This window comes from Nostoc sp. (genome assembly GCF_036919595.1).
Lineage (GTDB): Bacteria > Cyanobacteriota > Cyanobacteriia > Cyanobacteriales > Nostocaceae > Nostoc.
Genome location: NZ_JBALCO010000049.1, coordinates 1 through 57,671, shown reverse-complemented (window position 1 = coordinate 57,671; position 57,671 = coordinate 1). Strand labels below are relative to the sequence as shown.

The following is a 57,671-nucleotide window of genomic DNA, read 5'->3' as shown; positions in this document are numbered from 1 at the left end:
AATATCTGCCTCTATTGCCTCAAAAATATGCAGATATGCCAAATTAAACTGGTTCAACGCTTGAGCCGCATAACCGAATGTCTCCAGGGGATTCGAGTCATGCATATCGTTATAAGCTCCACTGGGAGATAAACGGACTCCAACCCGGTTAGAATCCCACACACTAGTTACCGCCTCTGTCACCTCTAATAGGAATCGGGCGCGATTCTCAATGAAACCCCCATATTTATCTGTACGCTGATTGGTGCGATCGCGGAGAAATTGATCTATTAAATAACCATTAGCTGCGTGAATTTCCACGCCATCAAACCCAGCCGCTAAGGCATTTGCCGCTCCTTGACGGTACTGTTCTACTATCTGCGGTATTTCCGAAGTTTCTAAAGCACGGGGAGTAACAAAGGGTTTTGGGCCCTGATAAGTTGCGGCTTCACCTTTAGGAGCGATCGCAGAAGGTGCCACAGGTAAAGCTCCATTCGGTTGTAAGTCAGGATGGGAAATCCTGCCTACGTGCCATAGTTGTAGAAAAATTCTCCCTCCATGCTGATGCACAGCATCGGTTACTAACTTCCATCCCTCCACCTGTTCTGGTGAATAAATTCCTGGTGTAGCGGGATAGCCCTGTCCTTCAGGAGTTACCTGTGTTGCTTCAGCAATAATCAATCCGGCGGAAGCACGTTGGACGTAGTAGGTAGCATTCAGTTGGTGTGGTACGTTTCCCTCACCTGCCCTGTTTCGGGTTAAGGGAGCCATTACTATCCGGTTAGGTAGTTCCAGATTTCCTAATTGGTAAGGAGAGAATAAGTTGATATCAGTAGTCATTGGTTGTATCTCCAAATTAGTGAGGATTGGGCATTGGGCATTGGGCATTGGGGATGAGTCTTTAATACCCGTGAATGAGTCTTTGATACTCTCGGACGAGTCTTTAATACTCGTGAATGAGTCTTTGAACTCCGTTAATGAGTATTAAAGACTTGCTGACGAGTCTTTAAACTCCACTCCCCTAGTCCTCCCAGTCCCCAGCTTTATAACAAAGCGCATTAACTAAACAATCGACCGAATAACGCCACCATCTACCCGCAAAGCTGCACCATTAGTTGCTGAAGCTACAGGACTAGAAAGGTAAACTACGATCGCTGCTACTTCTTCATTACTTGCAAAGCGTTTGATTAGGGAAGTTGGGCGCACATTTTGGAAAAACTCAGCCTCAACTTCAGCTAGACTAATACCCCGTTCTTGCGCCAGCTTGGTGAGAAATTCCTCGACCCCTTCTGAGCGGGTTGGCCCTGGTAGGACAGAGTTTACCGTGACTCCAGTGCCGACAGTGATTTCTGCTAGACCTCTTGCAATGGCTAGCTGCGCTGTTTTAGTTGTACCGTAGTGAATCATTTCTACTGGAATCTGAATTGCAGATTCGCTAGAGATAAAAATTATCCGCCCCCAGTTTTGCTCTAGCTGCTTTTGCAGATATTGCCGACTCAAACGGACTCCACTGAGGACGTTAACTTCAAGTATCTTTAACCAGTCTTCATCAGTAATATTGAAGAACGTTTTTGGCTCATAAATACCTACATTGTTAATGAGGATATCAACGTGAGGAACTTTTTGAAAGAGTTGCTCTACCCCTGATGCAGTGCCTGCGTCAGCAACAACACCAGAAACTTTCGCATCAGGTGTACTTTGCTTAATCTTGTCGAGCGCCTGGGCTACTCGTTCTTCAGACCGACCGTTGACAATTACTGATGCACCCTCTTGAGCTAACCCAAGAGCGATCGCAAAACCAATACCTGCGGTTGAGCCACTCACCAGTGCGGATTTACCATGCAATTTCAAGTCCATTTCGCTCTTTCCCCATTAGTTGAAACACAATTCAGGAATTGAGAGTAGGGAGTGATTGCTGATTGGGCACAAGAAGCTTTGGGGGAGAGCTTAGTGCAACTTCCCCTCTATTCCCCCTACTCCCTACTACTCCCCTTAACTTAAATTAAAGATGCTGTGCTAAGGTCTTATTCAAGGTGGTTTTTGGAACTGCCCCTACCACAGTATCAACCTGCCGACCTCCTTTAAAAACCATCAGCGTCGGAATGCTGCGAATTCCATAGTGGCTGGCGACAGTAGGATTTTGATCTGTGTTCAGCTTCACAAATTTCACCTGTCCTTCATATTCAGCAGCAACTTGATCGACGACTGGACCCACCATCCGGCAAGGACCGCACCACGGTGCCCAAAAGTCCACTAAGACCGGAATTTCACTTTCCAAGACTTCTTGCTTGAATGTGGCTTCTGTGACATTGGTAATGGATGACATAAATTGCCTTCCTAATTAATTCTATAATTCGATAATATCGAATAATAAAAATATATGCCACCTGATGAGATAATGCAACTATGAGATTTCTTTATCATCCAGATAGAAAAAATATTTCCTTACCGGGAGTGCTGTATGCATTGGGCGATCCAGTGCGGCTAGAGATTGTGCGACTGCTGGCGACTGAGGGGGAGCAATGCTGTGCAAAGTTTGATTTTGCGATCGCTAAGTCTACTATGTCGAATCATTTTAAGATTTTGCGGGAGTCTGGGATAGTCTTTACACGTAAAGAAGGGACACATCACATTAACATTCTGCGGCGTGAAGATTTAGAGATGCTGTTTCCGGGGTTGCTAGATGCGGTGTTGAAAGCCGCTCAACCATTGCCTGTTGAACCCGCGAGTACTAAACAAACAGCCTCAAGGATTTAGGGGTATGGGCGATCGCTAGTTGTTTAAGAATCTTCTAGTTTTTTAATTTGTGTTTCTAAATCAGCAAAGATATCATGTTGTTCTCGAAAAGCCCTTGAAGTATAAGATAAACCTATATCTGTAGAGAGTAAATCAATACCGTCAATAATTTTGGGTATCTGGGTTTGATCAACTTGCAGACCAAGAAAGCATTTCTCCCTGTAATCCGGTCTTCTTTGAAAGCGTTCGACCGCTCTTTTTAAAGGGCGCATAACCTCATAGGCTTTTTCAGCTTTCTCAATTGATGCTTGAGGGATTGGAAATTGCAGCCTGAGAATTGCTAGATCAATTAAATCTCTTGCCTCAACGCTGTCATCTGCGTAACGATCAGAATTCGACAGCAACTTAGAGGTAAAACAGTCATTGAAGCTTAAGCAGGGAACGGGTGACCACTTTAGATATCTTGGTAGGTCTAGTTGAAAACGAGGTTCGGCAATAATTTCCGTTTTAATCGGCATATCATCCACAAAAACGATCATCCGAATTCCATATTGGTCAGTTGTGTTACGTCCAATTTTGATTTTACTTAAATCACTAAATAATGCTTCATGCCCACCATCAAATACCACTGTACGCAGGTATTTGTAGCCTTCCGTACCAATAGAAGCGATAAAATCTACGTCTTTACTCCAGCGATATTCATCAAACTCAAATGCAATAAGGGTTCCGCCACGTAAGTAAGCAGAACCCTTTCTAAGTATGTCAGAATTTAAGCATTCAAGAACTGTGAGAATTTAATTATGCTGTTCAAACCTGAAGGTCATAAAGAAACTTGCAACCAAGATTTATAGCGTCTGGCGAGTTGCTTAAGGAAATTAAGTTCTTCATTCTGAAGATTATTAAATAGGTTACGATATTGCCAACCACGCTCGTAGCGACTCAACATTTGTTCTGGAGTAAACCGATAGACATCGACTGTCTGCCAACAACTTGACTCCAAAAAAGGCAGCTTTTTGGGGACAATAACAGGATCAATTGTTGGTGCTTCGCCTCTCATAACTCTTTTTATCAACTACTTTCGGCTTACTTTAATTTTACAGGATAAACTCTTCCTTTCCAAGCACCGCCGCGCCCTTGCCAGTGACGAAGTGCTGAATCTAGAGTCATCAAGGTATAGAGAAAAGCGATCGCAGGTAAGCTCAATGCTAACCAGGGAGAACATTTATAAAAGCGGATTGTCGGGTAGTAAGCCAAGGTCATTAAAAACCATCCTAATAAACCTGTAAGTGCGATCGCCCAATTGCCCCAAACTGCACCCAGAATTATACACATAGGTGGAACTAGATAAATCAGAGGCATTCCTACTAAAGTTCCCAATAGTAGTAATGGAGAATAATTCAGTTGGGTATAGGCACTACGGGCAACCATATCCCAAATCGTCGCCAGCGAGTTATAAGGACGCACACTCTGAGTCAATGTACTCAATCCTAGCCAGATCCGACCGGGGGAGGCAGGGGAGAAAGAATTACTTTGTCTTCCAATCTGTTTAACGGCGTTAGCAAGGGCGCAATCGTCAATTAAAGCTTGGCGAATCACTTGAATACCACCGATTCGCTCTAAAGCTTCACGGGCGATCAGAATAGATCCCCCAGCAGCTGCGGCTGTGGGATTGTTTGGATTATTAACCCAGCGGAAGGGATAGAGTTTTTGGAAGAAAAAGACGAAAGCTGGAATCAAAAGTTTTTCCCAAAAGCTTTCACACCTGAGTCGCACCATTACTGAAACCAGGTCTAAATCATCTTGGACAGCTTTGGCAACCAGTCGGCGGAGATTACCAGGATCATGTTCGATATCTGCGTCCGTCAGCAAAAAATAGTCAGGTGCAAATAAACTCGCGCTTTTTATACCTTGCTCAACTGCCCAAAGTTTGCCTGACCAACCAGGAGGCAGTGATTCGCCAGAGATAATATGCAATTGCTCAGGTTTACCGAGAGTGTGTGCAACCCCTTCGGCAAAATTTGCTGTCCCATCTGTGCTGCGATCATCTACCAAAAACACCTTTAAAGAACCAGGATAATCTTGGAGTAGGAGCGATCGCAGTGTGGATGGTAGTAATTGGGCTTCGTTACGGGCTGGAACCACCGCACAAACCATAGGTAACGACTGTAGCTGAGTTTCTGTAACCTCTAATTGCTGGTCTGTCCGCCAAAATTGTCCCCAAAAACATAGTAATCCCAACCAAATTGTCAAGGATAACAGCATCAATCCTAATACAATTACACCCATAAGCTATTGCAAATTCTCAGTAACTCAGACAGAATACTATGTCTACTGAATAGAGGATAAAAATTTTTTCATCGTATTGCCGTGTTCATAACTAGTGTTGGGTGTTGAGGTTAAATAGTATTTGATGCGTACACAAGACAGGGTAAAAGTCAATCAAGTTGCAGAAGCGATCGCAGCCAGTCAACAATATTTGCTTTCGATTCAAAATCCGGCAGGTTATTGGTGGGCAGAGCTAGAATCTAATGTCACCATCACTGCTGAAGTCGTCCTCCTCCATAAAATTTGGGGAACAGACGAAGCAAGACCCTTACACAAAGTTGAAGCCTACTTACGTCAACAGCAAAGGCAGTATGGCGGCTGGGAACTTTACTACGGTGATGGCGGAGAACTTAGCACCTCGGTTGAAGCCTACATGGCATTAAGGCTGCTAGGTGTACCAGCAACCGATCCGGTGATGATTCGGGCGCAAGCCTTTATTCTCCAACGGGGTGGGATCAGCAAAACTCGGATTTTTACCAAGTTGCACCTAGCCTTGATTGGCTGTTACGACTGGCGCGGTATTCCCTCGTTACCAGCTTGGGTGATGCTGTTACCAAAGGCTTTCCCCGTCAATATCTATGAGATGTCTAGCTGGGCACGTTCCAGTACAGTACCATTACTGATTGTATGCGATCGCAAACCTGTTTTTCTCACCGACTCAGCTATTAACCTAGATCAGCTATACGCTGAAGGCGTTGATCAAGTCCGGTGGGAATTACCCCAGAGTGGCGATTGGACAGATTTATTCCTCACCCTTGATCATGGGTTCAAGTTGGCAGAACGCCTGAATTTAGTACCCTTGCGCCAAGAAGGCATCAAAGCTGCCGAAAAGTGGATTTTAGAGCGGCAAGAAGCTACAGGCGACTGGGGCGGCATTATTCCGGCGATGCTGAATTCAATGTTAGCTTTGCGGTGTCTGGATTATCACCCAAACGACCCGATTGTGGAACGAGGTTTGCAAGCAATTGATAACTTTGCGATTGAAACAAAGGATAGCTACCGGGTACAGCCCTGTATTTCACCCGTCTGGGATACCGCTTGGGCGATGCGTGCCTTAGTAGAATCTGGCTTTGCACCAGATCATCCGGCTGTGGTAAAGGCTGGAGAATGGTTATTGCAAAAACAAATTTTGGATTACGGAGATTGGGCTGTCAAAAATCGCCAGGGAAAACCAGGGGCTTGGGCTTTTGAGTTTGAGAATCGTTTTTATCCTGATGTAGACGACTCGGCTGTTGTGGTGATGGCACTACATATAGCGAAACTGCCTAATGAAGAAATCAAGCAGGCTGCGATCGCTCGTGCCCTAAATTGGATTGCATCTATGCAATGTAAACCAGGTGGGTGGGCTGCTTTTGATTTGGACAACGACCAAAATTGGCTCAATTCCATCCCCTATGGCGACTTGAAAGCGATGATTGATCCAAACACCGCAGATGTTACGGCTAGAGTCGTAGAAATGCTTGGTGCTTGTAACCTGTCAATTGATAGTTATAATTTAGAGCGATCGCTTAGTTATCTTCTGCGCGAACAAGAAACCGAAGGCTGTTGGTTTGGTCGTTGGGGTGTAAATTATATCTACGGTACCAGTGGCATTTTATCAGCCTTGGCCTTGATTGACCCTCAAAGGCATAAACTCAGTATAGAACGGGGAGCAGCTTGGTTAGTTGGATGTCAAAACCTAGATGGTGGTTGGGGTGAGACTTGCCGTAGCTATGATGATCCCAGTCTCAAAGGAAAAGGAAATAGTACTGCATCTCAAACTGCTTGGGCTTTAATTGGTCTCTTGGCAGCAGGTGAAGCAACTGGTAAATTAGCTCTTGAGGCCATTGAGCGAGGAATTGGCTACCTAATGGCAACTCAAAAGCCCGATGGTACTTGGTTTGAGGCGGACTTTACAGGTACTGGCTTCCCCTGCCATTTTTATCTCAAATATCATATGTATCAGCAATACTTTCCTTTGATAGCTCTGGGTCGTTATCAAACAGTGATTTACAATATAATTTAGAATTTAGGAGACACGGTTAGCGTCTGTATAGGATTCAGAAGTAAAATTTAGAAATTAAACATTTGTAGCAACTGGCGTTGCGTTACGCCAAAGGCTAACGCACGACTTCGGATTTTAAGTACAGTACTCTCGGCGATCACACAACGCCAGTCCGTTCAAGTGGGGAAACCCGCCCATACGGCTGGCTCCCCTACATATATTTAGATTTCACTACCACAACCGAATGAGCTTGGTATAACAGCCATCATCATCCGGGGACTAAAAAAGTAGCCTCAAGTAGCCAAAAAAGTTTCAAAGTTCTAAATTCCAGCCTTTGCTGCTTCGGCACCCATTGGCGAAACATAATCACGGAAAACAGTAATCTGTTGCTCAAACTCTAATCCTTGAATTTTGCCAAACAACGGTTTAGATTCTGGGGGAAGTTCATAATCAGAAGGTACGGGAATGATAGTACCATTATCCATACCTTGAGATAATCGATACCAAAACAGTAGCTTCGTGGTATCACCCAAAGAGCCATATTGACGAGAAATTTCGGTATCCACTTTATTAATCAAGTCACGCTGGACTTGTAATTGTTGTTCGTGAGATAACTCCTTAACTTGATTAAACAAACCTTCGGCAATTTCTGGGGAAGCAGTGCTGGCACCAGGTGCAGCTGGCGTAATTGAGCCACCCATTTCTTTGTAAACAAACCAAAACAAAGCCAGTTGTTGATCCACACCCAACTGTTGCCAAGCTTGAACATGCTCACGAATAGTTGGATCGCCTGTTTGGGTAGATGTCATTATTAACTCCAATTGTAATTCATCAGTGTTAATAACAAGGTTATCAAATGTACATCTGCACTTTTAACCTACTGAAGACAGATGTATTGGAATCATAAAGAATAGCAATTATAAAGAGAACATAAATCGGGCTGTAGTCCTGCATTAAAAGCATTGTAGTTAGATAAATACTCTAGAAAAGCCAAAATAATGCTTGTCTTAAGCAAGGTGAAGAGTTGACAATTGGAATGCTACAAAATTGAGAGATTTTCACCAGGTATGTCGGTAGATAGATGTTAGTTTTATTGTGACAGTGCTTATAAAAGCACTGTCCAATTCAGCGACATCCAATTTGTGAATATACAGTAGGAATACGGCTTCTACTTTTATAGAGCTTATTCTCGCCGATCTAGATAATCTTCAGAAGACTTTGGATCTAACTCCCAGCGATCGCCGTCGCGGTCTTCTAAAATATCGTTGGTATGCAGAAACTCAGAATCAGCCATTTCTAGCCCTACGGCTGCTGCTAGCTCCTCAGTTACATTTTTATCAGGCGTGGAAGTACTACCACCAACAGCTTCATCCCCAACTGCATCTGCATCTTGCCAATAAGCATCAACATCGCCACCAGTAAGTTCAGGACTAGTTTCTGTATACTCGCGCCTTTCGTCCTGTATGGAGCGCCCGCCAATATTGTATCCGGGCAAGTCTTTCACACCAGTGCCATAGGATTCGGTAATTTCCTGCGGCAAATCATTGGTTTTAATTTCGTCATTATGATTTTTTTCTGCCATGATGCTAGCCATTTTCTGCATTCTCACAATAACGCTTTCCTGTCAATAATTTGTATTACTAGAGATGTATAGCTTTAGAAATAAAATAATCTATCCCCTTGGAACGAAGCTAAACTAGCGATCGCACCATACGATTGGAAATATGAAATCATCGTTAAACAACTTGTAGTTGAACTTTTTAGTTATGAGTTAGGGGTTATCAAACCGAAATTATTCATGAGCCAACTTCTCACTCATAACTATTTTTTTATTATTTAGAGGGAAAATAAAATTCAAGTTGAGCCATTTTAATTTAGTCTTCATACTTTTAACTCCCTGAATGCTAAACGAGAAGACATTCAATAATTTTGATCAGCGGAGGTAGACAGTGAAATCCGACGAGTTGATTACAGATATATAAAGCCTTGCCCAATTGGATAATCGTGAAAAGGCAAAATCTGCTAATCGTGCCATACTATAAACCCTTAAAGAACAGATAGCAGGTGACGAAGCACAGTAATTAGCGGCAAATTTATTTCCGAGAAAAATATTGGATGTTTAATTGTCCTAATTGATGAACATTGTAGTTAGTTAAATACTAGAAATAAGCAAGGAACACCATCTATGACTGACCATAACAATTATTCCGCTAATAAAAAAGTTGCCATCCTCATTGAACAAGCAGTAGAGGATGCAGAATTTACAGTTCCTTATAATGGACTAAAACAAGCAGGAATGGAGGTAATAGTCCTCGGTTCCCGAATGAATGAAAAATATTTGGGTAAACAGGGCAAACTTAGCATCCAAGCTGATGGTACTACCACAGAAGCGATCGCAGCCGAATACGATGCAGTGGTGATTCCTGGTGGGATGGCTCCCGATAAAATGCGGCGCAACCCTAACACAGTCCGCTTTGTACAAGAAGCTATCCAACAAGGAAAATTGGTAGCTGCGGTTTGCCACGGTCCACAAGTTTTGATTGAAGGCGACTTGCTCAAAGGTAAGCAAGTTACTGGCTTTAGCGCTATTGCCAAGGACATCATTAACGCTGGCGCAAATTATCTAGATGAGTCGGTGGTAGTTGACGGGAATTTGATTACATCTCGTGAACCCGGAGACTTGCCAATTTTCACCACAGCTATTTTAAGCCGTTTGGGTTATGGTGGCAAAGATGCTGCATTACCTAATGAGAAAGACACAAGTGCTGAATGGTGGAAGCTGGCTGATGCTTGGGGTGGCTCAACTAAAGGTGATATCAGCAAAGGTTTAAATACTGCCCTTACTGGCGAACGTTATTCGTTAGAAACATTTGAGAACTACTTGGAAAAGGAATCAGATAGCCAAGTAAAATCAGTCTTTCAAGAAGTCATTGCTAGTAAACAGCGCCACATTAAAAAGCTGGAAACCTATCTTCAACGATTAGGTGAAAAACCCTCTTTAGGGGCAAATATTGCCAATCAGTATGCCAAGGTGAAAACTGCCTTGACAGGAAGTGATGACATATATCAGTTACGTTCTGCTTTGGGAGATGTGCAGACTGGTATCGGCGATATTGGCAATTTGTGTGCAATGTACACCGACCCAGTAGCAACTGCTATTTTCAAAGAAATTTACCAAGATTTATCGAAATACGAACAGCAATTGGTAGAACTATATCGGGCGCGGATAACCGATCAAATTCAGCCTCCTAAGCCAACTACAGGGGCTGCTGTGTCAATGTAAGGTTTTTTGAACGTAGACACAAAGCGGTGAGCCAGTCCGGTAGACGGGTTTCGCAGTATAAAGGAACTGGGGAACCCGTAGGGCTTGCCGATTCGCATAGCGTCTCGTAGATAAGAACATAGAGGTAAAAAGAAGAGAGTATTTCCACCTCTATAGTTAATTTACTGTAATGGAGATAAAAAAGTGACTTCGACCTCAGGGGATAAACCAAGTACAAACCAGCCTGAAGCTAGTGAAGTAGAGCGTTGGGGATCTCTTCTCGGTGGCAGTGCTATGGTGCTGATGGGTTTAAAGCAAGGTTCATTGCGGGGGGTACTGACGGCTTTAGCCGGTGGCGGTTTAATCTATCAAGGTGCAACGAAACAAAGCACAATTCAGCAAGCACAGGAAGCAATAGGTATAAACCAACCCATCAAAATTGAAAAGACGGTAACGATCAATAAACCAGCAGATGAACTGTATCGCTATTGGCACAACTTTGAGAATTTGCCTACATTTATGAAGCATCTCAAATCTGTCAAGGTGCATGACAAAAAACGTTCTCATTGGGTTGCGAATGCGCCTTTGGGTAACAGTGTGGAATGGGATGCAGAAATTCTCGAAGACCGGGAAAATGAATTTATTTCTTGGGCTTCTGTAGAAGGTGCCGATGTTGATAATTCTGGTTTTGTCCGCTTCAAAGAAGTATTAGATCGCGGCACGGAAGTGAAGGTTGTTTTAGAGTATAACCCACCAGGTGGAGCATTGGGAGCTACAGTAGCTAAACTTTTTGGTGAGGAACCAAAACAGCAAATTGGTGATGAATTGGGTCGCTTCAAGATGCTGATGGAAGCAGGCGAAATTGCCACCACCGAAGGTCAAACAAGTGGACGCAAGTAGTTTTTGCCCAATGAATGACGGCAGATGATTAGTGCCTACATCATCGGAGTCGAAAAAGCGATCAATAGCGATCGCTTTCCCCAACGTCTAGAAATGGCGAAAAAGTTTGCCAAAGCAAAAGTGATTAACTACAAAAAAGTTAATGCTGGCGAAACGTTGAAAAAGACGACAGGTGGCCGTGGCCCCGATGCTTGCATCGATGCCGTTGGTTTAGAAGACTTCTACGACCAGACAAAACAAAAGCTCAGATTGGAAACCGACCGTCCCCACGTTCTACGGAAAATAATGGTGGACTGTGGTAAAGGCGGGACTTTTTCAATTATGGGTGTTTATGGTGCTTTTGTTGATAAAATACCATTTGGTGCAGCCTTCAATAAGGGATTAACCTTTAGGATGGGACAAATGCATGGACAAAAATATATCAAAAATATATATATTTTTGATTGCAGATGATTTGGGATGGAAAACTTGATCTATCCTTGGTTGTTACCCATCAATTGCTTTTAGAGGAAGCACCCCACGGCTACCATATTTTTCAACAAAAAAAGAATAACTGGATCAAAGTTGTTCTTAAACCCTGAATGGTTAAATAGTCATTCAGCGTTTTAAATTGTCCACCTAACATAATGTAATTGAGGCTTTTTATGAATCGAGTAATTTCATGGCTACGGAATATTCGGATCTCCCAAATCCTTGTAGTTTTTCTAGTAGGATTTATGTTTTTATTGGGTCAGGCTTTTAGCTACCCTAACATAGCACAAGCTGATGTTGAAACTCCAGAGGGTACTTATTATAAAGTAATCCCAAATGAGCAAGGTGAAATTAGAAACGAGAACCAAACAAAAAATTCTCAAAATCCATTACAAAAGGCTGCTGATAATATCCGTGAAAAGCTAAACTTGGATGAAAAAACTCCTAGAGCTACAAAAGAGTTTCTTAAGTCTACAGAAAATAAAGTTGAAAAAACAGTTGAGCCATTGACTGGAGAGAAAGAAGGTTATTACCAAAATCCTTCTAGCAAAAAACTGAGATAGAGAAGCTAGACTTGTAGCAAATTTTGAGTCTAAATTTTTGACTCGTAAATTGTTGAATTTGAGTAGTTACTGAGACGTGATAATTATTGCGTCTCAGTATTAGGATAAATTGAGTATTTATCTTGATATTAACCAGCCTAAATCATAATTAATGACTAAATAATTATGAAAAGTTTGCTGTTATGGAGCAAACAATGTGTAAATAGAAACAGTTACCTAACCAAAAATTATTAACTCGCGTGATGCCATTTTAAAAATTACTTACACGGCAATTTGTGGTTGTGATTTGCATTTTTTCAACGCCTACATAGCTACAAGTTCAGTGTCAGGCTAATGCAGCTAATTTACCAAGCAGTTCATACTGGTAAAATAATCAAAGTTTAAAACTAAAAGAGGCAAAAAATATGTCTGATACATCTGATAAAACCGTTATCAAAGTAGACTCTACCCATTCCCCTAAAGGTCAACTTGGTCAGAAATATCTTGCATCTGGCAAAACCATTTCTATGCGCCTGTGGGAGAATGAGCAACCGAATGAAGCTAAAGAGCCAGCAGCGCGAGAATATGAAACTGTTGGTTATGTAATCACTGGTCGTGCAGAATTGCATATTGAAGGGCAAACGATTTTGCTGGAGCCTGGGAGTTCTTGGGTAGTACCAAAAGGAGCCAGCCACACCTATAAAATTTTAGAATCATTCACTGCTGTTGAGGCAACCAGCCCACCCGCTCAAGTTCACGGGCGAGATGAAAACTAATTTGTTTGCAGTTATCTGAAATTTTGCGATCGCTAAAAATTTCTAGCCGTTTTCAATTACATGGAATATAGAGCCTTCGCAGGGGAACAAAAGTGTTGTTCCCCTTTTTACTGTGCTTTGCAGCTGAGAAACAATTGCACAAAATGTCAAGCGATCGCAAGGCTTACTTTGACTCGCTATCTAGCCTAGTAAAGCGATGCATGAGATCGCCGAAATAACAAATGCGATCACCTTTCACTAATTTATCAATAAACCTCATGCGCTACGGAATATGTGCTATAATATTTAGTCAGCACTTCCTACTGCATTAATCGCAGCCTCTAATGCGATCGCCACATGAGTCCAATGAGTCCCCCCCTGGCAATAAACCACATAGGGCGATCGCATTGGCCCATCTGCTGATAATTCCAAGGTACTCCCTTCAATAAATGTGCCCCCAGCCATGACTACCTGGCTCTCATATCCCGGCATTTCATCTGGAACAGGGTCTAAGTAGGAACCTATAGGAGAATGCTGTTGTATGGCTTTACAGAAGGCAATTAGCTTTTCGGCAGAACCGAGTTTAATTGCTTGAATTACATCCCCACGGGGAGCCAGGGGTGCAGGATTCACTGGATAACCGAGTTTGTCAAATACATAACCAGTTAAGTAAGTCCCTTTCATCGCCTCTCCGACCATTTGCGGAGCCAGAAATAAGCCTTGGAACAGCAGGCGATTTTGGTCAAAAGTAGCACCGCCATAACTACCGATACCAGGAGCAGTGAGGCGACAGGCGGCTGCTTCCACTAAGTCGGCGCGACCGGCGACATAACCGCCAGCGCTGACGATGGTACCACCAGGATTTTTAATCAATGACCCTGCGATTAAATCAGCACCTACCGCTGTAGGTTCCCTGGTTTCAATAAATTCGCCGTAGCAATTATCTACAAAGCAAACGGTGTTCGGGTTTTTCTGTTTGACTAAATGGGCGATTTTTTCAATATCGGCAATTGATAAACTAGGACGCCAAGAATAGCCACAAGAACGCTGAATTAACACTAAACGAGTGTTTTCAGCCACACTACTACTTAAAGCTTGCCAATCTATAGTTCCTTCGGGCGTTAGCTCCAATTGGCGGTAATTTATGCCAAACTCGATAAGGGAGCCTTGACCTTCACCCCGTAAACCAATGACTTCTTCAAGCGTATCGTAGGGAGAACCGACTACTGCTAACATTTCATCTCCAGGACGGAGTACACCAAACAAAGCACAGGCGATCGCATGGGTTCCCGAAACAAACTGCACTCGCACAGCCGCAGCTTGGGAACCCATAACTTCGGCAAAAACTTTATCTAAAGTTTCTCGTCCCAAATCATCGTGACCATAGCCACTCACACCAGCAAAGTGGTGTGCGCCTACACGGTGATTACGAAAGGCATCCAGCACTCGTTTTAGATTATGCTTGACCTGAGTGTCAATTCCAGAAAAAATTTCTAATAGTGCCTGTTCTGCTTGCCGCAGCTGTTCTAAGCTGTTCATCAGTTCCTCGTTCAAAAAAAATTATAGATATGCGGATTTTTAGATCGCACAGACTAGGCTGGAAAATTCAAATTCAGGTTACTGCATGACAATTGCTACTTCAACTAAACCTCAAATTAACTGGGTCAATACCCTATTTTTCATTGGACTGCACATCGGCGCTTTGTTTGCCTTTGTTCCTGGCAACTTTAGCTGGACAGCAGTTGGTGTGGGTTTCTTACTGTACTGGGTGACTGGTGGTTTAGGCGTTACTCTGGGATTTCACCGCCTTGTTACCCACCGCAGTTTTCAAACTCCCAAGTGGCTAGAGTATCTTCTGGTTTTCTTCGGCACACTCTCCTGTCAAGGAGGCCCAATTGAGTGGATAGGGACACATCGGATTCATCATTTAAACTCTGATACGGACTCTGACCCCCATGATTCTAATAAAGGCTTCTGGTGGAGCCACATGGATTGGCTGATTCATTATTGTCCGGCTCACGCTCAAGTTCCTCGTTTCACCAAAGACATTGCCGAAGACCCAGTTTATCAGTTTTTAGAAAAATATTTCATTTTGCTCCAGGTTGCTCTAGGTGTATTGCTTTTGCTTCTGGGTGGCTGGCCTTTCGTTTTTTGGGGAATTTTTGTTCGCATTGTCTGGGTTTACCACTGCACTTGGTTGGTGAACAGCGCTACTCATAAATTTGGCTATCGCAGTTATGATTCTGGTGATAGATCGACTAATTGCTGGTGGGTAGCCGTACTAGTTTTCGGTGAAGGCTGGCATAATAACCATCATGCCTTTCAATACTCAGCTCGTCATGGACTGGAATGGTGGGAAATCGATTTAACTTGGATGACTGTTCAATTGCTACAAGCAGTTGGTCTGGCTACTAATGTGAAGTTGGCCCCAATAAAAGCTAGTTAGGAGAGACGTGATTAATCGCGTCTGTACGGGAGTTAGGAGTTACGTTTAATGTGAATTAGGTGTCGAAATTCTTTATGTTGCCATCGATTTTTCTCAAACCATAATTTTGAGACCCACAAATCCTAATGGAACAAGGAGCGTTTCTAATTCACATCAGGCGTGAGTTAAGAATCTAAACTCATAACTTATTACTGATAACTCCTCACTTTTCAAAAGTCTATATTACGGGTGCGCTTGTGTCGGTTAGGTTGCTATAATCCGAAGCGCTAATGTTAAGAATTTTTACGGCAAGTTACTTTTTGGTGACTTGGTGGAGGAGTTTGTTGTTTTTCAGGTGTTCATGACTACATCAATAATTAACAGCCAGAAACTGAGTGACGAGCCTGGTAATTCCGATCTAAGGCTCAAAGATATTGTCAAAACCCTGCCACGGGAATGTTTTCAGCAGAACCGTCGCAAAGCTTGGACACAAGTAATAATCAGTGTCTTGGCAGTTGCCTTGGGCTATTACAGCTTGATTATCACTCCTTGGTTTCTTTTGCCTTTAGCTTGGATTTTTACGGGTACTGCTTTAACAGGCTTTTTTGTAATTGCCCATGATTGTGGTCATAGGTCTTTTGCCAAACGTCGTTGGGTAAATGATTTGGTAGGGCATTTCTTCATGATGCCGTTAATTTACCCCTTTCATAGTTGGCGGATTAAGCATAATTATCACCATACTCATACCAATAAACTGGATGAGGACAACGCTTGGCATCCAATCAGACCAGAAGTATTTGAAAATTGGGATAAAACTCGGCAGTCTGCTTTTGAACTGTTCATGCGTAAACGCTTCTGGTGGGTAGGTTCCATTGGACATTGGGCAGTTGTGCATTTTGATTGGCGGAACTTTAAAACTAAAGACCAATCGAGTATCAAGCTTTCTGTGGCTGTAGTAGTCGTGTTTGCAGCGATCGCTTTCCCGATTCTCATCGCCACAACTGGTATCTGGGGATTTGTCAAATTTTGGCTAGTGCCCTGGATGATTTACCATTTTTGGATGAGTACTTTTACTATTGTTCACCATACTGCCTCGGATGTTCCTTTTGTAACAGCGAACAAGTGGAACGAGGCTCTAGCACAGCTATTTGGCACTATCCATTGCGATTATCCGCGTTGGATAGAAATTCTGTGCCATGATATCAATGTTCATGTCCCTCATCATATTTCCACTGCGATTCCTTCTTATAATTTGCGGCTAGCTTACAGCAGCATAAAAGAAAATTGGGGGACTTGTCTGCATGATGAGTGTCAGTTTTCTTGGCCTTTAATGAAGCAGATTACAGACCAGTGTCAACTGTACACAACTGATGTTGGCTATAAGACTTTCAACGAATATTATACAGAGCGATAAATAGTGCTGTGATTACACTCACGCTCTTGCATTAACGAGAGCGTTTATTATGCTGTGTTTAAATAGAATCTGGCAATTCTTTATTGACTAAAATTTTAGATAAATTGCCAGAAATTATCCTCTTCTGTGTTAGCGATCACTAGTTTCGTGGGCATCTTAGAAGTGAGATTATCTTGTCTCAAATAAAGTTCCGATTTATATCCAATCAAAAGAATCCAGTGCAATCAAATATCATCACGTTCAACAATCCTCCTGCCTGCGAAACATCTGAAGATACGACTAAATTACCTTTCACTCTTCAGACTTTAAAAGCTGCAATTCCCGCTGAATGCTTTCAGCCCAATGTGACAAAATCACTTTTCTACTTCTTTCGTGATATCTTGATTATCGGTCTGCTTTATGCAGTAGCTCATTACCTGGATTCTTGGCTTTTCTTCCCAATTTTTTGGTTAATGCAAGGAACGATGTTTTGGGCTTTGTTTGTAGTCGGACATGACTGCGGACACCAATCTTTTTCTAAGCATAAATGGCTCAATGATTTGATTGGACATCTTTCTCACACACCAATACTTGTTCCTTATCATGGTTGGCGGATTAGCCACAGAACCCATCATAAAAATACTGGCAATATTGATAACGATGAAAGCTGGTATCCTGTGACAGAATCAGAATACAAGGAGATGCCTTTAGCACAAAAGATAGGCCGATATTATGTTTTTCTACTGGCTTATCCTGTGTATCTGTTTAAGCGTTCTCCTAATAAGGAAGGCTCCCACTTTTTGCCCAGCAGCTCGCTTTTCAAACCATCGGAAAAATTGGATGTTATTACTAGTACTGTACTTTTGATTGGCATGGTAGGTTTGTTGGGTTTTCTGACCTACCAATGGGGTTGGATGTGGTTGCTAAAATATTACGCTGTGCCCTACCTTGTGTTCATAATTTGGCTAGATTTGGTAACATTCTTGCACCATACTGAGCCAGACCTTCCCTGGTATCGTGGAGAAGATTGGACTTTTTTGAAAGGTGCGATTTCTAGCATTGACCGTAATTATGGTTTGATCAATCATATCCATCATGATATCGGTACTCATGTTGCTCACCATATATTCCTTAACATTCCTCACTACAATTTGCTGAAGGCAACTGAGGCAATAAAACCAGTGATGGGTGAGTATTTCCACAAATCGGAAGAACCAATTTGGAAGTCATTATGGAATTCATGTATCAGCTGCCATTTTGTGCCTGATACTGGTAGTAAAGTTTACTACACATCCAATAATAAGTTGGCTAAAGGCTAAGACTCAGATTCCCGACTTCTTTAAAGAAGTCGGGAATCTTGTATTTTCGCCAGTGTTTTCTGACTATTGACCGTTGAGCACTCCCTGATTAAGATAAACTGTTATCAGAATTGCATTAAAGATTACCTAAATATTTTAAGTAAACTTACCTTTTGAGGGGCGATCGCATATTACATTATTAATGTTTATACCTCTTGTCAGTAATTGAGCTTCCTTAGCCTGCGGTAAAATAAAATAGATAGATGACGTTCGCAGATTCTTGCCCTACCCTTACAGGAAGATTTATTTTCTCCAAACTCTTGCTGTCTGGGTGGGTAAAGATTAACATATCTGTGGGCAGATGCAATGTTTCGTCAAACCAACCCTGATCACAGTGGAAAACCCTTTGGCTGTGTACTTTTGGATTCTGTTTAGCGTCAGTTAAGTTTATCTGCATGTAGTGACTCAAGATCATTACCTGCTAGGATTATAAATCAGCACAAACTATACTATAGACAATTTACTCAAAACTCTTTCCAGCTTTAAAATCAGAGGTATCAATGATTATAACTAATTTTAGTAAACAAACAAATGAATTTAAGGAAACTAAAGTACTCAAAGCTAAACCACATTGGCAAGGACAAAATTTAAGCGATACTATTGTCAAAAGTGAAGATACCAAGATGCAAGATACTGCACCTGATAGTTTGATTATCAATAGCTTGAATCGTGGTCGAGTTGCTATTTTTATTGATGGCTTAAGTCTATTTCATACAGCTTTACAACTGGGCATAGAAATTGACTACGTTAAATTGCTTTGTCGTTTAACCAACGGTTCAAGACTGTTGCGTGCTTTCTTTTATACTGGGGTTGATATTAACAATGAAAAGCAACAGGGTTTTCTATTGTGGATGCGTCGTAATGGCTATCGTGTAGTGGCAAAAGAACTGATTGTGCCAGCAGAGAATTTAAAGAAATCAAATCTGAACGTAGAAATTGCTGTAAACATGATAACTTTAGCTCCTTACTATGATACTGCGGTTTTAGTCAGTGGGGATGGAGATTTAGCATATGCTGTGAACGCTGTCAGCAGAATGGGGGTTCGGGTGGAAGTGGTCAGTCTGCAAACGACCACTAGTGAAAGCTTGATTGATGTTGCTGACTGCTTCATTGACCTCGATAGTATTAAAGCACACATTCAAAAAGATTCTAATCTTGGCTATAGTTATCGCACGCCGTCAAATTCAAACCTTTAAAACCTGATTTCAAATCTATCGAAATCTCTACTGAGCTATTGCAAGCCTGTAGAAGGTTTATCAGGTTGAGTGGGGCTTGAATCCTCATCCATACCCGTCCCATTCCCCAAATGCCTACTTTAAACAAGGGGCAAAATCCCCTTGTCTACCCCAAGTCTTGTTAATTGAAATGGATATTTTAATAGTTGAAGATGAACCAGAAATTGCTCATTTAATCGAACTATCTTTAGAAAAAGAAGGATTTTTTTGTCGGATTAGCCGCGATGGCATGAATGCTTTACGGATGTTTCAGGAGCAACCACCTGATTTAATTATTCTAGATTTAATGATTCCTGGTTTGGATGGTTTGGAAGTTTGTGCCAGAATTCGCCAGAAACCAGGTGCAAAAGATCCTTACATTTTGATGCTCACGGCTAAGGGTGAGGAAATTGATCGCGTCATTGGTCTGTCTACTGGTGCTGATGATTATATGATAAAACCCTTTAGCCCTAGAGAATTGGTAGCTAGGGTGCGGGCACTATTGCGGCGTAGCCTCCGCCAAGGGGGACAACATCAAGTCAATCGTACCCAACACTTTATCGTAGATGTAGACCAGCGCACTGCCAGTCGTCAGATAAATTCTCAGGAGGTTGAAATTTTGGATTTAACTACCTTAGAATTTAACTTGCTAACTACCTTTGTCAGTAATCCTGGTAGAGTTTGGAACCGCACTCAACTAATTGATAAACTTTGGGGAGATAATTTTTTTGGCGATGAACGAGTGGTAGATACTCATGTAGCTCGGTTGCGAAAAAAGATTGAGCCTGATCCGGCAACTCCGACTTTTATTAAAACTGTTGTTGGGGTGGGCTATAAATTTGAAGATCCCCTGGTAGCGTAAATATTATGAAGATGGGGCTGAGAGGGCGGCTATTTTTCTCCCACTTAGTAGTAATGATCGTGGGGGTAGCTAGTTTGGTGAGTATCAGCAAAATTTCTTCCCCCCGCTTGTTTGTCTTGCATTTGGAACGATTAGAAAATCAGGGGTTCGACTTAATCGATGTCCGGACTGAATTGGTTACAGGATTTGAACTGGCTTGGCAGCGAAGCACAATTTGGTCAGTCTTAGTTGGGACTACCGCTGCTGGAGGATTAAGTTACTGGGTGTCTAGACGGATTATGCAGCGGTTGACAGAGATGGAACAAATCACCCAAAAATTTGCTGCTGGTCAGATGGATGCACGACTACCGATGTCTGACATTCCAGAACTTAATGGACTTGGTGCTAGTTTCAACCGGATGGCAGCCAGTTTAGAAGGGGTGGAAGTGCGGCGGCGAGAAGTGATTGGAGACATGACCCATGAACTACGGACACCGTTAACAGTTGTCCGTGGTTACTTGGAAGAACTGGCTGATGGGGAAATTGAAGCGTCTCCTGAGATTTATCGGCGTTTAGCTAGAGAAACTAAGCGTTTAGAGCGCTTGGTGAACGATTTACAAGAACTCTCTAAGGCAGAAGCTGGTTATTTGCCAATTAATATACAACGGGTAAATCTGCGTCCGTTGTTAGAGTCATTAGTGGAGAAATTTAGTGACCAGCTGTTGGAAGATGGACCAGTTCTGCTTTTGGAATGTCCATCTGTGCTGCCTCCTATATTGGCGGATATTGACCGTACAGAACAGGTGTTGGTTAATCTGCTAGGTAATGCAGTGCATTATACTAATGAAGGTTTAATTACGATTCGGGCTGGGACTCAAGGATCTCAACTCTGGATTGCGGTTATCGATACAGGTATTGGTATCGTTCCAGAAAATTTGCCCCATGTATTTGAGCGCTTCTGGCGAGCTGACCAATCGCGCGATCGCCATTCGGGAGGCACTGGTATTGGCTTAACCATTTCCCGTCGTTTAATTGAACTACAAGGCGGTCAGATTCAGGTAGAAAGCGAGTTGGGAATTGGCAGTACGTTTCGGTTTTTTCTGCCTTTGGCTTAAGTTTAGTCAAAATGCTTGAGATACAAGGGATTGACACAAGGTAGTCACTGCTGTGTCATACGCGATTGTTAGTTTGAAAGTATCCAAAATTCAATCCGCTTGGTGTTGGTGATATTTTGCCCAGGAAGTCCCCCAAACTCTCTTAAAAAGGCTGGCTTCAATTTCCTCCTTTTAAGAAGGGTTAGGGAGGAGCAAAGCAAAGCCTTAGCGGATTAATCCAAAATCTTATTTTTTGATGGGTGTAGAGATTTTGAAATTGTATAGAATATAACGTTAATTTGGCATTTGGGTAGAATTCTGTATGTCTACTATTGTTCTGGCTGCTTTTTTGATTATTTTAGTCAGTATTTCGGGTTACGCTGCGATCGCTTACCTGTTCCCTCAAAATCGTTCCTAAAACTAAGCAAATAACAATCTCTTGCTATTTTTGGTTTACGGATCTTGGCTGAATGCTTTATTAGTCAGCGGTGACGATCGCGATCGCAAAGCCGTCGTATCCTTTGCTGCCCACGGTTTGGATTGCCGTGGCGCTGACGCGCGGCTCAGAGGCAAGCAGTTCGTTGAATTGACGCACCCCCTGGACGCTAGGATCGCTGCTGCTTTGATCAACCACCGCTCCGTTACGCACGACATTATCGGCGATGATCAAGCTGCCGCGACGGGAAAGCTTGAGCGCCCATGTGAAGTAATCTGGATTGTTTGGCTTGTCGGCATCAATGAAGATCAGGTCAAATGGACTGTGACCCTCGGCGGCAATCTGTGGCAGCGTAGAGAGTGCCTGTCCGAGGCGCAAGTCAACGATATCGGCCAGACCAGCGCAGGCGATGTTGACACGAGCGACTTCGGCGTGCTTTGGGTTAGCCTCTAAGGTGAACAAACGACCGTTGCTGGGTAGCGCCCGCGCCAGCCAGATAGTACTGTAACCGTCCAGAGTGCCAATCTCCAGGATGGTTCGCGCTCCTTGGATTTGTGCCAACAGCAGCAGCTTGCCTTGGTTCGGCGAAACATTGTGCGGTGGCAGTCCAGCCGCAGCGCTAGTCTGGAGAGCCGCATCCAGCGCGGGGTCAGGCGGCACAAGCAGCTTGGTAAAGTAAGCGTCAACCGCAGTCCATTGTTCCTGAGTCATCCCATATATCAACCCGCAATAAAATAGTCTTGATTATGTGTCAGAAATTGCTTCATTCGAGAGAATTGTAATAATTTCATTCAATGAACGATCGCGATCGCATTCTTCTGGTGTTTCCTTACCCAAAGAGGTTTCTTTCACCAAACGGTAAACGTCGGCTGCTCCATAAAAAATGCGCTCAGCCAGACCTAACTCTTTAAAGGTTTCTGCAATCTCTTCCATTTCTCCTACCCAACGATGCGCTTTTGGTGTCATCGATGGAATCGAACGGGTTAATATGCTAGCAAGTTCCTTTTGGCTACTAGACACTTCATCCCATAATTCCTTATCCAAGCCTAAACGATGGGCTGCAATCAGTAATTCTGTGCTAATTGCTGTAAGTCCTTTTGTCAGGGCTGCATAGGACATTTTCAACCCGGAAGCCTGACCAATTTCATCACCAATCACCCGCACATCCAAGCCATAATCTTGCAGTTGTTGGAGTTGACTTGCTTGTTTTCCTGAAGTATATATGCGGGTACGATTGGGAACTCGCGGTGGTGGGCCAATGATTGATGCATCTACGAATGTTCCGCCAACTGATTCGATGAGTTTGGCGATATTTATGACTTTTTGGGGTGCGATCGCATTACAGTCAACGTAGAGAATCTGTTTACCAACATTGCTGATCACCTCAGCGACTTGCTTTGCTGCTTCAGTCGCTGCTGCTGGGACTAAAACTGACAAAATTACATCAGATTCAATTACCAGTTGCATCAGGGAACCCACATCTTGGATGTTGGCTGCGGTTGCTAATTGCCTAGTTCGTTCACTGCGATTGTCTAGAGCAGCAATAGTTTTCAATCCATTTGGATTCAGAACAGCTGCGATCGCCTGCCCCATATCACCCGGACTTAAAATACCAATAGTTTGGATAGGCATAGAAAGTTTTATATTTACTTTGTGGCTGACAAGTTAATTCAGGTAATTGGGTCGTCAATAAACTACGATAAATTTATATAGATGCCGTATTTAAATCAAACCACGGATAAGCTTAACAAGCAAGCTATCTGCTGAGAGATCCGGCAGGAGTCAGAGGTTTGGAGTCTGGAGTCTGGAGTAAAACACTCTTCATATCTGGCTTTTAAGTCTAGGTTCTGTACCTTATTTATTACAGTTTTGCGTAAAAGCGTAGCGTTTTTAATGCATCCCGATGCATTGGCATTGTAAGGGGACGCATTAACAATGCGGCTGACGCACTAACATTGTATCGGGATGCATTGGCATTGCAAGGTATTGCCAAATTTAATCCGCTACGAATTAATGAAATGCTGTGGATGACAATTGAGCAATTAGTGGGTGAAACGCTTGCTGGTGTTGAGATAGAAGCACTTTTTTAGATCTGTGGAATTTGTACACCTACTCTTGGGCACATTTGACATACAGGAACCGAACCAGAAGGGGACTCAGCAAAGAAGAAATGGCTTGAAACTTTATAATACCGATCGCTGCAACTCTGGAAAAACTTTAGACACCTTACTCAACACATAATCACCATAAGTTCCGCGAAAATCATGAACGTTAGCTTTATCCCAGCGATCGCTTGCATCATTATTCGCTACTATTTTATCTAATTGAATCGCCTTGACTTCCACATTGAAATTGGGATCGAAAAAGAAGGGAAACGAAAGGCGATGATTTTGAGACTGATTCTGTACACGATGAGGTGTAGAACGATACAAACCTCCTGTCATTTTCTCTAACATATCACCGATGTTGCAGACAAAGGAACCAGGAACGGGAGGCGCAGCAACCCAACTTGACTTGGATTTAACCTCTAATCCACCTGAGTCGTCCTGCTTGAGAATGGTCAGAACGCCATAATCAGTATGTTCGCCAACGCCCCATATCGGTTCAGCATCTAAGGGTGATAAATGAGGAGGATAGTTGAAGATGCGAAACAGCACTAGGGGATCTAAGGTGTAACGGTCGGCAAAGTAGGATTCTTCCAATCCCAAACTCAGGGCTATACCAATCATCAGAGTGTGTCCCAAGTTTGTCATTGCCTCCATATATTCAAGCACTGTTTCGCCAAATTGGGGAATGTTGGCGGGGAAGAGGTTGGAACCATGCATAGGAGTACCAGCTTGCACTAGTGGGTGTTCCTTTGGCAATTGAGCGCCAAAATAAATACCTTCTTTCAAGTCGGGTTTACCGGATGTCAGTTCGCCACCAACGGGGAAATAACCTCGCCATGCAATACCTGCCAAAGCCATGCGGATTTTAAGTTTAGTTTCCAAATCCTGGGCGAAAAACTGGCGGCTGAGTTCTTCAAGTCGCTGCTGCAAACTTTCGTTTACACCATGTCCGATAATATAGAAAAACCCCGATTCTCGACACGCTTGTTTGATTTTAGATCCGATGGAATAATGATCGCCTTTTCCAGAAATCAAGGCGCTGATATCAATAATCGGGACGGATGAAAACCCATTATCCACAACTTGCAAGTTTTTCATGTTCACGTTGGCAATATATATTCTTGGCTCCAGACTATTTGTCTTTTCACATCAGTAATCTTCAACGGTGAGTAGTGAAGTGGAGTGCTGAGTTTTGAGTTGGAGTCCTATTGGCTACTTCCCAGGCGGACAAAGTTGTTGCCCTCTTTGGGGAAGTTGCCGACACATTTGCTGGAATCCTTGAGGATTAAATTGCCACCAAGCAAATAATCCTAAACTTGTACCCCCCACAAGCAACGCCAACACCCCCCCCAGCATTACCAAGCGTTTACCCCGATTAGGTTTTGTAATTAGCGTTGGTGGAATTTCTGGGGTTATAAGTGGTTCTTCTGGAAGATCCAAATCTAGATCCAAATCTAGCAGCGATCGCGAACTTTCTGTGAAGGAAATTGGTTCTTGTAGTTCTTCTTGTTCTTCTAATTCTTCTTGTATTTCTGCTTCTATAATCTCTTCTGGCAACGCTGGAGTCACAGGTACTAAGTATTCTGGGGAGACACGGCAATAAGTGAGAACAACCGACGTATTATCACGCCCATTTTTTTCATTTGCCAAGTTAATCCAGTTGCGGACAGCATCTTCAACTGTGAGTTCACCTGTTAACACGGGTTTTGCATAATCCTGCCAAGATTGTTCCACGCAGTTATTATCACTTAAACCATCAGAACACAGTAGTAAGATGCCATCTTCTTCCACAATGAATCGCTGAACCTTGAGACGTAAAGATTCTGCATCTCTTGCCCCCAATGCTTGAGTTAGGGCACTAGCATCTGGTCTAAAAAGCGCCTTTCGATACAAGCTTTTAGCAAAGCGGACTTCCCGCGTTGTGACATCATCATCTACTGTCAGTAGTTGACAATAATTACGAGTAATCCAATAGGCACGGCTATCGCCAACATTAGCTAAGTAAAGTTCATGGGTATTATTTGATTGCCACCCAGTACTCGTCTGCACTCGTTGCGGAACTTGCAACGCCATTACTATGGTTGTAGCCATGCGTTCTCTACCTTGGCGTTTTTGTTCGTTATTGCCGGCACAAATCACATTATTTATCACCCGTAAGCTTGCTTCTAGTTGTTCCTGCAACAACTCTGGTGGTACAAGTACGGTTTGTTCTGTTACCTCCGTTAGTAAAGCGCGAATTTGCAACTTTACAGACTGCACTGCCAACTTACTGGCAACCTCGCCGCCTTCGTGTCCGCCAATGCCATCGCAAACAATCGACAACTGGGGCAATAAAGGTTCATCTAAGTCACCCAAAGTATTGGGGTAGCAAGCGTCTTCATTTTGCACCATCAATGGGCCAATATCTGTAGAGCCTGCCACCTTCAGGACTAATGGCAATTCTGCAGCAGATGCTAGTAGTAAATTATTGAGTTGAACATTAATAGCCTCTAACTCAACCTCAGTTTCGCACATCTGCTGGACTATGTTCTGTAACCCTTTGGCTACTGATGCCTTTGCAGACGCTACCCAAAACTGCCAACATTGCCCCAGATTCTGTAAACTCAGCTTCTCATCTGCTGGTGTTTGGTAGAGTTCCAACAGCCGCACACACCAACCTTGGACTCTCAAGTTGTCTACTACCAGTAAACTGCCGTTAAGTCCCAATTCTGATAAAGGTGTCCAAAGTTGGAGAATTTGCCACAGCCAATAAACTTGTCGTACTGCCGTTGCTTGCTCCCATGCCTCAACAATAGTTGAATAGATATTTCCGATCTCATTTATTGGCACATTTTCTAATAAGAGGATATCAGTTGGATCTCCCCCAAGGTAACTAGCAAACCCATAAGCTTGAGGCAGGTGTAACCGTTCTTGATATAATCGTAGATAAGGAATTACTTCCTTTGGCAATTCTTCAGGTGCATCTGGCGAAAGTCCCGGTTGAGTATCCAGCCAAATCTGAGGACTAATTACCTCGTATCTATCTGCTACCTTTGTGCCTGGTGGAATTTGAGCAGACAATGAGCCAGTAGCCCAAAGATAGCGGTGAACCAAGGGAGTTTGGCAACTGGCACAAACACTATCTCCCATAGGGTTAATCGGGCTATTACAGGCTGGATTTATACAATAAATTATCAGTTGAGTAGAAATCATAAAGGTATAAATTTAAAAAACCAATTAACTCATGAATTTCGATTACATTTAGCTGGCAATGACTTCAAGGCTAGAATAGACTAGATTCGTGTACCGCTAACTACACCTGGTTACTGAAATTAATCAAAATTATTGGTAAAAAGACCAAGTTTTGCTTTCTGTAAATAACTTACGTCTGGGTGTATCTAATCGTATAAATGCATTTACGTCAATGTAAAGTTTAGGATGGCGCTATGCCAAGTTTTACCTTAATCTGGCTTCTGGCAGGAGCAGTTCTGTGTCTAATGGAATTGTTCTTACCATCGGCGTTTGTCGCCTTCATGATGGGAATTAGCGCTTTTGTGGTGGCGCTGCTGTCTGGAGTGGGTTTGGGAAGTGTATGGTTGCAAGTTGTAGTTTGGCTATTATTTTCCACCACACTAGTTTTACTTTCCCGTCGGTTTTTGCAACCGCGACAACGCAAATCTAAAATTCGGGATGCAGTTATAGCTGAAACCTTAACAGAAATTCTGCCTGGGAAAACAGGGCGGGTGCTGTATGAGGGAAATTCTTGGCAAGCACGATGTGATGATGACAAATTCACCATACCACCCCATCAAAGAGTTTATGTGGTCAGGAGAGAAGGTACTACTTTGATTGTGATACCAGAAAATTTGTTGAATTCTTAGGCATTGGGCATTGGTATTCCCCTTACCTTCCCATCTACCCACTCCCTTCTCTTTGACATTTAATACTTAAAAATCAGGAGATTCACAATGGAACAGTTTTTTTTGCTAGTCTTTTTAGCCCTTGGTGGTTCTGCAGTAGCAGGGTCTGTGAAAGTTGTCAATCAGGGCAATGAAGCTTTGGTGGAAAGATTGGGTAGTTATAACAAAAAACTGGAACCAGGACTAAACTTTGTCATTCCTTTTGTAGATAGAGTTGTTTACCAAGGAACTATCCGCGAAAAAGTTTTAGATATTCCTCCCCAACAGTGCATCACCCGTGACAACGTTGGTATTGAGGTGGATGCAGTGTTTTACTGGCGCATTGTGGATATGGAAAAAGCCTGGTATAAGGTAGAAAATCTCCAGTCGGCAATGGTAAACATGGTGCTGACTCAAATTCGCGCCGAAATGGGGCAACTGGAGTTGGATCAAACCTTTACTGCTCGTTCCCACATCAGTGAACTTTTATTACGGGATTTGGACGTTGCTACCGATCCTTGGGGTGTGAAAGTGACACGGGTAGAACTGCGAGATATTATTCCGTCTCAAGCAGTGCGGGAATCGATGGAATTGCAAATGTCGGCAGAACGACGCAAACGGGCAGCAATTTTAACTTCTGAGGGCGATCGCGAAGCTGCTATCAATAGCGCCAGAGGTAAAGCTGAGGCGCAAATATTAGATGCCGAAGCTCGTCAAAAATCGGTAATTTTGCAAGCTGAAGCTGAACAAAAGGCGATCGTTCTGAAAGCTCAAGCGGAACGTCAGCAGCAGGTTCTAAAAGCACAGGCGATCGCAGAGTCAGCAGAAATTGTTGCCCAAAAAATCCAGACTAACCCTAATGCGAATAAAGCAGTGGAAGTTCTGTTTGCCTTGGGCTATCTGGATATGGGCGCGACAATTGGTAGAAGCGATAGCAGCAAGGTTTTGTTTATAGATCCGCGCACAATCCCTGCTGCTTTTGAGGGTATGCGTTCCGTTATCTCAAATGGTCAAGTTGACTCTAACCCGTTGTTTTCTAAGCAAATACCAGGATTAGAAAATAACCGTCCTAGTTAACCCTCTTCTAATAAGTAGCTAGTAAGTAACTAGGCAAAATTAATTACAGCACAATTCAGGAGTCAGAATTCAGAAGTAAAACACCCTTTATATGATGTCCGGGCAATTAAGCATAATATCCCCAAACCCACCCCGCCAAAGCTGCGCTTGAGCTAACCTAAGAACAGGCGGGGTAGGGTTCTTTTATTATGAGTAATTTGGCGGACATGATATTATTCCTGGCTTTGAGACTTAGCTTGTGTACAACATCCAACTTTAAATCTGCTGTAATTACTCTTACCAAATAGAAAAGTGACTGGTGGTGCAAAGGTGATTGTCTAAAGCAATGGTTTTAGAAAGATAAATCAGTCACTGAACTTGCCAAGTTAGAGCCAAAAACCTTAAATTATGTATGTTGGGTTGAGGAACCAAACCCAACCTTGTATCTTAAAAAGATGGGAAAAAATTTTAGGCGATCGCACTTCTGCTAATTGTGGAGTCGATGAGATTGTGGGAGATGTGGGATAAATTTTAGGCGATACCTGATGGTAACCTAGCACTATTTCTACGACGGGTTATTTTGCGTCGCACTTGTGTAATGTCAGGTTTTGGTTGTGCGATATCTACGACGGGCTATTTGATAAAATTACAATGGCTAGTCAGGGGAATGCGATCGCACTAATTGTCGCATTCTTATAGTGATGAAATAATCAAGTTTTGATAAGTTGTAAATTATGACATTATCTATTCAGCCAACCACACAATTAAGTATAGAAGAGTTCTTAAAACTACCAAATACCAAACCAGCAACCGAGTATTTTAATGGGCAAATATACCAAAAACCTATGCCACAAGGAGAACACAGTACGTTACAAAGCAGTTTAGTCACAGCTATTAATGAGATTGCTAAACTGCAAAAAATTGCTTATGCCTTTCCTGAATTACGCTGTACATTTGAAGGTCGTTCAATAGTACCAGATATTGCAGTTTTTGAATGGCAAAGAATTCCATTGCTTCCTAATGGAAGAATTACAAATAAATTTGAAATTCACCCGGATTGGATAATTGAAATTCTCTCACCAGAACAATCACCCAACCGAGTTATCAGCAAAATTACATTTTCTATTCAAAATGGAGCAAAGCTAGGTTGGTTACTCGATTCTGCTGATGAGTCAATCATGATTTTTGAACCCAATAAATTACCGGAATTAAAAGAAAAACAAGATATTTTACCCGTTTTGGGTGTTTTGGAAAATTGGCAATTAACAGTTGCAAATGTATTTAGTTGGTTGAATTTTGCTTAAAAAAAGTTCAACTAACTGATACCTATTTATGAAAATGCACATAATTAGCCTGTCTAAACAGGCTTTGTTCTGGTAGTCCCGGACTTGAGTCTAGGGAAAAATTAAGTGCAACATCACATATAATTGGTATAACTATTGACCAATCGCAGTAGCTTGATTTACCTGGCATTGACTGCACAACCCAAAAAACTCTAGGGTGTGGTAAAAAACTTTAAACTTATGGCTGGATTCTAACTGGTCTTCTAGGTCATGAACGGGGCATTGATTAATCGGAATTGAGACACCGCATTGCAAACAAGTAAGGTGGTGTTTGTCTTGCTGCGCTAGGCTGTAGAGGGCTTCACCGTTAGCTAAATTCCGCACTTGTACCATGCCTTCGAGTTTTAAGGCTTCTAGGGAGCGGTAAACTGTTGCTAAACCCATACTCTGATTTGTGTTACGTAGTTCTACGTAAATATCCTGGGCGGAAATGCCTTTTTTGACGGTTTTCAGTAGGTTGAAAATACGCTCTTGACTGCGGGTGCGTATGGCTCTCATAGACAATTATTTAAATATGCCACTGTAGTTGAAGCTGTTAGATGGGCTAATTAATCAATTAACTTTAACCGCTTCGTAATCTTATTTTCACTCAGTTGGAACAGAAAGTTATAGTATAGCGATCGCAGCATTCAGCAAAAGCCCGTGCAAACCAAGTATTTAGTCAAAATTTTCGTGACGCTTCGTCCTTCAGTATTAGACCCCGCTGGTGTGGCTGTACAATCCGGTCTTAAGCAACTGGGATACGAGAACGTTGACCAGGTGCGGATTGGCAAGTACATTGAACTCACCATCACCTCGACTGATGAAAAGAAAGCCCGTCAAGACCTTGATCGCATTTGTGACCAAATGCTAGCAAATCCCGTAATTGAAAATTACCGCTTTGATTTGATTGAGGTCGAAACCCAAACGGGGGTATTTTAGGGACTGGGCATTGGCCAAATAGGGCATGGGCTAAACAGGGCATGGGGCATTGGTCAAGAATCAATAGTTCTTCTCCCCCTGCTCCCCCTGCCTCCCCTGCTCCCCCTGCCTCCCTTACTCCCCTTACTCCCATTGACTAATCATGAAATTCGGTGTTGTTGTTTTTCCAGGTTCTAATTGCGATCGCGATGTTGCTTATGTAACTAGAGATTTGCTCTTACAACCGACTCGCATGGTTTGGCATCAAGAAACAGATATTGCTGATTTAGATGTCGTGATCATCCCTGGTGGCTTTAGTTACGGGGATTATTTACGCTGCGGTGCGATCGCCCGGTTTTCACCTGTGATGCAGCAGGTTGTGGAACACGCCCGAAAAGGTAAGTTTGTCCTCGGTATTTGCAACGGTTTTCAGGTATTAACTGAAGCTGGACTTTTGCCAGGGGTGTTGACTAGAAATCGGGATTTGCATTTTATTTGCGATCGCGTTCCCTTAAAAGTTGAGCGGACTAATCTCTCATGGACGCAAGCTTATACCAATGGTGAAGTTATCACTTTGCCCATTGCCCACGGAGAGGGGCGATTCTACGCTGATAAAGCCACTCTCGCAGAAATTGAAGATAACGGACAAGTTGTGTTTCGCTATGAAGGGGAAAATCCTAACGGTTCACTGAACAACATTGCCGGGATTTGCGATCGTCAGGGCAATGTGTTGGGAATAATGCCGCACCCTGAAAGGGCGTCAGACGCGATGCTAGGGGGTAGCGATGGCTTAAGGTTATTTCAGGGCTTGCTGGAGAAAATAACAGCATTAGCGTAGAGCAAATATCGGGGGAGTATGTTGGGCCACAGAGCGATCGCTGTCTGAAAGATAGATGAAGGTTCTTCTTTAGATGGCGATCGCTCGAATGAATAACTAGCAACTTGGGTTAATATCGCATCTGCTTAATTCAAAATCTGTCTTGGAGAGCCGCCGCTCTAGACTTTACGCAAAATCTCAAATTGGCTCACCATCCCCAAGTACCAGGAGCGCCTTTGAATGGCCCAACAATATCACTGGTAACCCAACCGCCGTAGAAGTTACCTGGTTGTGGTTGCACCTCTTCACTATTCACGTAGCATTTATCCATTATATGAGCGTAAAAAGCTACATAGTCCTTCATAGTTTCAAACACTGGTGTAGGGTTAGGGTAGAACCAGGCAGCATTATGGACTTCTTTTTCACCAACCCGGATTGTGTAGTAACCAGCACTTCCCTTCCACTCGCAAAAGCTAGACTGCGGTGCCAGCTGCAAATATTCCATTTTGATATCCGCAGGGGGAATGTAGTAACAAGGAGGATGACTAGTTTCTAAAACACGTTTGGCGTTGTGGGTATCTGCAATTATTACTCCGTTAAAGATTATTTGGATATGTTTACTTGTGTCCTCTAGCCGAGGAGGACGAGGGTAATCCCAAACTGATTCTTGTCCGGGAGCGGGTTCGATGCGTTGAGAATTAACCATCGTAAAATTTTGATGTAATTGGTATAACTCTTGTTTTAACGTTAGAAAGTGGTTATACACAAACCTTGCACAATTAACGTACCTCTTTAAGAGTATCAATTTGCTTGGTAAACAACTCAGTGAATAAACTCAGCACAGTCCGGTTTTCACGGACTTTTATATTCGCACTGATGGACATACCTGATTGCAAGGTGACATTTTTACCCTTAATTACTAAGGATTGTTTATCCAATGAGAGCTTTGCCGGAAATCTATAAAACTGATGTGTTTGGTCTGGTGGTAATGCGTCTGACCCTATCCCAATCACTTCCCCTTTGATATCGCCAAACTCGCTGTAAGGAAAGGAGTCAATTCTGACATCTACCTTCATACCTTTTCGCACAAAACCAATATCTTTGTTAGTAATGAAAACTTCAGCTATATAGTTTTCATTTGGGACAATTTGCAGCAGTTTTGTAGTCGGAGTCGCTACAAATCCAGGGTTTTTTGCTTGTAAATCAAAAACTGTTCCAGCTACAGGCGCACGAAGTTCTTCATATTTAACATTTAACTGTGCTTGAGAGATTTTACTATTGACATCTGCCAAATGCTGCTCATTATCCAGTACAACTTTCATGAATTGGCTATCGATTTCGGCAATGTGCTGTTTGTTCTCAGCTATCTTATCCAAAATGCTTTTATCAGAAAGAGCCACTGTATTGCTTAACTCTTGTCGTCCTTTTTCTATATCAAACTGGAGGCGTTTGTGTTCCTCACCTAGTTGTGCTACTTCTGCCGTGCGGTTTTGTACTTCTTGTTGCTGGTTGAGATACTGAAGTTGAGAAATGCCACCTTCTTCTGCTAATATCTTCAGCTTATCTAAAACGTGCTGTTGAATAGCTAAACTTGCTTTACTATCTTCCAGCTTAAATTTATTTTGACTAAGTTGTTTTTTAGTTTTTTCTACTTCTAATTCTGCCGCAGCAGACCGAGAATCTAATTCTCTTTTAGCAACTCGTAGACGTTGCTGTTCATCAATACCCAGTGCATAATCTTGACCAGAGTTTTTTAATTGAGTTCGTAATAATTCATTTTCTCCTACTAAAGCTGCCCGACTTTTCAGCAAAAAAGCAGTTTCTTGTGGCAAATTACCACGCAAATATAACAGTTCAGACCCTGCGGCGGTACTTGCACCCAACAATCGGCGATAAATCTGGTTTTCTTTAATTAATGCAAGGCGAATTTTATAGAAAGAATTTAATTCAGCAACAGAAGCGATGGAATCAAAAGTCAGCAGTGGATCTCCTGCCTTTACATCTTGTCCATCTTTAACATAAACCGTTTTCACCACTCCACTAACAGGAGCCTGAACATCTTTGACTGTTCCTTGCGGTTTTAATTGCCCTGTTGCTGGTACTACTTGCTCAATTTTTGCAAAATAAGCCCAAGCAATTGCAAAACAGGCTAGTCCCATTAGAGTCACCATGATTGTCCGTGACCAAATTGGAGATTGGCGCAAGACAACAGATTGTTCAAATTCCTGAGTATTTGAGTTAATTAATGGCTCTTGAGCAGCTTTCTGTTGTTTTGTAAGTACCCGTGAATCTTGCTTGACTCTGTTTTTCTGATTACCGTTGAGATGATTCCCATTAAGTTGAGTCATAACGATTTTTGATTTTAGATTTTGGATTTTTTGTAGGGTGGGCACTATTTCTCGATACCGAAAACCTAGATTTTGATATTTGTGACAGTGCCTAATCTACGCTGATTGCTACATCTATGGAATGTTGATAAAACTGAAAATCCTTTGATGCCATGCCCCCAGCCATGACTAATTACAAGTTCACATCTTGTTGCTGATATAGGTAATAATAATGACCTTTAGTAGCCATTAATTCGTGATGGCTGCCTTGTTCTATAACCCTGCTATTATCCATCACAACGATCATATCTGCATTACTGACAGTATTCAGTCGGTGGGTAATAAAAAATACTGTTTCACCCTTGAATGCTTTGGCTAAATTGAGACATATTTGCCGTTCTGTGGGATAATCTAATGCGCTAGTTGCTTCATCTAAAACTAATAATTTTGGTCGTTGTAAAACAGAGCGGGCGATCGCAATTCTTTGTCGTTGTCCACCTGAAAGTGCAGAACCCCGTTCTCCCACCCGCGTATTGTAACCGTTGGGCAAGCTCATTACAAACTCGTGGGCGCACGCAACTTGAGCCGCTTCGATAATTTCTTCGGTTGTTGCATCGGGATTTGTTAGGGCAATATTTTCCTGAACGCTGCCGTCAAATAATAACGTTTCTTGGGGAACTACGCCAATTTGTCGTCGCAGTGAATAAAGTTCTACTTTGGCAATATCATAACCATCAATCAAAATTCTGCCGGACTCGGTTTCGTAAAGTCTGAGCAGTAACTTCATCATCGTACTTTTACCAGAGCCACTTTGTCCGACAATGCCGACAAATTTCCCTGGTGCAAATTCGAGGTTGACATTAGAAAGTTGTAAAGGGCCACTTGTGCCAAAGCGGAAGGAAACGTTTTCGTATTTCACTGCCCCCTTAATCGTAGGCAAGGGTATATTGTAGCGGTCTGTTTCTCCTTCTTGTGGTGTATCGACAATATCGCTTAAACGTTCTAAGGATAATGCAGTTTCTTGGAAGCTTTGCCAGAGTTGAGCCAAGCGCAATATTGGGCTGGTGACGTAACCAGATATAATCCTAAAGGCAATTAATTCGCCTAAAGTTAAATCTCCTTGGAGTACCAGATAAGCTCCTACCCACAAAACTAGTAAGCTGCTGAGTTTGTTGAGAAAGTTGCTGGTAGAATTGGCGAGGGTAGAAGTTACAACTGTTTTAAAACCAGCAGCGACAAACCGAGCGTAACGCTCTTGCCAGGAAAAGCGTGATCGCAATTCGATATTTTGCGCTTTTACTGTTTGAATTCCTGACATCACCTCTACTAAATAAGATTGAGTTTCGGCGTTGCGTTCGGCTTTGCCACGTAACTGTCGGCTAATGGTGGGAGAAGCAATTAAGATAACAATCACAAACACTGGAATGGTGCTTAAGCCTACCAAGGTGAGTTGCCAACTGTAGATCAGCATCACACCGATATAGACCACCGAAAACAGAGCATCTAACCCCACTGTTAAGGCAGTACCAGTCAAGAATTGACGGATATTTTCTAATTCGTTGATGCGAGTGGAAAGTTCACCCACCGGTCGGCGTTCAAAGTAGCGCAGCGGTAGACGTAGTAAGTGGTCGATGATTTCCGACCCTAAACCCATATCGATCCGATTGGTAGTATCGACAAATAGGTAGGTTCGTAAGGTAGTCAACACTGCTTCAAATATCCCGACTACTAATAGCAAAACACCCAAAATATGTAGAGTACCAATACTATTTTGAGTGATAACTTTGTCGATAATTAACTGGACGACCAGAGGATTTGCCAACGCTGCCAACTGCACGAAAAAGGAAGCGACAAAGACCTCTATCAGGACTCGACGGTAGCGTGACAAATAGGGCAGAAACCACCGTAAACTAAAGCGCTCTTGGGGTGTTTCTTTGGTAGCACTGAGCAGTAATACCCTAACTTGGGGCGGAAAGTTGGTTGGATCAACATCTAATTGTTCAACCAATTGAGCGGGTTTGCAGCGGACAATTCCTTGGGATGGGACACCCACAACCATACTATTTGCATCTGCTGCATATAAAACGGCAAAACTATCATCATAGCGAATCAATGCCGGTGTAGGAATGCGCGTCACTGAAGCGATTGGTAGCTCTATCAACTGCGCCTTAAGTCCGATTAACTCTGCCAGGTAAGCAGTAACTTGAAACGATATACTACCCTGACGTTTGACTTGCTCAGTTAAGATGCGGCGAACCACTTCTCGACGAAACGGCATTTCTAAATGCTTCGCGATCATTTGGAAGCAGGCGAAGGCTGTATTTAATTCACCCTTACCACTAAAAAACGGGTATTTAAGTTTTGACGAACTATTACTATTTGAGGTATCGGGGGCTGTCTGTGGAACTATTTCGTCCGATGCGTAGGGAATATCCAGTTCGTCTTGGCTATCTGATTTGGTGTCACTTACCGCAAGTACTATCTGATGACTATTTTCCAACATCAAATCTGACGGATGTATACCAAGCAACCGGGCGGGGTTTTGACCTATGACCTGGATCTTGTCTCTGTCATCGTATGATTCTAAGCGATCGCCAGGTAATAAATTCGTTACTGTACCACCACCACTCACAAACCAGATGCTTTCGTTATCCAGTTGATTGAATGAAGTTTTCCCTGAAGGGAGGTAATGAATTTTCGCATGTGGTAAGGCGTTTTCGGCCAGTTCTCTGAGATTTAAAGTCGCGATCGCTTGCTGTTTCCAATATGAGCTGAGAATATCGAAAACTTCCGCCAAGTAACTGCGGTTCTTGCGAGCATCAGCAAAAGCTGGGTATAAAGCGATAAAACTAAAATATGCCGCTGCACTCAAGGTTAAACATACTACTTCGGTGGAGGCGATCGCTGTCTCACAGGCGATATCGCGCAACAAACCAATTTCACCGATAATTTCCCCTGGTTGGAGTAATTTTAGGGTGATTGGCATTTGCGTGTGGGGATCATATCCCAACAGGCGTACTTGTCCCTCATAAATTATGGTAATCCGTTCCGGGAGACTTTCTTTTCCGATGATTTTCTGACCGATGCGATAGCGCCAGGCTTGCAGCTGTTCTGATAGATTAGCGATCACCTCATCTGGTAATTGGTCAAACCCTTCTAAGGTAGTGATAAATTCGGGAAAAGCGTTCTTAATATAAGTCATATAAGACAAGTCGAAGGTGAAAGTGAGGAATAAAGTCGAAAATATTAGGGACTATCTCTTTTACTAACAGTGGCAGTTTTTGGTTTTATGCCAGCAGCAGCAATACTTCTGTGGCATTCAGTGTGCTTAAATATGTAGAAGCACAGAGGGTAAATTCGTCTAATTGCAGACCTGCATTCAGATCACATTACAACTGTTATCCGTTATTCAAAACAAAAGTTTAAATAGATCGAGGAAAACTTCTCACTTGCTTCATACTACATAATTTATACTATCTTATAATTACTACTTAGTATTAAAAGTATGCAACATGGATACTCTTTATCAAACCAAAACACGGAAACACGGTTGTTAAACTTAGTGTTGCATATTTTAATTTATGATAATCAACATGAAACTATCACAGATGCTTTACTAAGTAAATACCCTAATTCAAAATTATGTAATAAAAAAACTTTAAATTTATGAATTATTTTTTACAAATTCTTAAATATAGAGATTCACAGTATTACTGATGGCGAAAGACAGTGAGCTTTCCTTGGTTAACAGCGCCATACCCGATTGCAAAAGAATTCTTCATCACTTTTTTGCTAACTTAATTTAATAAAAATTAACTCCAGAAGTAAAGGCGAAGATTTTTGTCACCGTAGAGGAATTAACTATTAAATTTATGAAGGAAAGCTAATAACTGCCTTCAGTAAATTTACTAGTTTAATTAATCTCAAATCTATTTCCTTGTTATACATAAGCATAGCCCCACCCCCCAATGTGGATGAGGATGTTCAAACTTGCGAAGTAATTACCCAATTTTAATATTACACAGGATTGACACTCAAATTTACCTGCACAATCACATTGTAGTAATCTTTATCACCACCATTTGGTAAATCCTTAAAACCAAAGGGATTATTTTCCAACAGTCGAATGTGATCTACCTGATCTGAGTTAGCACTCAAGAATGCAAAGTAAATTTTCGGATGATTATTGGCATTACTATCAAGAATTGCATCGGATTTATTATATATATTATTTCCTCTGAGTCATAGCAAAACTTCAGTAAATACACTAGGTAAGAGCCAGTTTAGGATTTATGCAAAGGCTTGATTAGCGATGGCACTTACATATATATCAAGGTGTCAGTGGAAATTATAGCGGTTCTTACTTCGATGCAATACATTCTGAACCTCATCCCCAACCCCTCTCCGTGAGTTGGGAGAGGGGTTGGGGATGAGGTTTAAAAATGTAGTACTTGATGCAAACCAGAACCGCTATATTACTCGCGAATAAAACAACCCCATCCCGCAAGCGAGATGAGGTTGCAAAGCTTTAACTACAGCATAATTCAGAATTCAGAAGTGAGAACCAAAACGTTATAATCTTTGTGCCTGAATTACATTTTCTATAAGTCTAGAAAGATTTAGGTTTTTGTAATAGTTTGATCTATGCAAGCTTTTATTTTTTCGGACACAGATTGTATATGGGGTTCTTTAAAAATGGAATTATGAATCCCAGAAATATCATAGATATCCACTCCCCCTAATGCCAATTTACTCCAACCCATTTTGGGATCAGCCTCCTGTTGGGCAACTGCAAAACCATCTTCTGTTCGGAATACGGTTACTCGACCTGAGTAAACTTGTAGAACATATTTTCTTAGTGCTTGGATGGTGGCGTCTTGTACCATAAATTTCCGGTAGGAGTAAGCTAAGGGGCGTCCGAAGCTCAGGTGAAACTGAAAGACAAACCGCCAGATAATCTCTTTGATCTGATACTTAAGCCGCTCTCTATTTCTTTCTACCTGCTTAATAACATAGTTAGATGCAATTGCTAAAAGACTCTTCCAATGGCGAGAAGCTGGCTTTTGCGATGACACAGATTCGCTTTTTCTAGAACCGTAGGTATCAAATAAAACTAGCAAAGCTACTTTCTTACCTTGCATAACCAATTGCCGAGCCATCTCATAAGCAATTATACCCCCAGAGGAGTATCCACCGATAAAATAAGGCTCATGGGGCTGAATAGTCTGGATTTGTTGAATGTAGTGTGCTGCCATGTCTTCAATTCGGGTATAAGGAAGCTGTTTTCCATCTAACCCTTGTGGCTGTAATCCATAAAATGGTTGATCTGATCCTAAATGCAATGCCAATTCACGGAAACGTAGAACTTCTCCACCCAAACCATGTACACAGAAGAAAGGAGGCTTAGAACCGTTGGGTTGAATAGCTACCAAAGATGACCAAGGAATTGATGTTTCAGACTTTACATCAGCTATTGGCGTCACTACAACCCCAGGTTTTGAGCATCTTTCTTGCTCAACAATATTAGCTAATTGCTCAATAGTTGGGGCTTGCAAGAGGATAGATAGAGGTAGATTTTTGCCCGCTATCTTTTCAATATAAGAAAACAGACGTACTGCCAGCAGTGAGTGTCCACCCAAATCAAAAAAATTATCTGTTATTCCAATCGGATGAATTCCTAAAATATTTTCCCAGATTTCTGTTAATTGAAGTTGTAATGGATTTTCTGCTGTGGCAAATATTTTTTCTATTTTAGAATTAGTTGGATTAAGCGCAGATAAGGCTTTGCGATCAACTAGGCCATTAGCATTCAATGGCAGAGAATCTACTATAACAAAGGCAGAAGGCAACAAATGCTCAGGCAGCTTTTGTTGGAGAAAACTCAGCAACTGCTCACTCCCTAAAGTCTCTCCTTGTTTGGGAACAAGATAAGCAACTAAATGTTTATCTCTAGGAACATCTTCTTTGGTAATCATCACAGTTTTTTGCATGCCTGGATATTGACCCAAAATTGTTTCAATTTCAGCCAACTCAATGCGAAAACCACGAATTTTTACCTGATTGTCTAGGCGGCCCAGAAACTCAATATTGCCGTCACTTAAGTAGCGTCCTAAGTCGCCACTTCTGTAAAGGTATGCCCCAGATTCGCTGCTAAAGGGGTTATGGATAAATTTCTCAGATGTTAAGTCTGGACGGTTAAAGTAGCCTTGTGCAACACCGATACCGCTAATGTATATTTCGCCAGTAACGCCAATTGGCTGGGGTTGCGATCGCCGATCGAGAATGTAAATTTGGGTATTGGCGATCGCTTTTCCTATAGGAATTTCTGAACGAGTGCTACTGACTTCAGTGGCAGTTTCCGGATCGTAAACCGTGGCGGTTAAAGTTGTTTCTAGTGATCCATAGGCATTCAGCCAGCGTACTTGCTTGCCAACTTTTTCTACCCAAGTTAAATAAGCATTACGTGAAACTTTTTCACCACCAACCATGACTAAGCGCAAGATGGCTGGCAAGGTTTGTAAAGACACAGATGGCTCTTTAACTAACTCATACCAAAAAGAAGTAGGTATATTAACAACGGTAATCTTTTGTTGAGCAATGAATGGGAAAAACTGCGCCGCAGAGTTTTGTAGCTCTTGAGACTGGAGAATTGTGGTAGCACCAGTAATCCAACTAGGGAACAGTGATTCAATGAAAGTATCAGTTGTGATCCTAGATATGAGTAGTAGGCGATCGCTCTGAGTCAACTCCCAAGTTTCGCTAATTGCCAAGCTGTGGGTGACAAGATTACCGTGGGTAATGCCTATACCGTTGGGTTTTCCATTGTAACCGGACACATACATCACACAGGCGAGAGTCTGCTCTGTGGTATGATGACCTATATTTTCAATAGCGTGTAGGGCGATAACTTCCCAATCACTATCCAAACAGATAACTTGTGCTTGATGCTCAGAAAGTTTCTCAATTAATGAGCTTTGGGTTAACACTAAGGATATTTGGGCATCTTCTAAAATGAAAGCCAGACCATCTTGCCCAAATGTCCCAGCTATGGATACGTAAGTTCCCCCAACTTTCAAAATACCCAACAGCCCCACAATCATCTCTAAGGAAGGCTCTGCATAAAGACCGACGAATACCCCAGATTTTACCCCTAGAGTTTGCAAATAGTGGGCTAGTTGATTTGCACGCTGGTTGAGTTCCTGATAGGTTAATTGCTGATTTTCAAAACTTACTGCAATATTATTTGGAGTTTGCTTGACTTGATTTTCAAACCACTGATGAATACAAGTATTTTGAGGATAATCAGCCTGATTGCCGTTCCACTCAACCAACAATTGATGTTGTTCACCTGCTGTCAACAAGGGTAATTCAGCAATCGGCTGATCGGGATTAGCGACAATACCTTCGAGTAATGTTTTGAAGTGTCCTAACATCCGCTCTATGGTACTGGCATCAAACATCTCGGCATTGTAATCAAATACCATGCCCAGACCATTATCCTGTTCCCGCAAGACTAATGTCAGATCATATTTAGTTTTACCATGATAGATGTAGCCAAATAGAGAAGTGATAGTCAAATCAGGTAGTTCTACTGATGCCATACCACGACCATTCGACCAAGGAGGATTGAGGGAGAACTTTACCTGAAATAAAGGCGAATTCCGACTTTGTTGTTCTGGTCTAAGTTCTTCAACTAGTCTCTCAAAGGGTAGGTCTTGATGGGTATAAGCTTGTAAGCAATCCTTACGCACTCGGTCTAACAATTCTCGGAAAGTTGGGTTCAGAGCAAAGTTACTCCGCAGTACAAGAGTATTAGAAAAAAATCCAATCAACCCCTCGGTTTCAACTTGTCCCCGACTTGCACTTGCAAAGCTAATGAGTAGGTCTTCTTGTCCAGAATAACGGTAGAGCAATAGCTCAAACACTGTCAGTAGAGTCATGAAGAGGGTAACTCCCCACTTTTGACTCAGGTCTGTCAGGGCATGATTCAGCGTCTTTGATAGCAGCAGGGCAGCGCGATCGCCTCGATAGGTTTGCACACCGTAAGGACGGGGATGATCGTAAGGTAGCTCAATAATAGGTAAATTACCTTCTAGCTTTTGTTTCCAGTAGTTTACCTGTGCCTCTAAAACCTCTCCCTGGAACCATTGATATTGCCAATTGGTAAAATCAGCATACTGCACAGCTAAGGGAGGTAAAGGAGAAGCCTTCCCCGCCGACAATGCCTTATAGATGGTAGTGAGGTCTTGATAGAACAGATCGGACGAAGCTCCATCACAAATTATGCAGTGCATATTCCAGATCAGCAGATGCTCTTGCTTGCTTAACTCCAGCAGTAACACCCGCAAAATCGGCCCCTTACCTAGATCAAAGGGTTGATGAGCTTCTTTAGTTGCCAGTAAGTGAGCTTCCGCCTCCCGTTGTTCATTTGGTACTTGCTGCAAGTCAATTATTGGCAGCGTCAAGGAAACATCGGTGGCGATGACTTGAGTGGACTTTCCATTCACTGCTGGAAAAGTTGTCCGCAGGATTTCATGGCGGCGGACGACTTCTTTCAAACTTTCTTCTAAGACAGCAACATTGAGATTCCCCGTAAAACGTACCACGACGGGCATATTATTTGAGGAACTATCAGGTTCAAACTGATGGAGGAACCATAACCGTTGCTGACCAAAGGAAAGCGGCAAATTGCCATTCCGTTCACAAGCGACAATTGGGGGAATCTGTGAACTTGCGGCTGTAGTAATTTGTCGGAGAAAGTTGATGATTTCGGCTTTTTGAGTTTTTAACTCGGTTAGCAATTCCGGCGTGAGACTGTCTTTTGCCGCCCGATAGCGTAGGCTTTCGCCCTCTAGCCAAAGTTTGACATCGCGCTGACGTAGCTCAGATAGTAGTTCATTTAATGTTTTCATAGCTCGCCTTCCTCGTAATCATCAGCTGTTTCACTCTCAGCCGCCTGAATACCTTGGGTTGCCCAACGCAGAGTCTCCACTCGTTCAGCCAAATCTGCTACCGTTGGTAATTCAAATAAATTGGACATCAGGATTTCTACTTGCAAGGCTTGGCGGACTCGAGAAACCACTTGAATTCCTATTAGAGAATATCCCCCCAATTCAAAAAAGTTGTCGTAAATCCCAACCCGCTTGACATTAAGAACCTGCATCCAGATATCTGTAATCTGCTGCTCAATGGGAGTGCGAGGCGCTACATAATTTGCCTCCAGTTCCGGGCGGGAAGCATCTGGCTCTGGCAATGCCTTGCGATCAACTTTCCCATTGGGGGTTAACGGCATAGCTTCTAGTGCCATAAAGATCGTTGGCACCATAAAATCAGGAAGCTGTTGTTTCAAGAATCGACGCAACTGCGAAATCACTTGCAAGCTATCTTGACCAGTTTCCGCAACAATATAACCTACTAAATTATTCTCATTGGAAGTGTCTTCTCGAACAATTACAACGCCTTCTTTTATTGCTGGATGTTGCAGGAGTGCAGTTTCAATTTCGCCCAATTCTATGCGGAAACCACGCAATTTTATTTGATAGTCGATCCGACCTAAGTATTCAATTTGTCCATCTGGTAAATAACGAGCCAGGTCTCCAGTTTTGTATAAGCGTGATTTAGGGTTTGGGCTGAAGGGATTAGAAATAAATTTCTCAGCAGTCAGATCAAGACGATTAAGATATCCCCTTGCTAGTCCTTCGCCACCAATATACAACTCACCTGATATACCAATGGGAACGGGTTGTAAATGGGAGTCTAAAATGTAGATCTGCGTATTAGCAAGAGGGTAACCAATGCTTATTGCTTTATTTCCCGTTGTCACCTTGTAGCCTGTTGACCAAATCGTTGTTTCTGTAGGCCCGTAAAGGTTCCACAGACAAGCTCCCTTAGGTAATAATTGATTTGCAAGCTCTTTAGGTAAAGCTTCGCCTGTGGAAATCATCTTGAGTTGAGGACTACCTTGCCATCCGGCTGCCAGTAATAGCCGCCAAGTAACTGGTGTCGGTTGCATAAAGGTTGCCCCGGAGGTGGTTAGCGCTTTTAGCAGTTGGGTGCCATCAGCCGCAACTTCACGGCTCACCAACACCAACTTCGCACCTACAGACAGGGGTAAAAAAATTTCTGAAACGGCAATATCAAAGGATAGGCTAGTAACAGAGAGGAGAGTATCCTCAGCAGTTAAACCGGGTTCTTGAGCGATCGCATTCAGGAGATTAACAGCACTCCGATGTTGAATTTGAACGCCTTTTGGTTGACCTGTCGAGCCAGATGTATAGATGACGTAGGCTAAGTTATTGGAAGTGATGTTATGTGTTGGGTTATCCAACTCATAATCTATGAACTGCCAATTGGTATCAAGGCAAATAATCTCTGCTTGATGGTTGGGTAACCCCGACTTTAGCTTCTCCTGCGTTAGTAGCACTGACACCTGAGCATCTTGCACCATGAAAGCTAAACGTTCTTGAGGATAAGCATAATCTAAGGGTACATAGGCTCCTCCGGCTTTGAGAATGCCTAAAACTCCTACAACCATTTCCAAGCTGCGCTCGACACACAGACCAACCAGAACTTCTGAGCCGACTCCTAAGCTTTGGAGATAATGGGCTAGCTGATTGGCTCGCAGATTCAGTTCGCGGTAGCTAATAAGTTCCTCTTCAAAAACTACAGCGATCGCGTCTGGAGTTTTCTCCACTTGAGTTTCAAACAGCTGGTGAATGCAGATATCTTGGGGATAAGCTGTTTGAGTATTGTTCCATTTTGCTAATAACTGTTGCTCAACTGCTGGCAAAATTGGCAATTTAGCAATACTTTGATTAGGGTTGGCAACTATGCCCAATAACAAAGTTTCAAACTCTGCCATCCGGCGGCGGATAGTGTCAGCATCAAATAAATTAGTGTTGTACTGACATTCCAGGATCAGTTGACCACGCAATTCTGTAGCATTGATAAACAGTTCAAAATTCTCGAATGCGCGGGGATTGGAGAAAAATTCTACCTCCAAGTCGATAAAGGGAAGTTGATCGCTCTCTAGCGCTTGATCGACATTAAATATAATTGGTACTAAGGGAATGCGGCTAGAATCCCGTGGTAATACTAATTTTTTGACCAGGCTGCCAAAGGTAAATTGTTGATGGTCATAGGCATCTAACACAGCCGATCGCCGCGTTTGCAAGTAGTCGCTGAAAGATTTTTCGCCATTAATCTGGCTACGCAAGGGTAGTAAATTTACACAGTGTCCTACGAGATTATATTGCCCCAATGCAGCTTGTCCGGCGGCTGGAATACCTACAACCAAGTCGTTTTGGCCTGTCATCCGGTGTAGCCAAACCTCAAATCCTCCCAGGATAGTAGTCATAAAGCTACAACCGAGTTTTGTCCCCAGTTGTTTTAGGTTGGCAACTAGTTCGGGGTTTAAATGCCAATCTTCGCGGGCGGCGTTAAAGGTTCTCAGTGGGGGACGGGGGCGATCGCTAGGGAAATCCAGTACAGGTACATCAGCGAATTGTTTCAACCAGTATTTTTCTGTAGCGATCGCTTCTGGACTATCCGCCTCTTCTTCCTGCAAAGTCGCATATTCACTTAAGTGATCTGGTTCTTCTAATTCAGGAACAATACCCTGTTGCAAGCCAGAATAAAGTTTACCCAAATCTGGCATCAGCACTGCCCAAGACCAACCATCACAAATTATATGATGGGCTGTCAAAATAGCTAAATGCTCCTGCGGCTGCAATTGGATAATTTTTGCCCGAAATAGAGGGCCATGTTCCAAATCAAAAGGTTGCTCTACTTCTTGTCGCAGGATACTAGCTAATTTTTCCTGTTGATCCTGTAGTTCCAGGCTAGAAAGATCAATAATAGGGATTTCAATTTGCCGAGAAGCAACAATGCAGAGTATATTGCCATTTGTGCTAAAAGTTGTCCGTAGTGCTTCATGACGTTGTACTAACTCTTCCACCGCAGACTGGAAAACTTTGACATCAAGTTCGCCTCTTAGTCGTAGAGATTGGGACTCATTATAAGCACAATTGGCAGCATCCCCCATTTGCACAGAAGCCCAAATTTCTTTTTGTGATTCTGTGGCAGGGGCGGTTAGAAGTAATTCTCCATCTGCAAATGGATCAAAATCAACCGCAGTTAATCTGGATTGGTAATCTACAGGTAATAAGCTCATATAACTCTATTATTTTCTCAGTTTATTCAATGTGATTATATTTAAATCTTTCTTGACAAACTACTTGCGTTCAATTCATTGTTTAGCGAAGATTGTAGACTTTAAATAATTACGCCTAGGAACTTCTACGAATTTATATGTCAATGATGCAGCCAATATGATGATCATAAGAAATACTCCTAGAGATGTCAAGGCTTCATATTCTGTGAAGCTTTTGCCGAAAATATGGTGAAATTTATAAATATAGAATATTTTTAACATTTCTTGAACAAACCAATGAACCATATAAATCGAATAAGATATAGTACCGAGATATAGCATTAACCGGAAATTTAAACCTTTTGATATCACACCATTATTGTTGACAGATACAGCTAAAATTAATAAAGAAAACGCTGGTAAAATTAGCCAATCGTGAAGGCTATGCAAATGATGCCAGTAGTAATTCATAATTAGAATTATCCAAGTTATAGCTATAATTGTCAGGAAATTAAGATTGAAATACTTTTTGTAATTACCTCTACAATAGACTTTGTAAGTTATAATACCGAGTACACACTCTAGCGCGCATCTAGCTATCGAAGGTATGCCAATAATACTATCTAAATTCCCACGGGTAAAAGCGATTAGTAGTAATATACTAAAGAGAGTATAAATATAAATTATAGAATCATTTATTTCGCTATTTCTTAATAAGAAAAGTAATAAAAATGGAAATATACAGTAAATAACAAACTCTACGCTAATTGACCAAGCTGGTTCATTCCAATAAGTATTACACCACAATAAAGGTGGGCAACTTAGGTCGAATGCTTGGAGAAGAAAAATATTAGCAAAAAGGGCAGTTAAGTTAAATTTACCAGTGAAAGCAAAATTATTTAGTAAGAATAATTTTACAATTTTTAATCCAAAAAATAGAAATAAAACAAATATATGGAGAGGATAAATTCTGGCAAAACGCGAGAATAAATATGAGTGATAGTTAGATGAATTAACTCTTAATGAAAAATCTCCAATATAAACGTGGGTCATATAAAACCACTCAGAATAAAGAAAAAATAAACCCACAAATATCCATTTTGAAAAAAATCGCTATATACTGATAAAGTGGAGCCAGTTTTGGGCAAAGTGTAATAGGAGAAATGGTGTACAACAACCAAAGCTACAATACCGCGCAGAGAAGTGAGCGAATTGGTTTGGTTATACATTATATTTATGGCATTTAATGATATTATAAATACGAAAAAATAGATATTTTAATGATAATTTTTATGGTTGTATGAGATTGATATTATGTCCGCTTAAAGACTTATCATGAAGACCTCAGATAGCAGGAAAAACAAGGTTTTCCAGTTTTTGCACAGATGTGGTAATTATAACTAATTAACCGGACATAATATGATATCTGATTTTTGAAATACAAGTATACTAAATATTCTTTACCAAATTATGGTTTTGGTGGGTAATGCTCATTAAAACCATAAAAATTATTTTTTGAGAGAAATGATATCATCAAACTTTACTAAATGAGCCGTAAATAAAAACCATAATAATTATGTATAAATCGGTCAGGGTGAAATGGAATAGAACAGGTACGATTTATTTTCCAACTATCGATTAATTCATAGCCAATTGAAGTAAGAGAAGCAAGAAACTGAATCCGGTTGTGAATTTTATATGGACTAAAAGCATAGCCAATATTTTGCAATGTTATAAAAGATTCGCCTTCATAAAACGGTGTATGATTTATTAAGATATGCTTTGGCTTTACTTTAAGTTCTCCTAAAATATCAGCTAGTGATACTTCTAGATATTGCAAAGTGCCAACCGTCAGAAGAATATCCATCCCCTCCGCCTTAGCAAAATCCCTTGTAAAGGACAAACCTGGACTGTCAATCTCTCTGGCCAACTTCTCTCCTGCGATAATTAGCTCTGGGAGTTCGCACACCAACCAGCGAAGATTACTAGGGTATTGGAGATACTTACGGCAAGCATAATAGCTGACACCTACATTACCACCAAGGTCAAAAACGGTTGAACTATCATTGAAGGCTGACTTGAGCCAAAAGACCATTGGATAGTCAATAAGATCAAGCTTACCTAACTCGCGTCTAGTAGTTAACTGTGCTACTGAGCGATGATTGTGAATTTCAGGCTGGCTGTGGCTGATGCGAGAACCCGAAGGAAGGGCTTTCAAGGCTTCAGAATAGGTATTGAAAACCCCGCGATATGATAGATGACGGAAAAAATACCAGTAGTAGTAATAGTAATCTGAAACAATAGGAATGTTTATCACTATCTTCGTAACAAACTTCTGTATTTTATCTGCCATCCTTTGGGTAAATTTAATCGGATCAATGAGCTTTTTAAAACTGGAGTAGAAGTGCAAATCGTCAGCCTCAGTGGTGCGATTAGAAGGTTTCTCAGCTAATGACTTGATTGAATTCTGCTTATTCGTGGATGATTTAGTTAGTGACATATCGAAAAACCTAATCTTAATCTGGTGTATGCTTTGTTTTTAATAATTACGACAGATGATTATCGCTTTAGTGACCTCACGACCTCTTGGAAAAGTTTTGCTGGGGCAGTAATTCTTTTTATACCGGAGTGAAGCACTTCATCATGATTTTCTGGCTTTCGTTTAGAGAACATTTCGACAGCAAAAATTTTGGTTCTATCTCGTAATGCAGACTGTCCTGGAGGAGTTGGCAGCATACCTAGTTTTCGGAGATAATAATTAACCTGATAAATTCTGGCGTGTAAATCGCACGTCTTCAAACAAAAGTTAATACTCAGGGAAACAGAGTAATTATCTCTATTTTTAACCCAGTGTGGGGCTAGTACTGGATGGTGAACTCCTTTTCCTGGAACTAAGTGGTTCACACTTGCCTTATTCTGGTTCTCCTCTCGATAATTCGCTGATGAAATATGCCCTAAATAGAAATTCTCAATCTCTTCCTCTGTCAACACAGAGCGATCATTTTGATCGAACAGATGGACATCCTTGTCACCATGTATTTGAAATAAGAAATTACAATCATGGTCAATATGGTAGGGGGTGATTGAGTGAGGAGAAGAAACAATAATGGTAGCTATTGACCAGGTAATCTCTCGATGTAAACGAACAGTTGTAAGGTCTTCAAGTTCAATCAAGGTTTGATCTAGTAAAGCCTTATAGTCTGGGTCAATATGGGCACTCTTAAACATTATAAAGTAATCTGATTCTTGAATGTTTAAGAGTGCTTCTACAATTTGTTTTTTCCTTGGTAATTGCTCCCATTTAATCCCAGGATAATTGCCGTTTTTACAACAAAAAACTTGTCTTTTCGGAAAGAGGTTGTTTGCCAGATCAATCAGACGAGGAATCTTAAATAAAGGATGCCCTACAAGATTATGGGAGAACATAAATGGAGAATGGTTAAACGTCTCTTGAAAGCCTGGGGTATCCACCTCAATAATGCGTTCAGGAAGCGTCAATTTGGGCTGCAAAATTATCGGAGATGAACTCATAAAATGCCTCCAAATTACTATTATTTATACTTACCTACTTAGCTCAAAAAACTATTTCAGGAAACACTTGCGACTTGTAAATATTTACCAGGTCGCTCGGTATCGGGGATATACCAAGCGGGGTTCCCTTGGGGATCTCTTCCTAATCTGGCATCAGGTTGTGGAGGACGATTGCGTTCTACTCCATTATGGCGATCGCAATTTGTTACTTCTATGGGCGGTGCAGACAAGAAGCCAGCAGACTGCATTTCGGCAATACTTTCTTTAAAGGCTGCCATCACAAAAGCCAGATCGGCTTCGGAATGGGCTGTCGTTAAGAAGCAAGGACGATGATCCCAAGTATGTACTCCCTTATCCCGCAGCAAGTAAAATAGCAAATCTCCGTAGGGAAACTCTGGTGTAGACTTCACCATGAACAGAGAGCCGAAATTATAAGCTGTAAACGGAGCCTGAACTTGCTGAAAATAGCCCATAAGTTCCGCTACAAATTTATCGGTTCTTGCATTAAGATTTTGCTGCAAGCTGGGACCACAATGGAGCAAATGCTGAAGCACTGCTTTGGCTGCTGCTAGTGCTAAAGGATGGCGGACGAAGGTACCAGCAAAGTAAGTCACGCCTACCTCTGGAACTGAGTCATCCCCAAACTGCCAAAACCCACCATCTAAAGCATCCATATATTGCGATTTGCCAGCAATGACTCCAATTGGTAGTCCACCGCCCACAATCTTGCCGTAGGTTGCTATATCAGCTTTGATACCAAAATGCGCTTGAGCGCCACCTGGATGAATTCTGAATCCGGTAACGATTTCATCAAAAATTAGGGCAATACCAGCTTTCTCCGTAAAATCACGCAGTTGGTGGAGGAATTCCTTGGGCTGGTATTCAGGGCGACGGCTTTGCACAGATTCAACCATTACTGCTGCTAACTCATCAGCCCGATTTTTGAGGATTTCTAGGGACTCAGGCGAATCATAGTCTAGTACCAAGATGTTCTCTACCATTTCTGGTGGGATACCGGGAGCAGCGGGAATTGACCGGAGTTTCTTTGTCCCCCGAACAATTACTTCATCCAAAATACCGTGATAAGCTCCAGAAAAGATGGCGATTAAGTTACGCCCTGTAATTGTGCGTGCCATCCGCATCGCTCCCAGAACCGCTTCTGAACCTGTGTTACAAAAGGCTGCTCGGTCAAAGTTGGTCAATTCACACATTAGCCGCGCCACTTCTCCAACTAAGGGAGTCTGGGGGCCAATTTCCATGCCGAGTTTCAGTTGTGCTTCAATTGCCTTGGTAATGAAAGGTGGCGACCAACCAAACAAATTCAAGCCAAAGCCATTGCTTAAATCAACATATTCATTACCATCAATGTCCCAAAGTTTAGAACCCGATGAACGAGACGCTACGATGGGGTAAACCATCTCTTTCATGGTCGGGTTAAACCCAGAAACAGTTCTTGGGTCTGCCAGATAAGGGCGATGGGATTGAGTATATTCTTTGGATTTTTTAGTCCGTTGTGTATATCTTTGGATAATTTTGTCTAGATGAGTTCGTTGGTGCGCTGTCAGAGTTTTAGTCTGGGTCTTTTCAATTCGAGCTGCTGCACCAAATGCCTTTTTTGCACCATTCGTCTCAGTGTCTACCGATGGAAGTGATTCTTTGCTCGTTTGAGTAGCTGGGATGGATAGAGCATTTTGTGGTTTGACACCATTATTTTGAGGTGTCACCGCAGGTACAACTGGGATTGTTACAGGTTGACTGTTGTTACCCAATAGCGCCAATTGCTGAGTCATGATTTGGAGCTGCTGATTAATCACATTTTCGAGGAAACTGGATGCAGCAGGTTGGGGAGAAATCTCAGGTGCAGATCCATTTGGATTAACTTCATGGACTATCAAAGTGGGTGATGTGTTTACAGGTGCTGGTAATTGCACTTCTGGAGTGGGTTCTACAACAGTTTCTATTAATCCTAATGCTGATAGAGTTTCGGCAGACAGGGCTGGATTGATAAAGTCAGCCAGTGTTCCTAAATTGGGGTAAATTTCTAATAACAGCCTAAGTGTTACCTTGACTTGAAATTTTTTCTTTAACGCTAGCGCCACTTGAGTCAGAGATAAAGAATCTAATCCCATTTCTAAAAACGTTGTTGAGTCGTCAACATTAGCGATTTCCAATCCTGAGGTTTCTTCGATAATTTCTTTTAGCAGAGGAATGAGCTTTTGCTGAGGGTATGTTTTCATAGTTTGGGTCTTTTCTAATGACTGGCGATTTGGAAGTTTGGCAGTTGCTGCACGATTGGGATGAGGTGGAGGATCAATCCAGAAGCGTTGGCGTTCAAAGGGATAGGTAGGCAGAGAAATTCGTTGTCGCGTTTCCCTTTGATAGAAGTTGCTCCAGTCAATAGATACTCCTGTTAGCCACAGTTGTCCTACTGCCCTCAGTAATGCCGTCCATTCGGCTTCGTTCTGAGCGTTATCACCCAAAGAAGCGATCGCTATCTGTTGTTTAATATCTTTTGCTTGTTGGCGGGCTAAAGTCGTAGTTGTGATTCGCGGCCCCACCTCTAACAGTATGCGTTCTGGCTGTTGCCATAGGGTTTGTACACCTTCGGCAAATCGCACAGTCTGGCGTAGATGTGTAGCCCAATACATCGGATCAGTTGCTTGCTGGGCTGTAATCGAGTCGGCGGTAACTGTGGAAACAAAGGGAATTTGGGGAGGTGATAATTTAACTTTCCCAACTACCTCAGCAAATGGGGCAATGATGCTATCCATCATTGGGGAATGGAAAGCATGGGAAGTGTGTAAACGGCGACAGACAAATTCTTCGCTTTCTAGTTGTTTTTGCAGAGCCGCGATCGCCTGTGTTGGTCCAGAAACGACACACAAAGAAGGGCCATTAATTGCTGCGATCGCTAGTTCTGCGCTCAATCGTGGCTCTACTTCTTTGGCTGGTAGGCGCACTGAGAGCATAGCCCCTTCTGGTAACTCCCACATTAAACGACCGCGATTTGCAACCAACATCAGCGCATCTTTTAAGGTAAATACACCTGCAATACAGGCGGCGACAAATTCGCCAATACTGTGACCAATCATGGCTTGGGGCTTGACTCCCCAACTTTGCCACAGTTGCGCTAAAGCGTATTCAATGACGAATAATGCTGGTTGGGTAAAACAGGTTTGCCGCAGGAAGATAGCCGCAGTTTCGCTATCGCTCGGTGCGGGATAGATGATTTCTCGTAAATCCCTGCCCAACAAAGGTTTAAGGATTTGGGCACATTCATCTACTACCTCCTGAAACACAGGTTCGCGGTTGTAGAGATTCAGTCCCATGTTCACATATTGCGATCCTTGTCCGGGGAACATGAAAACAACGGCTGGATTGCGGATTTCTGGATTACGGGTATTTACTTGATTTGGATCTAAAGATTGTAGTGCTGCGATCGCATCTGTTATATCGTGACAAACTACACTGCGTCGATAGTTTAAAGCTTTGCGCCCTCGCTGTAGGGTATAAGCTACATCGGCTAAGTTAATTTCGGCATTGTATTGTAAATGTTGCTGCAAATTTGCTGTTGCAGCCTCCAAAGCTTTACTAGTTTTTGCCGAGAGCAACAATAGCTGCTGTGGGCGAGAAGATCCCGAATTTTGGATTTGTGGCGCTTCTTCTAGCACAATATGAGCATTAGTCCCGCCGACACCAAAAGAACTCACACCGGCTCGTCGCAAAGTTTCACCCTCTGACCATTCAGCTAGCTTGGTATTGACATAGAAAGGGCTGTTGGCAAAGTCAATCTTGGGATTGGGAGCCTCAAAATTTAAGCTAGGTGGAATCTTTTTATAATGCAGGGCGAGAGCGGTTTTAATTAACCCTGCTACCCCAGCCGCAGCTACTAAATGTCCGACATTGCCCTTAACAGAGCCGATCGCACAAAATTGTTTCGCGTTTGTATGCACACGAAATGCTTGCGTCAGTGCTTCAATTTCAATGGGGTCGCCTAAAGGTGTAGCAGTACCGTGAGCTTCAATATAAGAGATGGTTTCCGGGTGAAAGTTGGCATCAGCTTGCGCCATTGCAATGGCCTCTGCTTGTCCGTCTACACTGGGAGCCGTAAAGCTCACCTTATGAGCGCCGTCATTATTGATACCAGAACCCCGAATTACGGCATAGATGCGATCGCCTTGATTAAGGGCATCTTCTAAACGCTTGAGGACAACCAATCCTGCACCATTGTTGAACATTGTGCCTTGAGCGCTGGCATCAAAGGGACGGCAATGCCCATCCCCAGACAGCATACTGTCTTCTTGAGCCACATAACCGCTGTTTTGGGGTGTAGTCATAGATACACCACCAGCTAGAGCCATATCGCACTGATAGCTGTTTAAGGCTTGACAAGCCTGAATAATTGCTACTAAAGAAGTAGAACAAGCCGTATTAACACTGACAGCAGGTCCCTTGAAGTTGAGCTTGTAAGCAGCACGAGTGGTCAAAAAGTCTTTTTCATTTGCTAACATCGTCTGGAACTCGCCAATGCGATCAACAATTTCCATACGACCAGAAATATGGTTAGCAAAATAAGTATTTTGACCACAACCAGCGTACAAACCAATCAAACCATCAAAAGACTCTGATTCATAACCAGCATTTTCTAGAGCTTCATGAACCAACTCTAGGAAAACTCTAGCCTGTGGGTCCATAACCACAGCTTCCAGTGGATTAATGCCAAAGAAAGCAGCATCAAAGGTTTCCCCCCCAGGAATGATTCCTCTAGCTTTCACGTAATTAGGATCTTTGCAAAGGTTCGGGTCAATACTAGGATCTAGCTCCTCATCTTTAAAAAAAGTCGTTGACTCTAATCCCTGACACAGATTGTGCCACAACTCATCGACATTCTCGGCGCCAGGAAATCTTCCTACCATGCCAATAATGGCAACACCATCAATAGGATCTTGGTTATCTAAGGTTTGCATATTCACCATTGCTTAAACACCTTGTTGATGATTACGGCGACGAGTCCGAGCTGCTTGTTGGCGTTGGGCGCGATTTTGCAGCTTGTCATGAGACGGTTGGCTGTTCTGGTTTGAATGCAAATACTTTGCTAAAGAGCCAATCGTTGAATACTGAAATAGCTTCACAGTAGGTAGCTCAATACCAAGCTCCTGTTGCAACCGCACAGCAACTTGCAAAATTGAGATTGAAGTTGCTCCCAAATCAAAGAAATTATCATCAATCCCAACGCGATCAATTTTGAGCAGTTCAGACAAAATACCTGCAAGCAAACGCTCTAAATCGGTTTGGGGAGCAATATAGGCTTGTTCTAGTTGCGGACGTTCTCTACTTGGTGCTGGCAATTTATGTCTATCTACTTTGCCATTTGCAGTCAAAGGCAGTGACTCTAACATCACAAATGCTGACGGCAGCATGTAATTAGGTAGTCGCTGTTGTAAAAAACTACGTAATTTATTGTGTGTATAACTACTGTTATACTGAGGAACAATATAAGCTGTCAACTGCTTTTCACCTGTTTCATCCTGACGAGCTAAAACGATAATTTCCCGAACGTCACGATGTTGTGCAATCTCTCGCTCAATTTCCCCTAGTTCAATTCGGAAACCGCGAATTTTTACCTGATTGTCAATTCGACCTAAAAACTCGATATTACCGTCTGGAAGATAACGAGCTAAATCTCCAGTATTGTAAAGGCGCGTTGCTAAATTCCTATCAAAGGAGTGAGAAATAAATTTTTCAGCAGTCAAGTCAGGACGGTTCAAATAGCCTCTAGCTAATCCATCTCCACCAATGTATAATTCGCCAGTTTCTCCAATTGATACTGGTTGGAGGTTGTCATCTAATATATAAACTTGGGTATTAGCAATTGGGCGACCAATAGGAATAGAGACACCTGCTTGCAGTGGTGCTGTTATAGTGTGGCAACAGGTAAAAGTTGTATTCTCAGTTGGCCCATAACCATTAATTAGCTGACAATTCTCTACTGTTTGGAGAAACTTCTGTACATGGGGAACAGATAAAACATCACCACCCGCTAAAAGTTGACGCAAGGATTTTAAAGCATCAATTTTTTCATCCACTATGAGATGAAATAAGCCGGCTGTCAGCCAAAGAGTAGTAACTTGATATTGTTGAATAATCTGCCCTAATTCTTCTAAAGATGGTGTATTAGGAGGGCAAATTGCTAGTCGCCCACCGTTAAGTAAGCAACCCCAAATTTCAAAAGTTGAAGCGTCGAAGGAAATAGGAGCCAGTTGGAGAATTATTTCTTCAGCCGTTAGTTGAACATAATTAGTTTCTTTGACTAACCTAACTACGCCACGATGGATAACGCTAACACCTTTGGGTGTACCTGTAGAACCTGAAGTATACATGACATAAGCCAGGTTATCAGCAGTAATGCTAGTGCTTAGGTTCTCATTTTTATTTTGGACGATACCTTCTGGTGCATTCGCTATGCGTAGCTTGCTTTCCCGTAGGGGTAAGGTGGGCTTTGCCAACGCATTCCAATCTGCATCTAGGCAAATTACAAATGCTGTATGAGTAGGTAATTTGGCAACTAGTTCTTTTTGAGTTAATAATACTGATACCTGAGTATCTGACAGCATGAAAGCTAAACGTTCTTGGGGATACCCTGATTCTAATGGCACATAAGCTCCACCTGCTTTGAGAATAGCTAAAAGTGCTACAACCATTTCTAAAGAGCGCTCTATGCAGATTCCTACAAGAGTTTCTGTTCCTACCCCTACTGTTTGGAGATATTGTGCTAGTTGATTCGCACGACTATTCAAATCTCTATAGGTGAGATACTGATTATTAAAGATTAGTGCTACAGCATTAGGTGTTTTCTCTACTTGTGCTTCAAACAATTGATGAATACACGCTTGCTGAGGATAATCAGTTTGAGTCTGATTCCACTCGATTAGCAGGTCTTTTTCCGAGTATTTCAAGATAGGTAATATTAAATTATCTCCTTCTAAGTTATTTTCTGATAATGAGGCTTGATACTCATTTACCAACAATTCGGTTTCATTTTGGGTTGATGAATTAGTTATTGATTTCATAGTTAATTTTCGCAAAAAATATATTTTTTTACGAAATGTGTAGTTTTTAATTATTGCTGCACTTTTAACTCAATAAATTTATGGGTTGGGGATGCAGTTCAGACTCTAAAATATACTGAACAACAATGAGTAATTCCTGATAAATATTAAAGTGTGTTCTAAAATTCACATTAAAGATACTTTTGTATATTAACGATATAGATTTTTTGATAAACCAGTAAATCAGGGAAAATAGAGTATAATTTTGTTCCGGATAAATGAGTAATAAAAAATTTAATGTATTTAAGATGATATTGTTATTTCCCTAAATCAGGTATGAGGAAACCAACATAATGATGTATAACAATTAATATGGCTGCAACACCACGCAAGGATGTTAAAGCTTTTATATGTTTAGTTATTAGTCTTTTTGCTTAGTATTTACAGTGACATTTTTAGCTTTTAAATTACATTCAAAGACTAATTTCACAACAAATTATGCTGCAATCTTACAATGTTTGTATGAAAGGGCACTGACTACAAGATTTAGTTCTCTCATTCTGACCTATTTCCTCAAAATCATAGTTATTTTCAATATATCTTCATTGAAAATTTAAACTTTAGAGATGGTTTGCAATGGGAGTATTAAGAGTTTCAGAGAATTTTTGTGTAAGTACTGAAGTTTTTAACGCTAATCCAAGCGCAATACTTTTCGGTTAAGAATTAAGCAGTATTGATAATGGAAAAATTAAGTGGCTGGCGTTGAGTACCAGTTCCTCTATCGCATGGTTTCTTA

At 42.0% G+C, this 57,671-nt stretch carries 44 protein-coding genes and 2 pseudogenes (1 of these 46 running past the window's edge); 20 read left to right on the top strand and 26 right to left on the bottom strand.

What is annotated here, in order from left to right; genetic code table 11:
• Positions 1–819: the 5' portion of an alkene reductase gene (locus V7K21_RS06835; RefSeq protein ID WP_335172710.1), read on the bottom strand. 294 nt of this gene lie to the left of the window's left edge; the window shows 819 of its 1,113 coding nt (coding positions 1–819); it begins with the start codon at positions 817–819; its stop codon lies beyond the left edge, outside the window.
• Here V7K21_RS06835 and V7K21_RS06830 point away from each other — a divergent pair.
• The gene (locus tag V7K21_RS06830) at positions 803–967 is read left to right on the top strand and encodes a hypothetical protein (protein ID WP_335172708.1); all 165 of its coding nucleotides are present in this window, start codon (positions 803–805) and stop codon (positions 965–967) included. The genes V7K21_RS06835 and V7K21_RS06830 overlap by 17 nt on opposite strands.
• Positions 968–1,041: 74 nt before the next feature.
• On the opposite strand, the gene V7K21_RS06825 is transcribed toward V7K21_RS06830, so the two are convergent.
• Complete coding sequence (locus V7K21_RS06825) at positions 1,042–1,836, bottom strand: SDR family NAD(P)-dependent oxidoreductase (protein ID WP_335172706.1); 795 nt, start codon at positions 1,834–1,836, stop codon at positions 1,042–1,044.
• A 145-nt stretch (positions 1,837–1,981) separates the two neighbouring features.
• Positions 1,982–2,305: a thioredoxin gene (gene trxA / locus V7K21_RS06820; RefSeq protein WP_273767795.1), complete on the bottom strand. Its 324-nt coding sequence runs from the start codon at positions 2,303–2,305 to the stop codon at positions 1,982–1,984.
• 80 nt (positions 2,306–2,385) lie between these two features.
• Between trxA and V7K21_RS06815 the strand changes: the two genes are divergently transcribed.
• Positions 2,386–2,736 (top strand): ArsR/SmtB family transcription factor, encoded by a 351-nt coding sequence (locus V7K21_RS06815; protein WP_335172704.1) that lies wholly within the window; start codon positions 2,386–2,388, stop codon positions 2,734–2,736.
• A gap of 23 nt (positions 2,737–2,759) precedes the next feature.
• Here V7K21_RS06815 and V7K21_RS06810 read toward each other — a convergent pair whose 3' ends face one another.
• The 3 genes from V7K21_RS06810 to V7K21_RS06800 all read right to left on the bottom strand — a co-directional run bounded on the left by V7K21_RS06810 (position 2,760) and on the right by V7K21_RS06800 (position 5,001).
• Positions 2,760–3,434 carry a nucleotidyl transferase AbiEii/AbiGii toxin family protein gene (locus V7K21_RS06810; RefSeq protein WP_335172723.1) on the bottom strand — a complete coding sequence of 225 codons (675 nt, stop codon included), beginning with the start codon at positions 3,432–3,434 and terminating at the stop codon, positions 2,760–2,762.
• A 101-nt stretch (positions 3,435–3,535) separates the two neighbouring features.
• On the bottom strand, positions 3,536–3,772 hold the full coding sequence (locus V7K21_RS06805; protein WP_335172702.1) for a hypothetical protein: 237 nt from the start codon (positions 3,770–3,772) through the stop codon (positions 3,536–3,538).
• A 26-nt stretch (positions 3,773–3,798) separates the two neighbouring features.
• On the bottom strand, positions 3,799–5,001 hold the full coding sequence (locus V7K21_RS06800) for a glycosyltransferase (protein ID WP_335172700.1): 1,203 nt from the start codon (positions 4,999–5,001) through the stop codon (positions 3,799–3,801).
• Between the two features lie 124 nt (positions 5,002–5,125).
• Here V7K21_RS06800 and shc point away from each other — a divergent pair, with 124 nt between their 5' ends.
• Positions 5,126–7,045: a squalene--hopene cyclase gene (shc, locus tag V7K21_RS06795; RefSeq protein WP_335172720.1), complete on the top strand. Its 1,920-nt coding sequence runs from the start codon at positions 5,126–5,128 to the stop codon at positions 7,043–7,045.
• A 299-nt stretch (positions 7,046–7,344) separates the two neighbouring features.
• Here shc and V7K21_RS06790 read toward each other — a convergent pair whose 3' ends face one another.
• Entirely contained in the window at positions 7,345–7,833 is a 489-nt protein-coding gene (locus tag V7K21_RS06790) for an orange carotenoid protein N-terminal domain-containing protein (protein WP_335172698.1), read from the bottom strand.
• Positions 7,834–8,207: 374 nt separating this feature from the next.
• The gene (locus tag V7K21_RS06785; protein ID WP_335172718.1) at positions 8,208–8,606 is read right to left on the bottom strand and encodes a DUF6335 family protein; all 399 of its coding nucleotides are present in this window, start codon (positions 8,604–8,606) and stop codon (positions 8,208–8,210) included.
• A gap of 603 nt (positions 8,607–9,209) precedes the next feature.
• Between V7K21_RS06785 and V7K21_RS06780 the strand changes: the two genes are divergently transcribed.
• The 5 genes and pseudogenes from V7K21_RS06780 to V7K21_RS06755 all read left to right on the top strand — a co-directional run bounded on the left by V7K21_RS06780 (position 9,210) and on the right by V7K21_RS06755 (position 12,975).
• On the top strand, positions 9,210–10,307 hold the full coding sequence (locus tag V7K21_RS06780) for a DJ-1/PfpI/YhbO family deglycase/protease (RefSeq protein ID WP_335172696.1): 1,098 nt from the start codon (positions 9,210–9,212) through the stop codon (positions 10,305–10,307).
• A 183-nt stretch (positions 10,308–10,490) separates the two neighbouring features.
• Positions 10,491–11,186: an SRPBCC family protein gene (locus V7K21_RS06775; protein ID WP_335172694.1), complete on the top strand. Its 696-nt coding sequence runs from the start codon at positions 10,491–10,493 to the stop codon at positions 11,184–11,186.
• A 24-nt stretch (positions 11,187–11,210) separates the two neighbouring features.
• A pseudogene (locus tag V7K21_RS06770) lies at positions 11,211–11,767 on the top strand (zinc-binding dehydrogenase); the annotation flags it as partial.
• Positions 11,768–11,902: 135 nt separating this feature from the next.
• Positions 11,903–12,220, top strand: coding sequence for a hypothetical protein (locus V7K21_RS06765; protein ID WP_335172692.1), 318 nt, complete (start codon positions 11,903–11,905; stop codon positions 12,218–12,220).
• 404 nt (positions 12,221–12,624) lie between these two features.
• A complete protein-coding gene (locus tag V7K21_RS06755; RefSeq protein WP_298904577.1) occupies positions 12,625–12,975 on the top strand; it encodes a cupin domain-containing protein in 351 nt (116 codons plus the stop codon).
• A 285-nt stretch (positions 12,976–13,260) separates the two neighbouring features.
• Here V7K21_RS06755 and V7K21_RS06750 read toward each other — a convergent pair whose 3' ends face one another.
• Positions 13,261–14,493, bottom strand: a complete 1,233-nt coding sequence (locus tag V7K21_RS06750; RefSeq protein ID WP_335172691.1) for a methionine gamma-lyase family protein — start codon at positions 14,491–14,493, stop codon at positions 13,261–13,263.
• 85 nt (positions 14,494–14,578) lie between these two features.
• Between V7K21_RS06750 and V7K21_RS06745 the strand changes: the two genes are divergently transcribed.
• From V7K21_RS06745 to V7K21_RS06735, 3 genes are all read left to right on the top strand, one after another.
• Positions 14,579–15,400 (top strand): acyl-CoA desaturase, encoded by an 822-nt coding sequence (locus V7K21_RS06745; protein WP_335172689.1) that lies wholly within the window; start codon positions 14,579–14,581, stop codon positions 15,398–15,400.
• A 340-nt stretch (positions 15,401–15,740) separates the two neighbouring features.
• Positions 15,741–16,793, top strand: coding sequence for a fatty acid desaturase (locus V7K21_RS06740; protein WP_335172686.1), 1,053 nt, complete (start codon positions 15,741–15,743; stop codon positions 16,791–16,793).
• 218 nt (positions 16,794–17,011) lie between these two features.
• Positions 17,012–18,091: a fatty acid desaturase gene (locus V7K21_RS06735; protein ID WP_335172685.1), complete on the top strand. Its 1,080-nt coding sequence runs from the start codon at positions 17,012–17,014 to the stop codon at positions 18,089–18,091.
• A gap of 214 nt (positions 18,092–18,305) precedes the next feature.
• Here the strand turns inward: V7K21_RS06735 and V7K21_RS06730 are convergent, their stop codons facing one another.
• Positions 18,306–18,527 (bottom strand): hypothetical protein, encoded by a 222-nt coding sequence (locus V7K21_RS06730; protein ID WP_334795203.1) that lies wholly within the window; start codon positions 18,525–18,527, stop codon positions 18,306–18,308.
• A 103-nt stretch (positions 18,528–18,630) separates the two neighbouring features.
• Between V7K21_RS06730 and V7K21_RS06725 the strand changes: the two genes are divergently transcribed.
• From V7K21_RS06725 to V7K21_RS06715, 3 genes are all read left to right on the top strand, one after another.
• A complete protein-coding gene (locus V7K21_RS06725) occupies positions 18,631–19,326 on the top strand; it encodes a LabA-like NYN domain-containing protein (RefSeq protein ID WP_335172683.1) in 696 nt (231 codons plus the stop codon).
• Between the two features lie 169 nt (positions 19,327–19,495).
• Positions 19,496–20,206 (top strand): response regulator transcription factor, encoded by a 711-nt coding sequence (locus V7K21_RS06720; protein ID WP_273769498.1) that lies wholly within the window; start codon positions 19,496–19,498, stop codon positions 20,204–20,206.
• A gap of 5 nt (positions 20,207–20,211) precedes the next feature.
• The gene (locus V7K21_RS06715) at positions 20,212–21,300 is read left to right on the top strand and encodes a sensor histidine kinase (protein ID WP_335172681.1); all 1,089 of its coding nucleotides are present in this window, start codon (positions 20,212–20,214) and stop codon (positions 21,298–21,300) included.
• A gap of 457 nt (positions 21,301–21,757) precedes the next feature.
• Here V7K21_RS06715 and V7K21_RS06710 read toward each other — a convergent pair whose 3' ends face one another.
• Complete coding sequence (locus V7K21_RS06710) at positions 21,758–22,426, bottom strand: O-methyltransferase (protein ID WP_335172679.1); 669 nt, start codon at positions 22,424–22,426, stop codon at positions 21,758–21,760.
• 33 nt (positions 22,427–22,459) lie between these two features.
• Positions 22,460–23,347: an NAD(P)-dependent oxidoreductase gene (locus tag V7K21_RS06705; protein WP_335172677.1), complete on the bottom strand. Its 888-nt coding sequence runs from the start codon at positions 23,345–23,347 to the stop codon at positions 22,460–22,462.
• Between the two features lie 323 nt (positions 23,348–23,670).
• On the opposite strand from V7K21_RS06705, the gene V7K21_RS06700 reads away from it, so the two are divergent.
• Complete coding sequence (locus V7K21_RS06700; protein WP_335172675.1) at positions 23,671–23,805, top strand: hypothetical protein; 135 nt, start codon at positions 23,671–23,673, stop codon at positions 23,803–23,805.
• A 93-nt stretch (positions 23,806–23,898) separates the two neighbouring features.
• On the opposite strand, the gene V7K21_RS06695 is transcribed toward V7K21_RS06700, so the two are convergent.
• A complete protein-coding gene (locus tag V7K21_RS06695) occupies positions 23,899–24,921 on the bottom strand; it encodes an isopenicillin N synthase family dioxygenase (RefSeq protein ID WP_335172673.1) in 1,023 nt (340 codons plus the stop codon).
• Between the two features lie 114 nt (positions 24,922–25,035).
• A complete protein-coding gene (locus V7K21_RS06690) occupies positions 25,036–27,015 on the bottom strand; it encodes a protein phosphatase 2C domain-containing protein (protein WP_335172671.1) in 1,980 nt (659 codons plus the stop codon).
• A 233-nt stretch (positions 27,016–27,248) separates the two neighbouring features.
• Between V7K21_RS06690 and V7K21_RS06685 the strand changes: the two genes are divergently transcribed.
• The 3 genes from V7K21_RS06685 (at position 27,249) to V7K21_RS06675 (ending at position 30,061) form a co-directional block, all read left to right on the top strand.
• Positions 27,249–27,683 carry an NfeD family protein gene (locus V7K21_RS06685; protein WP_335172669.1) on the top strand — a complete coding sequence of 145 codons (435 nt, stop codon included), beginning with the start codon at positions 27,249–27,251 and terminating at the stop codon, positions 27,681–27,683.
• Positions 27,684–27,770: 87 nt separating this feature from the next.
• Positions 27,771–28,778, top strand: coding sequence for an SPFH domain-containing protein (locus V7K21_RS06680; RefSeq protein WP_335172667.1), 1,008 nt, complete (start codon positions 27,771–27,773; stop codon positions 28,776–28,778).
• A 713-nt stretch (positions 28,779–29,491) separates the two neighbouring features.
• A complete protein-coding gene (locus V7K21_RS06675) occupies positions 29,492–30,061 on the top strand; it encodes a Uma2 family endonuclease (RefSeq protein ID WP_335172665.1) in 570 nt (189 codons plus the stop codon).
• A 132-nt stretch (positions 30,062–30,193) separates the two neighbouring features.
• Here the strand turns inward: V7K21_RS06675 and V7K21_RS06670 are convergent, their stop codons facing one another.
• Positions 30,194–30,598, bottom strand: a complete 405-nt coding sequence (locus V7K21_RS06670) for a Fur family transcriptional regulator (protein ID WP_335172663.1) — start codon at positions 30,596–30,598, stop codon at positions 30,194–30,196.
• Positions 30,599–30,742: 144 nt separating this feature from the next.
• Here V7K21_RS06670 and purS point away from each other — a divergent pair, with 144 nt between their 5' ends.
• Positions 30,743–31,021: a phosphoribosylformylglycinamidine synthase subunit PurS gene (gene purS, locus V7K21_RS06665; protein WP_335172661.1), complete on the top strand. Its 279-nt coding sequence runs from the start codon at positions 30,743–30,745 to the stop codon at positions 31,019–31,021.
• 142 nt (positions 31,022–31,163) lie between these two features.
• Positions 31,164–31,838, top strand: coding sequence for a phosphoribosylformylglycinamidine synthase subunit PurQ (purQ, locus tag V7K21_RS06660; protein ID WP_335172659.1), 675 nt, complete (start codon positions 31,164–31,166; stop codon positions 31,836–31,838).
• Positions 31,839–32,025: 187 nt separating this feature from the next.
• Here purQ and V7K21_RS06655 read toward each other — a convergent pair whose 3' ends face one another.
• The 11 genes and pseudogenes from V7K21_RS06655 to V7K21_RS06605 all read right to left on the bottom strand — a co-directional run bounded on the left by V7K21_RS06655 (position 32,026) and on the right by V7K21_RS06605 (position 56,896).
• Complete coding sequence (locus tag V7K21_RS06655; RefSeq protein ID WP_335172657.1) at positions 32,026–32,523, bottom strand: DUF427 domain-containing protein; 498 nt, start codon at positions 32,521–32,523, stop codon at positions 32,026–32,028.
• A 73-nt stretch (positions 32,524–32,596) separates the two neighbouring features.
• Positions 32,597–34,165: an HlyD family efflux transporter periplasmic adaptor subunit gene (locus tag V7K21_RS06650; protein ID WP_335172655.1), complete on the bottom strand. Its 1,569-nt coding sequence runs from the start codon at positions 34,163–34,165 to the stop codon at positions 32,597–32,599.
• Between the two features lie 172 nt (positions 34,166–34,337).
• Positions 34,338–37,346 carry a peptidase domain-containing ABC transporter gene (locus tag V7K21_RS06645; RefSeq protein ID WP_335172653.1) on the bottom strand — a complete coding sequence of 1,003 codons (3,009 nt, stop codon included), beginning with the start codon at positions 37,344–37,346 and terminating at the stop codon, positions 34,338–34,340.
• 815 nt (positions 37,347–38,161) lie between these two features.
• Positions 38,162–38,350 (bottom strand): DUF4114 domain-containing protein, encoded by a 189-nt coding sequence (locus tag V7K21_RS06640; protein WP_335172716.1) that lies wholly within the window; start codon positions 38,348–38,350, stop codon positions 38,162–38,164.
• A gap of 413 nt (positions 38,351–38,763) precedes the next feature.
• A complete protein-coding gene (locus tag V7K21_RS06635) occupies positions 38,764–43,056 on the bottom strand; it encodes a non-ribosomal peptide synthetase (protein ID WP_335172651.1) in 4,293 nt (1,430 codons plus the stop codon).
• A pseudogene (locus tag V7K21_RS06630) lies at positions 43,056–46,316 on the bottom strand (non-ribosomal peptide synthetase); the annotation flags it as partial. The gene V7K21_RS06635 and the pseudogene V7K21_RS06630, both read right to left, overlap by 1 nt.
• Positions 46,317–46,391: 75 nt before the next feature.
• A complete protein-coding gene (locus V7K21_RS06625; protein ID WP_335172647.1) occupies positions 46,392–47,348 on the bottom strand; it encodes an acyltransferase family protein in 957 nt (318 codons plus the stop codon).
• A gap of 490 nt (positions 47,349–47,838) precedes the next feature.
• Positions 47,839–48,795 (bottom strand): TIGR04325 family methyltransferase, encoded by a 957-nt coding sequence (locus tag V7K21_RS06620; RefSeq protein ID WP_335172645.1) that lies wholly within the window; start codon positions 48,793–48,795, stop codon positions 47,839–47,841.
• A 59-nt stretch (positions 48,796–48,854) separates the two neighbouring features.
• Complete coding sequence (locus V7K21_RS06615; RefSeq protein ID WP_335172643.1) at positions 48,855–49,826, bottom strand: cupin-like domain-containing protein; 972 nt, start codon at positions 49,824–49,826, stop codon at positions 48,855–48,857.
• A 56-nt stretch (positions 49,827–49,882) separates the two neighbouring features.
• Positions 49,883–54,802: an aminotransferase class III-fold pyridoxal phosphate-dependent enzyme gene (locus V7K21_RS06610; RefSeq protein ID WP_335172641.1), complete on the bottom strand. Its 4,920-nt coding sequence runs from the start codon at positions 54,800–54,802 to the stop codon at positions 49,883–49,885.
• A gap of 3 nt (positions 54,803–54,805) precedes the next feature.
• The gene (locus tag V7K21_RS06605) at positions 54,806–56,896 is read right to left on the bottom strand and encodes a non-ribosomal peptide synthetase (protein WP_335172639.1); all 2,091 of its coding nucleotides are present in this window, start codon (positions 56,894–56,896) and stop codon (positions 54,806–54,808) included.
• Positions 56,897–57,671: the final 775 nt, after the last annotated feature.

What these genes read in the sequence shown, in the direction of transcription:
- V7K21_RS06785 (WP_335172718.1), bottom strand. Translation starts at nt 8,606, where the DNA reads ATGGCAGAAAAAAATCATAATGACGAAATTAAAACCAATGATTTGCCG.
- V7K21_RS06690 (WP_335172671.1), bottom strand. Translation starts at nt 27,015, where the DNA reads ATGATTTCTACTCAACTGATAATTTATTGTATAAATCCAGCCTGTAAT.
- V7K21_RS06730 (WP_334795203.1), bottom strand. Translation starts at nt 18,527, where the DNA reads ATGCAGATAAACTTAACTGACGCTAAACAGAATCCAAAAGTACACAGC.
- V7K21_RS06710 (WP_335172679.1), bottom strand. Translation starts at nt 22,426, where the DNA reads ATGACTCAGGAACAATGGACTGCGGTTGACGCTTACTTTACCAAGCTG.
- V7K21_RS06675 (WP_335172665.1), top strand. Translation starts at nt 29,492, where the DNA reads ATGACATTATCTATTCAGCCAACCACACAATTAAGTATAGAAGAGTTC.
- V7K21_RS06695 (WP_335172673.1), bottom strand. Translation starts at nt 24,921, where the DNA reads ATGAAAAACTTGCAAGTTGTGGATAATGGGTTTTCATCCGTCCCGATT.
- V7K21_RS06745 (WP_335172689.1), top strand. Translation starts at nt 14,579, where the DNA reads ATGACAATTGCTACTTCAACTAAACCTCAAATTAACTGGGTCAATACC.
- V7K21_RS06805 (WP_335172702.1), bottom strand. Translation starts at nt 3,772, where the DNA reads ATGAGAGGCGAAGCACCAACAATTGATCCTGTTATTGTCCCCAAAAAG.
- V7K21_RS06705 (WP_335172677.1), bottom strand. Translation starts at nt 23,347, where the DNA reads ATGCCTATCCAAACTATTGGTATTTTAAGTCCGGGTGATATGGGGCAG.
- V7K21_RS06790 (WP_335172698.1), bottom strand. Translation starts at nt 7,833, where the DNA reads ATGACATCTACCCAAACAGGCGATCCAACTATTCGTGAGCATGTTCAA.
- V7K21_RS06825 (WP_335172706.1), bottom strand. Translation starts at nt 1,836, where the DNA reads ATGGACTTGAAATTGCATGGTAAATCCGCACTGGTGAGTGGCTCAACC.
- V7K21_RS06680 (WP_335172667.1), top strand. Translation starts at nt 27,771, where the DNA reads ATGGAACAGTTTTTTTTGCTAGTCTTTTTAGCCCTTGGTGGTTCTGCA.
- V7K21_RS06800 (WP_335172700.1), bottom strand. Translation starts at nt 5,001, where the DNA reads ATGGGTGTAATTGTATTAGGATTGATGCTGTTATCCTTGACAATTTGG.
- V7K21_RS06610 (WP_335172641.1), bottom strand. Translation starts at nt 54,802, where the DNA reads ATGGTGAATATGCAAACCTTAGATAACCAAGATCCTATTGATGGTGTT.
- V7K21_RS06625 (WP_335172647.1), bottom strand. Translation starts at nt 47,348, where the DNA reads ATGACCCACGTTTATATTGGAGATTTTTCATTAAGAGTTAATTCATCT.
- V7K21_RS06740 (WP_335172686.1), top strand. Translation starts at nt 15,741, where the DNA reads ATGACTACATCAATAATTAACAGCCAGAAACTGAGTGACGAGCCTGGT.
- V7K21_RS06650 (WP_335172655.1), bottom strand. Translation starts at nt 34,165, where the DNA reads ATGACTCAACTTAATGGGAATCATCTCAACGGTAATCAGAAAAACAGA.
- V7K21_RS06605 (WP_335172639.1), bottom strand. Translation starts at nt 56,896, where the DNA reads ATGAAATCAATAACTAATTCATCAACCCAAAATGAAACCGAATTGTTG.
- V7K21_RS06670 (WP_335172663.1), bottom strand. Translation starts at nt 30,598, where the DNA reads ATGAGAGCCATACGCACCCGCAGTCAAGAGCGTATTTTCAACCTACTG.
- V7K21_RS06725 (WP_335172683.1), top strand. Translation starts at nt 18,631, where the DNA reads ATGATTATAACTAATTTTAGTAAACAAACAAATGAATTTAAGGAAACT.
- V7K21_RS06620 (WP_335172645.1), bottom strand. Translation starts at nt 48,795, where the DNA reads ATGTCACTAACTAAATCATCCACGAATAAGCAGAATTCAATCAAGTCA.
- V7K21_RS06655 (WP_335172657.1), bottom strand. Translation starts at nt 32,523, where the DNA reads ATGGTTAATTCTCAACGCATCGAACCCGCTCCCGGACAAGAATCAGTT.
- purQ (WP_335172659.1), top strand. Translation starts at nt 31,164, where the DNA reads ATGAAATTCGGTGTTGTTGTTTTTCCAGGTTCTAATTGCGATCGCGAT.
- shc (WP_335172720.1), top strand. Translation starts at nt 5,126, where the DNA reads ATGCGTACACAAGACAGGGTAAAAGTCAATCAAGTTGCAGAAGCGATC.
- V7K21_RS06780 (WP_335172696.1), top strand. Translation starts at nt 9,210, where the DNA reads ATGACTGACCATAACAATTATTCCGCTAATAAAAAAGTTGCCATCCTC.
- V7K21_RS06685 (WP_335172669.1), top strand. Translation starts at nt 27,249, where the DNA reads ATGCCAAGTTTTACCTTAATCTGGCTTCTGGCAGGAGCAGTTCTGTGT.
- V7K21_RS06715 (WP_335172681.1), top strand. Translation starts at nt 20,212, where the DNA reads ATGAAGATGGGGCTGAGAGGGCGGCTATTTTTCTCCCACTTAGTAGTA.
- V7K21_RS06615 (WP_335172643.1), bottom strand. Translation starts at nt 49,826, where the DNA reads ATGAGTTCATCTCCGATAATTTTGCAGCCCAAATTGACGCTTCCTGAA.
- V7K21_RS06815 (WP_335172704.1), top strand. Translation starts at nt 2,386, where the DNA reads ATGAGATTTCTTTATCATCCAGATAGAAAAAATATTTCCTTACCGGGA.
- trxA (WP_273767795.1), bottom strand. Translation starts at nt 2,305, where the DNA reads ATGTCATCCATTACCAATGTCACAGAAGCCACATTCAAGCAAGAAGTC.
- V7K21_RS06765 (WP_335172692.1), top strand. Translation starts at nt 11,903, where the DNA reads ATGTTTTTATTGGGTCAGGCTTTTAGCTACCCTAACATAGCACAAGCT.
- V7K21_RS06635 (WP_335172651.1), bottom strand. Translation starts at nt 43,056, where the DNA reads ATGAAAACATTAAATGAACTACTATCTGAGCTACGTCAGCGCGATGTC.
- V7K21_RS06720 (WP_273769498.1), top strand. Translation starts at nt 19,496, where the DNA reads ATGGATATTTTAATAGTTGAAGATGAACCAGAAATTGCTCATTTAATC.
- V7K21_RS06645 (WP_335172653.1), bottom strand. Translation starts at nt 37,346, where the DNA reads ATGACTTATATTAAGAACGCTTTTCCCGAATTTATCACTACCTTAGAA.
- V7K21_RS06755 (WP_298904577.1), top strand. Translation starts at nt 12,625, where the DNA reads ATGTCTGATACATCTGATAAAACCGTTATCAAAGTAGACTCTACCCAT.
- V7K21_RS06750 (WP_335172691.1), bottom strand. Translation starts at nt 14,493, where the DNA reads ATGAACAGCTTAGAACAGCTGCGGCAAGCAGAACAGGCACTATTAGAA.